This window comes from Gilvimarinus sp. DA14, assembly GCF_024204685.1.
Lineage (GTDB): Bacteria > Pseudomonadota > Gammaproteobacteria > Pseudomonadales > Cellvibrionaceae > Gilvimarinus.
In genome coordinates, this window is the sequence record NZ_CP100350.1 from 3002501 (window position 1) to 3060171 (window position 57671).

The following is a 57671-nucleotide window of genomic DNA, read 5'->3' on the forward strand; positions in this document are numbered from 1 at the left end:
GAAGGTGTGTTGAGAAGCATGCTGGAGGTATCAGAAGTGCGAATGCTGACATGAGTAACGATAAAGGGGGTGAAAAGCCCCCTCGCCGGAAGATCAAGGTTTCCTATTCAACGTTAATCGGAATAGGGTTAGTCGGCCCCTAAGGCGAGGCAGAAATGCGTAGTCGATGGGAAACGGGTTAACATTCCCGTACTTGTTATTACTGCGATGGAGGGACGGAGTAGGCTAGGCCAGCACGGCGTTGGTTGTCCGTGTTTAAGGTTGTAGGCTGAGAGCTTAGGTAAATCCGGGCTCTTAAGGCTGAGAACTGATGACGAGTCTCATATTTGAGACGAAGTGGTTGATGCCATGCTTCCAGGAAAAGCTTCTAAGCTTCAGGTAATAACGAACCGTACTGTAAACCGACACAGGTGATCAGGTAGAGAATACCAAGGCGCTTGAGAGAACTTGGGTGAAGGAACTAGGCAAAATGGTACCGTAACTTCGGGAGAAGGTACGCCGGCCTTGGTGATGGGACTTGCTCCCTAAGCTGAAGCCGGTCGAAGTGACCAGGTGGCTGCGACTGTTTATTAAAAACATAGTACTCTGCAAACACGTAAGTGGACGTATAGGGTATGACGCCTGCCCGGTGCCGGAAGGTTAATTGATGGGGTTAGCTTCGGCGAAGCTCTTGATCGAAGCCCCGGTAAACGGCGGCCGTAACTATAACGGTCCTAAGGTAGCGAAATTCCTTGTCGGGTAAGTTCCGACCTGCACGAATGGCGTAACGATGGCCACGCTGTCTCCACCCAAGACTCAGTGAAATTGAAATCGCTGTTAAGATGCAGTGTTCCCGCGGCTAGACGGAAAGACCCCGTGAACCTTTACTATAGCTTTGCACTGAACTCTGAACCTATTTGTGTAGGATAGGTGGGAGGCTTTGAAGCAGTGACGCTAGTCATTGTGGAGCCGACCTTGAAATACCACCCTGGTATGTTTGGGGTTCTAACGCAGGTCCATTATCTGGATCGCGGACAGTGTATGGTGGGTAGTTTGACTGGGGCGGTCTCCTCCCAAAGAGTAACGGAGGAGCACGAAGGTTGGCTAATCCTGGTCGGAAATCAGGAGGTTAGTGTAATGGCACAAGCCAGCTTGACTGCGAGTCTGACACGACGAGCAGGTACGAAAGTAGGTCATAGTGATCCGGTGGTTCTGTATGGAAGGGCCATCGCTCAACGGATAAAAGGTACTCCGGGGATAACAGGCTGATACCGCCCAAGAGTTCACATCGACGGCGGTGTTTGGCACCTCGATGTCGGCTCATCACATCCTGGGGCTGAAGCCGGTCCCAAGGGTATGGCTGTTCGCCATTTAAAGTGGTACGCGAGCTGGGTTTAGAACGTCGTGAGACAGTTCGGTCCCTATCTGCCGTGGGCGTTGGAAAGTTGAGAAGAGTTGCTCCTAGTACGAGAGGACCGGAGTGAACGAACCTCTGGTGTTCCGGTTGTTATGCCAATAGCATTGCCGGGTAGCTACGTTCGGACGGGATAACCGCTGAAAGCATCTAAGCGGGAAGCCTCCTTCAAGATTAGCTTTCCCTGACTCCTTGAGAGTCCTAAAGGGCCGTAGAAGACTACTACGTTGATAGGCTGGGTGTGGAAGCGTTGTGAGGCGTTGAGCTAACCAGTACTAATTGCCCGTGAGGCTTGACCATATAACAGAAACGACTGATTGATTGCATGATCAATCGACGGACTGAGCCGAAAGGCAGAGTGATACACAGTGTCCTTAAGCAAGACAACATACATCTTTGTTCATCGCCCTATTTGGTTGTGTGACTAGGCACGGCAAACGCCGATAAGACCGAAAACAAACCATACCTGTTTGCTTGACGATCATAGCGAGTTGGAACCACCTGATCCCATCCCGAACTCAGCAGTGAAACGACTCAGCGCCGATGGTAGTGTGGGGCTTCCCCATGTGAGAGTAGGTCATCGTCAAGCTTCTAATCTAAACGCCCTGTAGGTAGTCCTGCAGGGCGTTTTTCTTGTGGGTTACTATCCACGCTAGGTAGTGCTTGCCGATGACAAATAACCGCTCCTGCGTTATCTGCATACACTACATCCATGTAGATAACCTACGGTCATAGTGGTGAGCGCCGTTCACGGCGCTCACCCTGCGGGTAGCCTCCGGCTATCCCACTAATTTGCTTGGAGCAAATTAGCACAGCGAAGCTGCCCGAAGGGTGGGCCCCAGGGAGGGGATTCATGAATTGCTCCCGGCACATTGGTCAAGCTTCAAAATAAATAAGGCTCTTTTTGAAGAGGAGTTACTCTCTGTTATCCGTAAAGGATTCTGTTCCTTTTCAGTCCAAACCCCTTACATCTCTGTAAATAAGGAGCAGTATTGGGGGCCGAATACTCCTCGTTCGCCATCAACTAACGTAGATCAAAGTAAAAATTGCGAGTTATTGTCTTAATAGGGGCTGGCAAACCATACTCATCATCATCTTCGATGATGGCAAGCGTAGCTTGATCTATTATTTGGTTTAGTAATAGGCATCAATAGTCATTCGTTTTTGTGCAGATTAAGTTTTTAGGTGCTCACCTGCTTCGCGAAAGAAAAATATTTTGAATGAGCCTGCTAGCCTTAAACACAGAAATAAATTGAGGCGGGTAAATTATTTACGAAAGCCTAAGCCTTAGGGTTAGGTTGGGTACTGTGTATAAACGCTAATATTGTCGCTAAACTAAAATGGGTGACAGGGCTTGTACATTATGAAGAGGTTGTTCGCTTTCGATTAAATGTAATTGCTATCTAACAAAAAATGATTGTGATATTGCAGCCACATCAGAAGGAGAGAGATATGGCTACAGAGATCAAAGGACTTACTAAGATTGTTTTGTGGTTACTCTACCCAATAGGCATAGTTTCCATAAATAACAAAACCAGTTGGATCGATATGTAAGTATGGGCACAAGGGTAAACCCTGCCACATGAATAACGCCAACCCAGATGGCTATACCTACTTGAGGCCCCCATTTAAGGAGGCACGGGTAAAGCGCTACAGCAATGTGTAAATAACCAAAGCCGTGTAGCAGCCATTTGCGGTTGTCCGACAGCTTACTTTTTCTTCCGTGCAGCAATTGAAACGGTTTTTTAATGCTTGCCGCAAAGTAGGTTAAACCGATCAGAGACAAAATATAGGCGATGATTAACATGTCTCCTCCTTATGCTTGTTGCTCGCAAATGGCTTGAAGGTTGCCAGGCGGAAACCGCCGTTTTCATCTCTTAGCGCGAGATAGTAAAAAGCGGTGAACATACCGAAACCAAATAATAGCGCTATGCCATCAAAGCCCAGGCGAATCCAGTCGCCAATTTTGAATGCTTGTAGCAAGCTTACTGGTGAGGTGAATTGATCCAGTAGCGGAATCGTAATGTATAAAGCTGACGCCAGTGCCAAAAGCGCCGTCCAGCCTTTGCGGTGGCGAGAAAAAACCGCGTATAGCAAGCATATTCCCCAGGTAATAAAGAATACATTGATCTCCCAGTCACGGCGTTCGGCTATGCCCACTGGTAAAAGGCGGTTGGCCCAAAAGAGTGAGCCGGTTGCACATATTAATCCCGCAATACCGCCAACATTTAACGCACTCACCAGTTCAAAACCAAATTGTCCCAGTTGCTGGCGGGCACGTTTAATCACCCACAAAATTGCCCCCGAGGCCACCATGAATGTACCCAGAACGCCGCAGAAGAAAAATAACCAGCGCATAGTGGTATCGGCAAAGTGCGCCTCGTGCAATTGTCGTAGTGAGCTATAAGTGGCGGAGATAACATTATCCGCTTTTTCGGCAGCTTGGTGCTCTATGGGTTGGCCGTCGTAGTTAAAGCTCATACTGGCGTGCCCGTTTCGTCCCGCCGTTAAGGAGTCTTGCGTGCCGGATTCTACAGAGAAGCTAGCGTTGCTTTGGCGTGGATTATCAATCCGAATGTCGCTCACCTCTTGGCCCCACTGTTGCTGTGCGTGGGCAATCATGGCGTTGATATTGGGCTGCCAGTTATCCACTGTAGGGGGGACAACCTCTTTGACGGCGCGAGCGTTATCGCGCCCCCGATCAAAGCGACCGCGATTATCGTCTGTGTTTAAAAATAATAGGGTATTGGCAAATAAAATGAGTCCTGAAAAGGTAATCATAATATGAAAGGGGAGTGCCATAAGCCCTGTGACGACGTGAGCATCAATCCACGAAAGTAAATTTTTACCGGGGCGGTAGGTGAAAAAGTGAGCGAACAGTTTACGCCTAGTAAACAGACCCGTGATAATGCCGACAAACATCATCATGGTCGCTATGCCCACCAGCAAGCGCGCGGTACCGCGTGGAATGTGATAAAGCTCGAAATGAAATCGATAAAGAAATCCACCCCCGGCGGTCTCGCGATTATCGATGGGGTCGCCGCTGTCGGCGTTAATAATCTCGCGTGGCCCGCGGCGCCTTTGTCGCTCTTCGTTATAGTTTTCCCAGGATACCCCCGTTGTACGAGTGCGTGAATCTGGCAGGCTGATTTGCCAGCTTTTCGCGTTTGGTGCGTGTTCGGTTAAGTAATCTAGGGCAACTTGCAGAGATTCTTCCGAAGGCGCGGAAGCATGACTTTCCGGCTGCATCCAATGAGTAATTTCGACACGGAAGAACGCCAGGGTGCCGGCAAAGAAAATAGCGAAAAGAATCCAGATCAGTAGCAGGCTGCTCCAGGTGTGCAACCAGGTCATCGACTGTTGAAAGGCCTGTTTCATGCGCCTGCCTCCTGAACGAGAAGCAACCAAGGCGCCCAGAGTACGGCATTGCCCACCAGGGTAATGGCGATAATCCGGCGGTGATTACTACCGCAAAATAGCGCCATCAAAACCAGTAGATAAATAATAAAGAAAGACATGTTGACCAGTAATCGAGCCTCCTGGTCAGACACAGGTACCAGCCATTTAAGCCAGTGGCAGAGGGCGGCGGTGAATGTATAGCCGCCGACGATGACGGTAGCGATTCTCGCCACCTTCATTAGCGAACTTTGTGCGCTAAAAAAAGAATGAGTAATCATGGGTTTGGTTGCTTAGCTATTAAAAAGTAAGGTGCAGCTGTGGGCTACACGTTGTTAAAACGCCAGCAGAAATTATCTGGCGCCGTTTATCAAAGACTGCTTAAGGGGCTATCTGCGTAGCCTTTAATTTATGTGTTCACTTATTCGAGGCGTTGTAGCCGCCTGTCAATTTGTATCGCTTTACGCTTGATTGCGAACAATGCGTTCCAGCGTTTGAATGTTTTCAAAAACCTGTTGGCGGTTAGGCTCTTCCTTGTAAAGCTGGCGCAATAAATCCAGTGCGGCGGCATAGTCCTTACGGTCAATTTCGACTTGGGCTCGGCCCTGTAAGGCGCGTGCTTTAAACTCGGGCAAGGTTTCGGCGCGCAGGTAATACATCACCGCGCTCTGCTGGTTGTTTCTTAACTTTTGCACATTGGCCATGGTGATTAAGGCTTCGCCATTGCCCGGTGCCAGCTCGATAGCCGCAGCCAATTTGCTGCTGGCGGTTTTGAAATGTTTGCGGGCGATGGCCGCTTGCCCTTCCACCACCAAAAAGTCAGCTTGTTGGTCGCTGGATAATAACCCCTTAACGTCGTTGACTGCTTTTACCAAACGTTCAAGCGCGGACCATTCATCCCGCGAGGCCAACCAGCGGCCCATTTGCAGTACGGTGTCCATATCGCCGGCCTTGGCAAAGCGGCGAATATCCCCCGATAAAAGTTCTACGGCGCGGCGCGGATTGCCCAGCTCCATATGCAGCCTCGCCGCTAAAGCGATGTTTTCCACCCGATCCACCCCTAGGGCTAAGGCCGTTTCCATACTGCCTAAGGCTTTGGTTTTGTCACCGGCGTTCATGGCAATTTGCGCGCGCTGAACCCACAGCCGGCGACCCTTGGGTTTGTCGATTAGCATTTCGTCGACCAGGCTCGCCGCCTGGGTGAAATCGTTGCTGGCGGTGAGGGCGTAGAGTAAGCCTTGGTACCATTGACTGTTTTCCGGGTCGAGATACAGTGCTGTTTGATAACCGGCCACTGCCGAGTGAGGCTTATGCAGCTGTAAATTGACGTACGCCAGTTGGCCGTAGGTTTGGGCGTCGTTACCGCCCAGCTCAAGCGTTTGGCTCAGGTGTTGTTTGGCGTTTTTAAAGTCCTGCTGCATCAGGTAAATCATACCCAGCGCGCGGTGGGATACCGCAAGCCCGGGTTGCATTTCCAGCGCTTTATTAAGGGCGGCGGCCGCCTCGTCATAGCGCTTTAGGTTCAGTAGCACCTGGCCTTTAATTTCATAGAGCGCAGCACTGGCATCACTTGATGTGTTCTGTTCAATTTGCGTCAGCGCGCCCTGGTAATCACCTTTGGCCAGCAGCGGTTGGATCTCGCGAAAAAGTTTCCCCTCCTCGCTGGTTAAGCTGGCGTTGCCTGCTTGCTGATGGCTGCTTTTAAGTAAAAACGTCCACTCAGGGTCGTCCATTTCCAGGGTAATGTTTGCCGCGCTAAGGCTGTGGGCAAAACTTATGCTTGCCACAAGAGCCAGGGGGCGAATAAAACGGTGCAAAAGTGTCATTGGGTAATCGCCTTTATATTCGCAGTCGTTAAGAGTTAATTTCCAGCGGCCAGATAAAACGAGCCCGAACTTTCTTGCCATCTTTTTGCGGCGGGCTGAACTGGCTGCGGTCAACAAAGCGTTTAATTTCGCCCACCAATGAGGTGTGCGGGTTATCGATAATATCCAGCAGAGTGACCTTGCCGTTTTCATCGATCATGACTTCCAGCTTGAGCATAACCTTCTCAATGCCGCGGCTTTTAAGCTCGGGTGGAAATCGGATATTGATCGGTGTTAACAGCGAAGGCTGGCTGTCCAGATCGGCCAGGTTGTAGGCGTCCAGATCAATTTTGTAATCGGTCCACTGGGTGGCCTGTATTTGCACCTCGGGCATGTCCGGGTCGTCCACCTCAACGTCGACTTCCATATCGTTCATCACCACCGCGGGGCCGTCGCCCTCTACCTGAATACGGAAATCGGTTTTTTCCACCACCTGCTGCGTTTTTGGCGTGGGCGGTGGTGGCTCAGGTTGAATCACCTGAACTTCCAACATTTCCGGAGGCTCGGCGGACTCGCGGTTAAGCGCCTGAGAAAGCCACAAAAAGCCAACGGCTAACGCCAGAAGGCCAGCGCTTAATGCCGAGGCACTTAAGTGTTTTTTATCCATACCGCGACGCCTATTCCTTAAGTGCGGCGATGTTGACGCTGACGGCACCGGCAATTTTTGCCTCGTCGATGACTTCCATCAATAGCTCGGTGGGCACGGTGCGGTCGGCCTGAATAACCACCGGGCGGTCTTCGCCGAGTAGTAGTTGTTCGACCGTGCCGCGCACGCCCGCCACGCCAATGTTGGCGCTGTCGTACATCACCTCACCGTTTCCGGTAATGGCCAAAAGAATGGATTGTTGATCTTGCGATTGCGCAGAAATGGCCTGGGGCTTATCTACCTCTACCCCGGTTTCTTTGACAAAAACCGTCGAGACAATAAAAAAGATCAACAGAATAAACACCACGTCCAGCAGGGGCGACATATCAATGCCCTGAGGCTCCTGGCTTTCCAGGCGACGCTGCAAACGGCTGGTCATGTCAGTTACCTCGCGGTCGTGGTGGCGTAGCAGCTTTTGCCCTTGGCGTTTACAAACACCAGCAGCAGCCAGCCGGGGATTGCCAAAACCAATCCCAGTTGTGTGGTAAACAGCGCGTGGGCAATACCGTTGGTCACCATCTGGCTGTCAGCGCCGCCCAGCATCATGCCGGTAAAACTATCTTGCAGGCCGGTGATGGTGCCAAACAGGCCCATCAGCGGTAAGGCACCGACTTTTAGCGCAGTGATTTTGCGCTGATACTCGGGCGCATTGTGTTCGGCCATTTCCGGCGCCTCTAAAAGATGCAAATAGTCCATCCACAATTGGTGATAGATGTAGAGCGTCAGCAATAACATCAGCCAGCACACCCAGCTGTTGGTGATTTGCTCAATCATGCGGTTGCCTCTTGCGTGGTTTTGGCCGGTTGTGGCTCGGCATCTTCGCCGCTCAGTACCAGGGCAAAGCTTTCCAGGCCGTGGTAATAGCGTTTCGCCTTGCGTGATAAAACAGCGCCTAACACCAGCGCGGGAATGGCGACTACCAGGCCCAACTCGGTGGTCACCAGCGCCTGGGCGATACCGCCGGAAATGACTTCCGGATCGCTGGAGCCGAAAGTGGTCATCATGCGGAAGGTTTCGATCATTCCGCTTACCGTACCCAATAGCCCTAACAGAGGCGACACAGTGGCAGTAACGGTAATGATGGTAAGCCAGCGCTCCAGCACGGTTTTGTCGTCGTGCAGTTGGGCAAACAAGCGGTCGTCGCGCTCGCGCGGATTGTTGCTGTTGAGCGCAGTATCAAGCAGTGCTTTTTGCATGCTGCCTTTTTGCGCCTGAATGTTGGCGCGCTGTTGTTGCAGTTCGGATCGGGTGCGCGCTGGAATCAGTTTGGGCAGCTGCCACAATTGCCAGCCTTTAAACAGCGCGGTAGCGGTCGCGATTAACGCAAACAGTAAGATGGGTGCGGCCCACAATCCACCTTTGGCGATGTGCTCAATTAAGGTCTCGGAGGTTTGTTGCGCGTGCAAGGCGCGGCCTTGTGTCGGGTCGAAGGTAATCTCGCCCTGGGGGTTGGTGGTCAGGTTAACGATATTGTCGCTCTGTCTGCCAGACAGTTGTGCCAGGCTTTTAAGATGGCCATCGTTATCTGTTTCCGCCAAGCCCGCTTGTTCGGCATCCACATACCAGCTGGCTGGGCCAATGTGCAATGTGGGTAGCGGCGCGATGGTGCCATCGGCGCGCACAACCTTTTCTTCACGCCATTGTGGTGCCATGCGTTCGTGCAGTTGTTCGCTGAAGCGGTTGGTGGCGTTGATTTTTTCGCTAAGAGAGAGTTCAGCCAGTTGCTGGTTGCTGTAACCCTGTTGTTTCAAAAAACGGTTCAACAGGTTTTGTTGAAACCTCTGTTGCTCTTTCCAATCTTTCAGGCGCGATTCCAGTTGCCCCAGGCTTAGGGTTTTCTCGTCCATTTTGCGGCGCGCCACGGCGGTTTTATCCCGCAGGTTTAAAACCTCTTCTTCCAGGCTGCGTAACTTACCGGCAACATCGTTGCGCTCGCGCAGTACCTTCTGCTCGGTGCGCTCTAAATTATTTTGCGCGCGTTCAATTTTTTTAACCAGTGAGGTTTCCACATCTTGTGCGGCCGCGGGTGCGGTGTAAACCACGCAGAGAGCTAGCAGACTACTGAGAAGTGCAGCGGTTAATCTCATGGCTGTACCTCCTCGGTGCCAATAATAATGGGCAGCTGTACCAGTTGTGGCGGCTGGCGTTTTTCGAAGACATCAATCGCGCGATTAATCGCGTCGCCATCTATCTGGTCGCTAAACTGCCACTGCCAGGTGTGGTTCACAATACGACCGTAACCGGCGTAGTCACCCCCTCGGCTGGCAAACCAGGCGTAGCCGGCGCCAAGGTAAATTTGTTTCACCAGTACATCGTCTGTGCCTGTACTCATTACCGTTTCGTGGGTGGTAATGCGCTGGTTAAATTCGTCCAGGTCTGACAGCTTGGCCAGTGTGCCTTGCAGCAGCACGGAGGTTTCGGCTTGGTCGCCAACGGCTTGCTGCTCTTTTTCCCAATTGTCGCGCACCAATTCTGGCAGCATGGGGGAAAGACCATCGGTGGTGGCGGCCAGTTGCGCCAAGGCTTCGGTGAGTTTTTCTTGCTGTTGTTCCAGTTCGGCCTGCTCGGCCATTAATTCTGAACGACGTTCTTCTACGTCGTCCTGCCCGGCGCTGCTTTCTTGCAGCATTTGGGTCAGCTGTTCTTTTTCGGCTTGCAGCAGGGATAAACGCTGTTGCATGGCCGGCTTTTGGACTTTCCAGTCATTGATCAGCGCGTGATTTTGTTGCTCCACCTGTAACCACTTTTCGGTTAAGCGGTCGATCTGTGCTGGAGTGGCGGCGCTCAGGTGCTGGGCGCTGCATAACGTCAGGGCTGCAAACAAAAGGTTGCGCGGGACCGTAAACGAATGATGGGATGGGGCAATAAATCTAATCATGACAAAAACCATGTCATTAAGGGTCTATGGACTTGGCTCGGTTACTTAGCTAAATACCCGAGCCAAAATGAAAAAACAGCGACGCCCAAGGACGCCGCTGTAAAACGCTCCTAGTCGTTTAGAAGGTTTTGCTCAACGATACCAAGTAGCTGCGGCCCGGTTCGTTGTAGGTGTTGGCACCGGCGTTAGTCGAGGTACCTTCACGCTTCAGCTGGTCATTAACCAGGTTTTTCACCGACAGAATCACTTCAAAGCCGCCGCTAAAGGCGTAGTTGGTGCTGAAGTTAATAACGTTGTAGGCGTCGCGATCCATTTGGTTTTCAACCACGTCGCCACTTGCTTCGAGTTTGGGGCTGTCGGTTGGGCCGTAGTGTTGGCCGCTCAGCACCATGTCCCACTGGTCGGTTACAGACCACACCAGCATAGAGTTCAGGGTGTAGTCCGGAATAATGCTCAGCGGCTCACCGGTGCTGGTGTCTTTGGATTCCAGCATGACGGTGGCGTTTAAGGTAAAGGTCAGTGCCTGGGCAAATGGTACGCTTAAGTTACCTTCCAGCCCTTCAACAATTGCCTCGGGGGCGTTTTCCCAGCGGAATACCTGAGTGCCGTCGTAAACGCCGATGGGGTCGGTGCCCGAGGTGGTGATCTTGTTTTCGTAGTCGTTGTGGAAGTAAGTCAGACCGGTGGCAAAACCACTGTCGCCGGTGTAGTTGATACCGATCTCAGAGTTAATAGAGGTTTCTGCTTCCAGGTCCGGGTTACCCAAGATAGTACAGCCGCCGCCAAGGCTCGGATAAGCCAGTGGGCAACCATTACCGCGAGTACGGTAGGCATAGTTAGGGTTCAATTGATACAGGTTAGGCGTTTTAAACGCACGGCTCACACCTGCTTGCAGCGACAGGTTAGAGGTTGCTTGCCAAGAGGCGTTCACGCTGGGTGACCAGTTGGTGCCGGATTCGCTGTGTGAGTCAAAGCGCACGCCGGGGGTCAGCATAATGGTGTCGGTAAGAGCGATGTTGTCTTCGATGTAAACACCAAACAGATAGGCGTCGGTGGTGGACGGACGCAAGTCAGGGTCGACAATGGTGCCGGGAATATCGCCTTCTTCAACATTGCCCAAACCGTTTTGATTGTGGACATCGTCTTCCAGCTCTTCACTGCGGTACTCAGCACCGTAAGTGATGGTTTGGTTTAAACCGCCCAATTGCACGGGAGTATTCCACTCGGTTTTTGCGGTGATGTTTTGCAGTTCAGTAGTGACAAACTCTTCAGAGTTGATGGCGCCGTCGCCACCACCAGCAGCCCCTTCACCAAGGCGAGAGTTGTTGGTGTTTTCCCACTGAATGTAGCTAAAAGAGTCGCCAAAGCTGAAGTTGCCTCTGTGAGTCAGCGACAGAGTCTTGCGGCGCATAACATTGGTTTCTTCGCCGACCAGCAGGTTGGACATTTCGTGATCCACACCCTGGAAGGCATTATCACCAGCGTAAATATTGCCCTGACGGCTGTAGGCACCTTCCAGCTCCCAGGTTTGGGTTTCGCTTTGGTCAAAGCGCAGCATGGTCCGGAAATCCTGGTTCTCTACACCTTCGCGGCCGGCGGCAACACGTGAGCCCTCAACGGTTTCGTCACGGTTGATGTCCACATCGTCAGCGTCTTGTTTGTTGTAGCTAATATAAGTGCGCTGCGAGAAGCGCTCGGTCAACGGGCTGGCGGCAACGATGTTAGCGCGGTACTGATCGCCTTCCATACTGTCCTCAGACAGCTGAGTTTCGGCGGTGATGGTGGCCGTGGCTTCATCGGGTTTTTTAGTGATGATGTTAACCACACCACCGGCCGCGCCGGAGCCGTAACGGGCGGCGGCGGGGCCGCGAATAACTTCAATGCGCTCGATGGCTTCTGGTGGAACCCAGTTGCTGTCGCCGCGAGTGTTACGCTCGCCAGAGCGACCCATTTTTACCGAGTTGCGCGACAGCACAGGTTTGCCGTCGATCAAAATCAGAGTGTTTTCGGGGCCCATGCCGCGAATATCAATTTGGCGGTTGTTGCCGTACTGGCCCGAGCTGCTGTTGCCAGACAAGTTAACGCCGGGCATGGTGCGAACGATTTCGGCAATATCATTGGCGACCGGGCGGTGCTTCATATCCTCTTCGGTGACAATGGACACGCCCTGGGCTTGTTTTAGCTCTTCCGAGGCGGCCTGCACCACGGTGGTTTTCAGAACTTCAACATTTTCATCCTCTGATTGTGCCAGTGCCATGGTGGAGCACATCGGCAAAAGGGTGCCCAACAGGGCCGCTTTGCTGCTCAGCTTACTCATTAAGGTTCATCCTATAACTGGTCAATGGTGAAAAACGGCCTGACTCTTGATGGTCTTACGCGTAGTGAGTTGTTATTGCGCAGCTGGCCGAAATGACTTTGATAACAATTATCAATTAGCTTGGGGTGCGAATTGTAGGGCGGGCTTACTGCGGATGTAAACTATTATCATTTGAAGTTTACGTTTCTTTTAATTGGGGCAGGGGATCATTTCGAATCTTCACGGAGCCCGAAAGCTAACTGTGCCCGCTTACATCTTTAAATTTCTTTAAGTTAGCTTAAGGTTTAAGGGACATTATCTTGATATAGTTAACCCCTTGGTTTTTATTTGTGTGACCGTGTTTCATATGTAAAAATATTCAAGTCCGGTCATTGGCCGGGTTTCAGTCGATACTAATAAGCGAGATGCCCCATGAAGAGAACACTTATTGTCGCCGCAACTCTGGCTGCTACCGCCACTTTAGCCATGCCGTTATCCGCCGCAGAAAAAGAGCCCTGGCAGCAGGCGCAGGAAACCGAAGTGTGGGAGCCGGTACCCGCCAAGGTCAGCATCGACGACGACGGGGTGCCCTCGGACGCTTTAGTGCTGTTCGATGGCACTGACTTGTCTGCCTGGGAGTCCGCGAATGATGGCTCCGCTGCGCCGTGGAAAATAGAAGGCGATGTGATGGTGGCGGCCCCCAAATCGGGCGATATTCGCACTAAACAAGAGTTTTGCGACATACAACTGCACATTGAGTGGCAGCCGCCGGCCGAAAAAGACATGGAGGGCCCCGAGGGGCAGGGGCGCGGCAACAGCGGGGTGTTCTTTCAGGAGCGCTATGAAGTGCAAGTGCTCGACTCCTTTGGCGGTGAAACCTATCCCAATGGCCAGGCCGCGTCGGTGTACAAGCAGCATATCCCTCTGGTAAACGCCACCAAGCCACTGAATGAGTGGAATGTTTACGACATCATTTATAAGGCACCGCGCTTTAGCGATGCCGGTGAGCTGACCTCTCCGGCTTACATTACCGTGTTACACAATGGCGTGCTGGTGCAAAACCATGTTGAGGTGCAGGGCCCAACTGCCTGGATCGGTCATCCACCTTACGAGGCTCATGGGTGTGCGCCTTTGCGGCTGCAGGATCATGGCAACCCATCTAAGTTTCGCAATATCTGGATTCGCGAACTATAAGCACTGTTTGCCGAAGAATTTTATTTGAGAGCCCAATGATGAAATCTAATAAAAAACTGCTCGGCGCCCTGTTGGCACTGAGCGTAAGCCCCGCTTTTGCGGCGAGTAATGCAACCGCTGATTTTTTTTCGTACTTGCAAAATGCCGATGCCCTAGAGCGCTCCCGCATTGAATTCCACAACGGCAAGTTGTCCGATGCGGGCGAGGGCTCGCAGCTGCTGCTGGGCGCAGGGGAGGCGGTAGAGTCCAATGTTCATCTCGGCGACAGCGTGCTTACGCTGGAGTTTTTGGCCGCTGCTGAAACCAACGCCGGGGTGTATTTGCAGGGGCGTTACGAAGTGTCTCTGGCCGGTGGCGATGAGGTAAAAGCTGGCGGCATACGCGGCCGTGGCAGTGACATCAGCGCCACCGCGCCCTTGAAAGACGCGCTTACAGAGGCCGGTGAGTGGCAGACGCTGGAGGTTAAATTTCGCGCCCCGCGCTACGACGAGGCGTCTAACAAGGTGGCCAATGCCATGATTCTGGAGGCCCGCTTAAACGGCGAGCTGGTACAGAAAAATACTGTGCTGCCAGGGTTTAGCGCCGACCCTATCAAACCCTGGGAAACCACCAGTGGTCCGGCGCTGTTGCGGGTGCGCTCAGGGCAATTGGGCGTGCGCTCATTTAATGTTCACCCGGCGGATTTTGACAAGGTCAGCGTGCCCGATTCCAGCGGCGGCGATACCAATGAGGCTGAGCTGGTGGACTTTGTTGCCGTGGGCAAAAAAGCTTTTCAGGACTTGGGCTGTAAAGAGTGTCACGCAGTCTCGGCCAGTGATACCAGTATGAAAACTGGCCCCAATCTATTTGGCTTGTTTAAGCGCACCCCGCGCGATCGCGAAATTATCGAAACCGCCGAGAATCATCACTTTACCGTGAAGGCTGACTTCAGCTATTTGGAGCGTAGTGTGCGCAGCCCGGCAGCGGAGCTTGCGATTCACGAAGGTGGCGATAAAAAAGGTGAGGCGTATATGCCGATTATGCCTCCCTATATGAAGCAAACTCTGCCCGACAAGCAGCTGGATGCCATTGGTTACTACCTGCAAACTCTGAACACGCCCTGGGAGCAAGGCCCGGTGGTTAAGTTGGTTGAGTCATCCGGGCCGGAAAAATACGACCCGCTGCAGGACGATTTACAGTTTTTGGTGACCGATAGCGTTCGCCTGCAGCGCGGACCGATGGAAGGGCTGTCCGCGCGCAGTATTCACGTGGGCCAGCCCAATGCGGTGAACTACAGCTTTGACCCCCGAATTCTGGGAATCGCCAAAGTTTGGCAGGGCGGCTTTTTGGATATGACGGGTGAGCTCACCAATCGCGGTGGCGACGGTATTAAAACCGGTTTTGAAACCCGCGAAATTGATCTGGGCGCTGGCGGTGTTTTATTTGCGCCGTTGAACCAAAAAGGCCAGCTGATTGATTTCTCATTTAAAGAATCCGTCTTCCGGAATACGGAGGCGATCGAGCGGGCGCTATGGAGTGACAAAGATCAAGACGAACTGATCGCCGCGCAGGACGCCCAGTTTTTGGGTTACCAGCGGACCTCGCAAGACAAAACCGCGGCGCCCACATTCCGCTACCGGGTGGGGCAAAACACACTGGCGGTGACAACCGAAATTGCCGATTCGGGGCAGACGGTGATTTCGGTGGAGGGCGATCGTGCGCAGGAGCAGCGTTTTGCGGTCGGGGTTGACACCCTAACCAGCGCGACCGTGTCCGCTGGGAGTTTGGTCGATGGTGTCTGGACTCTGCCTAAAGGAACTTCTAAGGCGCAGCTAACTGCCAAGATCGCTTTGGCGGGTAACGCCTGGCAACCCAAGCCCACAGACTTCGATTATCGCAAACAGCCATTGAAAACCGTAGAGGCAGTAGCTGATTTGCCTGCAGGCTACAGCATTGAAAACTATCTGCCGCCGCAGGATAACTACGGCCGCGATCAGCTGTTCGAGGCCTTGGGCCTGGCGCTGGCTAAAGATGGCACCATTGTGGTGGCAACTCGCACCGCGGGCATCTGGCGGATTAAAGACGGCCAGTGGCAGCTGTTTGCTGAAGGCTTGTTCGACAGCCTCGGGGTTCAGATCGAAGATGATCACGGCCTGCAGGTTGTGGTGGGGCAAAAGGCCGAGCTGACCCGTATTACCGATACCGACGGCGACGGCTTAGGGGATAAATTCGATACCCTGTTTGATGCCCACGGCTATCACGGCAACTACCACACTTATATGCATGGTCCCGCTCGTGCGGATGACGGCGCCTACCATGTCAGCTTAAACCTCGCCCATGCCAATGAGGCTGTATATAAGGCCGACGGTGAGTATATGGGCTCGCAGGGCGGTTACAGTGGCTGGAATATTCGCGTGACCCCCGAGGGGGAGTACAGCTTGTACGCCAGTGGTCTGCGCAGCCCGGCGGGACTTGCTACTGGGCCAGATGGCAAGCTCTGGTACACCGAGAATCAGGGCGAGTTTGTCGGTACCTCTAAGCTGTTTGTGCTGGAGCAGGACAAGTTCTATGGCCACCCCAGTGGTTTGGTAGATTTGCCCGGCAAAAAACCGGATTCGCCGGATATTCAATGGGAGAAAGTGGCCGATACTCGCGAGCGCGCGGTACTGCTTTTCCCCCACAATATTGTCGCCAATGCCCCGGGCAACCCTGTGTGGGATACCACCGACGGCAAGTTTGGTCCCTTTGCCGGACAAATGCTGGTGGGCGATCAAACCCAGTCGAATCTGTTGCGAGTGGTAACGGAGAAGGTTGGCGGCCGCCTGCAAGGCGCGGTCATTCCATTTATGTCCGGGCTCGAGTCGGGCGTGATGCGCGGTGTATTTTTGCCCGACAACAGCTTGCTGGTGGGGCAGACCGGGCGCGGCTGGCAGGCCAAGGGTGGCCATGTAGCAGCGCTGCAGCGCATTACCTATGATGGTAAAACGGTTGCCCCGGCAATTAAGTCGGTAAGCGCTACAGCGGACGGTTTTAAGGTTGGTTTAACTCAGCCGGTACAAGACAAGGCCGTGGCCGCGTCTGTGCTGGTGCGCTCGTGGCTGTATCGCGATGCTCCGGATTACGGCTCGCCGGAAATGGACAGTCGAGACGAATCCGCCGAGGTGTCTGTGGCTGATGACGGTAAAACTCTGTCCATTAAGCTCGCCACTACCGAGCAGCCTAAGGTGCATCCGCAGCAGACGGCGAGGGTGTATCAAATTACGCTGGCAGAGGGACTGTTTGGCGAGCAGTCGCCACCGCTCAGTGCCTTTTACTCTCTATGGCTGTTTGCCGAGGAGTAAACAATCCAAAATGCCGGGGTTAGCCCGGCATTTTTTTAGCAAAATTTTGCATTGTGGTCGCCATAGCTATATCATATAGTCAATGTGACTAATTAGGCCGTACACCCCACAACAATAATCAAGCGAAGATAACACTATGAATGCACGCGTCGAAAAACTCTCGGTGGTCGAGAAGGTCGGATACAGCCTGGGCGATCTGGCGGCCAATCTGATTTTCCAAACCTTGGTTACCTTTATTGCCTTCTTTTATACCGATGTATACGGCTTGCCCCCGGCGCAGGCGTCTATGGTTACCGGTGTGTGCGGTATTCTCGGTGGGGTTATCTTCGCGCCGGTGGTGGGGGTGTTGGCCGATCGCACCAACACCCGCTGGGGTAAGTTTCGCCCCTGGGTGCTGTTTACCTCTATTCCCTTTGGTATTGGTGCGCTCTTATCGTTTACTACGCCGGATTTAGATCCGTCCGGCAAGCTGATTTACGCGTTTGTGACCTATCTGGCGCTGATGATGCTTTACTCCGCCAACAATCTGCCTTACTCGGCCCTGAGCGGGGTAATCACCGGCAATATGGGGGAGCGGGTTAGCCTGTCGTCCTACCGCTTTGTGGCGGTGATGGTGGCGCAGTTTATCATTCAGGTGTTGCTGTTGCCGTTGGTGCTGATTTTAGGCGACGGTGATAAGGCCGAAGGTTTTAAGCAGGTGATGACGATCTTCGCGTTTGTCGGCGCGGTCTTCTTTATTGTCACCTTCTTAACCACTAAAGAGCGTGTGGTGCCCAAGGTCGAGCAAAAGTCCAGCGTTAAAGACGACCTGGGCGATCTGTTTAAAAATCTGCCCTGGGTCATCATGCTGTTGGCGACCATCTCTGTGTTTATGATGTTGTCGCTGAAAGGTGGCTCGCTGATTTACTACTTTGAGAATTACCTGAGTGAAGTCCACTTGGCGCGTTTTTTGGAGGAGACTGGCTTTAACGGTTTTATTGCCGGATTGAACTCGGTGCTACAGGGCGCGGGCTTAACCAAGTTCCGCTGGCCTGAGGACGCCGCTACCTCGGCCTTTAGCTTGTTTAATGGCCTTGGCATTATTTTTATGATTATCGGTATTGGCTTTTCCAAGCCGTTAACCACCCGTTTTGGTAAGCGTGATGTGTTCGGTTGGGCGCTGGCCGTATCCATGCTGTTTGTGTTGGTGCTGTATTTCTTTAAGCCCGAGTCCATTGGCAGTGTGTTTATCGCGCAAATTCTGCATGGCTTTTCCTACGGTATTACTATTCCATTGTTGTGGGCCATGATTGCCGATGTGGCTGATTATTCTGAGTGGAAAAATCACCGCCGCGCTACCGGGATTATTTTCTCGGCAATGATTTTGGGGTTAAAGCTCGGCTTGACTCTGGGCGGGTCTCTGGTGGCGGCGCTTCTAGCCATTTATGGCTATGAGGCGGGCGCGCCGGTGCAATCCGCCGATACAGTGCAGGGCATTATCCTTGCGGTGAGTGTGTATTCCTCGCTGCCAGGATTTATCGCCGCGGCACTGCTGTTCTTTTATAAAATCGATAAGTCCGTGGAGCAGCAAATTGAAAGCGACCTCGCGCAGCGTCGCAATGAAACCACTGAAAGTGCAACTATCTAATTGAGAGCTGAACATGGCCGACGAACAATACGCGGATATCGACTACAACGAGCTGAATAAAAAAGCGCTGTCGCAACCGCTGGTAACACACATGTACACGGCTGATCCGTCAGCCCATGTATTTGATGGCAAGATCTATATTTATCCTTCGCACGATGTCGAAGGGGGCGTGGCCTTTAACGACAATGGCGATCACTTTTGCATGGAGGACTACCACGTTTTCTCTATGGAGTCGCCCGAGTCTGAAGTGGTCGATCACGGAGTCGCTCTGCATGTGGATGATGTGCCCTGGGCGGCGCGGCAAATGTGGGCGCCGGATGCGACGCGCAAAAATGGCAAGTACTATTTGTATTTTCCCGCCAAGCGCGCCGACGATATTTTTCAAATAGGGGTGGCTGTAGGCGACTCCCCAACCGGGCCTTTTACGCCCGAGCCCGAGCCCATTGAGGGTAGTTATTCCATTGATCCGGCGGTGTTCGCGGATGATGATGGTGATTACTACTTATACGTCGGCGGCATTTGGGGTGGGCAGCTGCAAAAATACCGCAATAATGAATACAGCGAGGCGAATGAAGAGCCTGCAGATCATGATCCTGCGTTGGGCCCCATTGTGGCAAAGTTAAGCGACGATATGAAAAGCTTCGCTGAGACGCCGCGCGAGATCAAAATTCTCGATGAGAACGGAGAGCCGCTAAAGGCTGGCGACCACGAGCGCCGTTACTTTGAAGGGCCCTGGGTCCACAAGTATCAAGGCAAATACTATTTGTCCTATTCCACTGGCAATACCCATTACTTGTGTTACGCCATTGGAGATAACCCCTACGGGCCTTTTACGTATCAGGGCAAAATTCTTAACCCGGTAGTGGGTTGGACTACGCACCACTCTATTTGTCAGTATCAGGACAGGTGGTTTTTGTTTTACCACGACTCGTCACTGTCGAAGGGTGTTACCCATTTGCGCAGCATGAAGATGGCTGAACTGAAGTATGACGAACACGGCCGGATTATTCCCTTGGAGCCTTACCCCGGCTAACATCATTCTATTGCCTTCAAAGTTCTGAAGGTATTCTCTTTTTCTGGGCCGTATTACTTCCCAGGCTGGATTTTGCGGCATAGTTTTGTAACTATGCCGCTTTTACTTTTCCCGCCGAGGCCTATGAACACATCAACAGGCGTGCTCACTGTAAATCTAGATGCGCTGCTGGCCAACTGGCAGATCCTGCGTGCGCGTGCACCGAATTCAATTGTCGCTGCGGTAGTTAAAGCCGATGCCTATGGCCTGGATGCGAGGCAAGTGGTGCGGGCGTTGTCTCGCCAGGGGTGCCGGGATTTCTTTTTTGCTACTGTCAGCGAAGCTTTAGAGGTTGCCGATGTTTTATCCCCTGGCTGCCGCCGCTATATTTTAGGCGGTTTTGCGGTGGGCGAAGAGCGCGACCTACTGGAGCATAAGTTAATACCAGTGTTGTCCTCGCAGGCCGAAGTGCGGCGCTGGCAACAACTGCTAGCGGTGACGGGTCGCAGGGCGGAATGTGCTCTTAAGTTCGATTCGGGTATGACCCGTATGGGGTTGGCGGTGGATGAATTGTTGGCTCTTGGTGGCGACGCATCGCTGTGCCAGCAGATGGGGCTGAGGCTCATAATGAGCCATCTGGCCTGCGCCGATGAGTCCAGTCATCCGCAAAATAGTGAGCAGTTGACTTGCTTTAATCGGGTATCCGATCAGCTGCGCCCGCATTTGCCCGATGTTGCCTTTAGTTTGGCTAATTCCAGTGGCATATTTTTAGGGCCAGATTACCAGGCCGACTTGGTGCGTCCGGGGGCGGCGCTCTACGGGGTGAACCCGGATATGTGTGGCGCCAACCCCATGCGGTCGGTAGTCCGTTTAAGCGTGCCCGTGCGCCAACTGCGTCAGTTGCAGCAGTCCTCGCGAATTGGCTATGGCGCCGAGGTGCAGCTGCCTGCGGGCAGGGTGCTTGCAGTGGCGGCAGGTGGCTATGCTGATGGTTTGCATCGTGTGCTGGGGAATGAAGGCGTCGGGCGGATGGCCGGCGTGGAGGTGCCCGTAGTGGGAAGAGTTTCTATGGACTCTACTATTTTTGATGTGACCTCAGTGCCCAATATTCAAGCCATGGTGCGTGGCGAGGTGGAGGTTCCCGATATACAAGTGCTGGATGAGCATTTGGATGTAAGCCGAGTGGCGGCGCGCAATCAATCGTTAGGTTACGAGGTGCTGACCAGCTTGCGTGCCGGCCGTTACCGCCGTGTGTATTGCGGTGGTGAGCAATGAGTGACGCGGTATTAATGCAGTTGCTGCAGGTGTTGGCGGACGGCCGCTACCACTCTGGAGAAGAGTTGGGCGAGCGTTTGTCTATGTCGCGCACAGCGGTCTGGAAACAGCTAAAGAAGCTGCCGGAGCTGGGCGTGCAGTTGCAGTCGGGACGCGGCCAGGGGTATTGCCTGCCTGGTGGTTTAGAGCTGTTTGAGCGCGCGCGAATTATCCAAGAGGCGGCGCCCTGGTGTGGCGATTTACTGTTGGAGTTGGTGGTGGATTCTACCAATGCCAGGCTTATGGCTCGCCCTTCTGCGCTGGGTTCGGGGGCGGTTTGTATTGCCGAGCAGCAGACTGCCGGAAGGGGGCGACGCGGTCGTACCTGGATTAGCCCTTTCGGGCAAAACCTTTATCTGTCGATGCTCTGGCAGTTTGAGGGTGGTGCCTCGGCGCTGGAAGGTTTGAGTTTGGCGGTGGGGGTCTGCGTTGCTGAGGTGTTAGAAAGCTTTGGCTTGGCAGATGTCCAGCTAAAGTGGCCCAATGATGTGCTCGCAAATGATCGCAAGCTGGCTGGGGTGTTGCTGGAGATGACAGGCGATCCCTCCGGTACTTGCCAGGTGGTAGTGGGGGTCGGTGTCAACTGGCGCATGCCCGAGGAGGCTGCGCAAAGCATCGATCAGCCCTGGGTGGATATTGCCCGCTTGGCAGAGGAGCAGGGTGCTCAGCCTGTGTCCCGCAACGCCCTGGCGGGGCGCTTGATTGCCTCGCTGTCATCTATGTTGGAGGATTTTGTTGCGGGCGGATTTTCCGGCTGGCGGCAGCGCTGGCTGCACCGGGCCGCTTTTATCGGTCAGTTGGTAGAGCTCAGTACCGCCAACCGCCGTTGTGCTGGAATGCTTTTGGGGGTGGATGATGCAGGGGCCTTGTTGCTGGATGTGGATGGTGAGCCACAACGGTTTTATGGCGGCGAGGTTTCTTTGAGGTCGGCCTCGTGAATCTGTTGATCGATATGGGAAACACCCGGCTTAAGTGGCAGTTGCGGCAGGGCGGTCGCATTCTGGAGACGGGGCTGCAAGAGTATGATTCCGACTCCACTTGGTTAATGGGGTTTGCTGCACCGCCTGAACGGGTGTGGGTGTCTTGTGTGGCGTCTGATCGGCGGCGCCAGTGGCTGGCGGAGGAATTGGCTGCCTGTGGCATGCCCCGGCCCGATTTTGCCGCAGTTAGGCCGAGCGCCCATGGGGTGGTGTGTGGTTATAAAGATTACCGTGCGCTGGGGGTAGATCGATGGCTGGCTTTGTTGGGCGCGCGGGCGCGCGGGCCGGGTGCTTGGGTGGTGGTCGACAGTGGCACCGCTTTGACGGTCGATTTACTTCGCGAAGATGGGGCGCATCTGGGGGGCTATATCGGCCCCGGCGTAGCCTTAATGCGTAAGTCGCTTGCTATGGAGTCACAGGTGCTGGCCACGGCCTTGGCCGCTCAGCCCTATGAACCTGCAGATTGCCCCGGTATTGATACGCGCAGCGCCATCGATAATGCTATTTTGCCTATGGGTAGAGGGCTGGTAGATCGAGCGCTGGGGCAGCTCGCGGGTGCGCGATTGCTATTAACCGGCGGGGATGCTGGTGTGTGGAAGCGGGTGTATCCGTCGGCGCAGCAGGTGGATGATGTGATTTTCGATGGCTTAGAGTGCTGCTTTAGAGGGTGATATGAGGCTGATATTTTTTGCATTACTGGGATTGAATGTGGCCGCGCTTGTCTTGCAGCTGACGGTTTGGCAGCCCGAGGCGCCGGCCGGCGCGGTGGCGTCCAGTCGCGCAGGTGGCAAGTCTTTGGTGTTGTTGTCCGAGAAGGGTGGTGGGATGAGCGAGCCTCAAGTGACTCCTCGGCAGGAGCAGTTCGTTCTTTCTGTCGATGGTCAGCAGCTTTGTGACTTGGTGGGGCCTTTTGCGCGGCTTTTGGATGCGGAGTATATGCAAGAGGCGCTCGCGTCTATGGAGGTTGCCGCCCAGGTGCGCGAGCTCGAGGTGCCCGAAGGTGTTGGCTACTGGGTGCATTTGCCGCCCGAGCCCAGTAAAAAAGAAGCGCTACAAAAACTGCGTGAAGTTCAAGCCAAGCAGATAGACAGCTATCTGATTCCTCGGGGGGAGCTCGCCAATGGTATCTCCTTTGGGATGTTTACTCGCCGAGAGCTGGCCGATGCCCGAGTAGAAGATATGAAGACCTTGGGGTACGAGGTTTCGGTGCGCGAGGTGGAGCGCACGCGCAAAGAGAATTGGGTCTTGTTGGCGCCGGGCGCAGCGGCCAAATTAGATGCCGCCGCCTGGGTGGAGTTGCTGGGGCGTGAAAATGGGGTAGAGAAACAACAAAAATACTGTTCAGGTGTTGCTTCCGGGTAAAAGTTTCACTAGAATCCCGCCTCCACGTTGAGACGTGGTCTAGAGAGTGCTGGCGTAGCTCAGTTGGTAGAGCAGCTGACTTGTAATCAGCCGGTCGGGGGTTCGACTCCTCTCGCCAGCTCCAATCTCTCTAAAAAGTTGTTGTAAGCAGGTGAATTTCTTAGAAAAACCGGTTGACAGCAGCTGGTCTGGGCCGGACAATACGCGGCTCAATTTGGCAGGGGTTCCCGAGTGGCCAAAGGGATCAGACTGTAAATCTGACGCGAAAGCTTCGGAGGTTCGAATCCTCCCCCCTGCACCATTTTATAGTCGCTTAGGCGGCGGCGGTGAAAAACGCCAACAGCTGGGAAGTGTCAGCAACGGTTGAGCTTCATGCAGCACCTGGTTTAGGTGGGCATATGTTTTAGCGGGCATAGTTCAATGGTAGAACCTCAGCCTTCCAAGCTGATGATGCGGGTTCGATTCCCGCTGCCCGCTCCAAATGCTGAAGATTTTAGGCTCTTGTAGCTCAGTTGGTAGAGCACACCCTTGGTAAGGGTGAGGTCGGCAGTTCAAATCTGCTCAAGAGCTCCATATCCCGGCTGCGAAAGACTGTCTTTCGCAGCTGTTTTTTATGTGTAAGTTAATGGCTTGTTTTTGACGGCTAGTTTGAGGAGGCGCTCGCAATGGCGAAGGAAAAGTTCGAACGTAATAAGCCCCACGTCAATGTGGGCACCATCGGTCACGTTGACCACGGTAAAACCACTCTGACAGCGGCCCTGACCCGTGTATGTGCGGAAGTATGGGGTGGTGCTGCAGTTGCTTTTGACGGTATTGATAACGCTCCGGAAGAGCGTGAGCGCGGTATTACCATCGCGACTTCTCACGTTGAGTACGACTCACCGAGCCGTCACTACGCGCACGTTGACTGCCCAGGGCACGCCGACTACGTGAAAAACATGATCACCGGTGCTGCTCAGATGGACGGTGCTATCCTGGTGTGTGGCGCGACCGACGGTCCAATGCCGCAAACCCGTGAGCACATCCTGCTGTCGCGTCAGGTTGGTGTACCTTTCATCGTAGTATTCCTGAACAAGGCTGACCTGCTGGCCGAAGATTGCGGCGGCGTAGGCACCGAAGAATACGAAGAGATGCTGGAGCTGGTTGAGATGGAGCTGCGTGAGCTGCTGTCTGACTACGACTTCCCAGGTGACGACACTCCGATCATTGCCGGTTCTGCCCTGATGGCCCTGAACGGCGAAGACGACAACGAGCTGGGTACCACCGCTGTTAAGAAGCTGGTTGAGACCCTGGACGAGTACATTCCTGAGCCAGAGCGTGCCATTGATCAGCCGTTCCTGATGCCAGTGGAAGACGTGTTCTCTATCTCTGGTCGCGGTACCGTAGTAACCGGTCGTGTAGAGCGCGGTATCATCACCGTTGGTGAAGAAATCGAAATCGTGGGCATCAAAGACACCACCAAGACCACTTGTACCGGTGTTGAAATGTTCCGCAAAATGCTGGACGAAGGCCGTGCGGGTGAGAACGTTGGTGTTCTGCTGCGTGGTACCAAGCGCGACGAAATCGAGCGTGGTCAAGTACTGGCCAAGCCTGGTTCGGTAACTCCGCACGCTAAGTTCGAAGCGGAAGTTTACGTACTGTCAAAAGACGAAGGTGGTCGCCACACTCCGTTCTTTAAAGGCTACCGTCCACAGTTCTACTTCCGTACCACTGACGTAACTGGCGCGTGTGAGTTGCCAGAAGGCGTAGAAATGGTAATGCCGGGCGATAACGTTAAGATGGACGTTACCCTGATTAACCCGGTAGCGATGGAAGAAGGTCTGCGCTTCGCAATTCGCGAAGGTGGCCGTACTGTTGGCGCCGGCGTGGTTGCCAAAATCAACGACTAATTAATAGTTGTTGAGAGTGGGGCAGCGCTGCTGCCCCTTTCGATTTTAGGCCAGTAGTTCAATTGGTAGAGCACCGGTCTCCAAAACCGGCTGTTGGGGGTTCGAGTCCCTCCTGGCCTGCCATTTTTTTGCTTGTGTAGGTTGTCTTATAAATGAGTACAAAAGCCGAGCCCAAAGAGTATCGTCTGGATGCCGTTAAATGGCTTCTGGTAGTGGCGGTTGTTGCTGTTGGAGTTGTGGGCAACTCTATGTACTCTGCTCAGCCTTTACTTTACCGGGTGCTGGCGCTGGTAGCGCTGGGTTTGGTGGGTTTGGCGATTGCTTCGCAAACCGCTAAAGGTAGTGCGCTGATTCAATTGTTGCGCGAGTCCATTGTTGAAGTGCGCAAAGTTGTTTGGCCAACCAAGCAAGAGACTAATCAGACCACTATGTTGGTGGTGGCCGTGGTTATTGTAATGGCATTGATTCTCTGGGGGCTTGACACGATTTTCGGTTTTGTCGCCTCCAAGATAATAGGATAAGCATTCATGGCGAAGCGTTGGTACGTGGTACACGCGTATTCTGGTTACGAAAAGAAAGTGGCCAGTTCCCTGCGCGAGCGAATTGAGCTGCACCAGATGGAAGATCAATTTGGTGAAGTGCTTGTTCCCACCGAAGAAGTGGTGGAAATGCGCGGCGGTCAAAAGCGTAAAAGTGAGCGTAAGTTCTTTCCTGGCTACGTGCTGGTGCAAATGGAGCTGAATGACGACACTTGGCACTTGGTAAAAGATACCCCTAGAGTAATGGGGTTTATCGGCGGCAAGGCGGATAAGCCTGCGCCTATTACCGATAAAGAAGCCGAAGCGATTTTGCAGCGTGTGGATGACTCCATTGAGAAGCCCAAGCCCAAAACAATGTTTGAGCCTGGCGAAATGGTGCGCGTTATTGATGGTCCCTTCAACGACTTTAACGGTGTTGTTGAAGAGGTTAACTACGAAAAGAATCGCCTGCGTGTAGCGGTGCTGATTTTCGGCCGCTCTACCCCGGTAGAGTTGGAATTTGGTCAGGTAGAAAAGACCTGATAGTCCCGACAAGGGGATGAATTTTTTGCCTTCCTTTGCCTTAGTGCAGAGGGAGGTTTTTGCGTCCTCGGGTGGTTACTAAAGCCCGAATTTAACAGGGGAGCCTGTGAAGACAAGTTTGACTTGTCGGAGGCGTTATTACCCATAACTGGAGTAGCGATATGGCTAAGAAAGTACAAGCCTACATCAAACTGCAAGTTGGTGCAGGCAAGGCAAATCCAAGTCCTCCGGTTGGTCCCGCGCTGGGTCAACACGGTGTGAACATCATGGAGTTCTGTAAAGCGTTTAACGCCCAGACTCAAAACCTGGAGCCAGGTGCTCCTGTGCCGGTTGTAATCAGTGTTTACAACGACCGTAGCTTCACTTTCACCATGAAGACGCCGCCGGCCTCTTACTTGTTGAAAAAAGCCGCTGGCATCAAGTCTGGTTCTAGTAACCCGAACACTAAGAAAGTGGGCAAGGTAACTCGTGCGCAGTTGGAAGAAATTGCCACCGCGAAAGAACCTGATCTGACCGCAGCTGATATGGATGCTGCCGTACGTACTATTGCCGGTTCAGCCCGTGCAATGGGTCTTGATGTGGAGGGCGTGTAAGAGATGGCTAAATTATCTAAGCGTCAGCGCGCTATCGCTGAAAAAGTAGATCGCGCCAAGCAGTACTCTGTAGAAGATGCGGTTGCTCTGTTGAAAGAGATCTCCAGCGTTAAGTTCGCTGAAACTGTTGATGTGTCAATCAACCTGGGTATCGATCCGCGTAAATCAGATCAGTCTGTGCGTGGTGCCACTACTCTGCCTAACGGTAATGGTAAAGATGTTCGCGTTGCTGTGTTTACACAGGGCGCTAACGCTGATGCCGCTAAAGAAGCCGGTGCCGACCTGATCGGTATGGACGATCTGGCCGCCGAAGTTAAAGCTGGCAAGATGGACTTCGACGTGGTTATCGCTTCGCCCGACGCCATGCGCGTTGTGGGTCAGCTGGGTCAGGTTCTGGGCCCCCGCGGTCTGATGCCAAACCCGAAAACTGGCACAGTTACCCCGGACGTAGCCACTGCGGTTAAAAATGCTAAAGCCGGTCAGGTGCGTTACCGCGCCGATAAAGGCGGCATTATTCACGGCGGTATTGGCAAGTTGTCATTTGACGCGAAAGCTATTCAAGAAAACCTGGAAGCTCTGCTGGCTGACCTGAAAAAGTCTAAGCCTGCAACTGCCAAGGGTGTTTACCTGAAGAAGATCGCTATCAGCACGACCATGGGTCCCGGTCTGGTAATCGATCAGTCTTCCCTGGCTGTATAAGCCAAAGAACTTTGGGGTCTGCGCCTGGCGCGGGCCGTCAAAGACCGTAGGCGATCTTAAGCCCCGCTGTAAGATCTTAATAAATCAGCCTACGCAGACGGTGACCCTCTTCGGCTTGGCCGAATGAATTCACCGAATCATTGCCGGATAGAACGTTTTGTCCGGTTGTTAGACAAACGACAGGCTGAGGTCTGTCAAACCCAGGAGAAATCCCGTGGCATTAGGACTTGAAGGTAAAAAAGCGATTGTCGCTGAAGTCCAGGAAGCTGCGAAGGGCGCTCTGTCTGCTGTGGTAGCCGATTCACGCGGCGTTACCGTAGACAAAATGACTGCCCTGCGTAAAGAAGCCAGAGAGAACGGCGTTTGGTTGAAAGTTGTTCGCAATACTCTGGCTCGTCGCGCTGTTCAAGGTACCGATTACGAATGCTTGGTTGAGAGCTTCGTCGGTCCTACCCTGATTGCCTTCTCTACCGACCACCCAGGTGCCGGTGCGCGTATTTTGAAAGAGTACGCCAAAGAGAATGAAAATCTGGAGCTGAAAGCCGCCGTCTTTGAAGGTGAAATTGTAGACGTTGCCATGCTGGCATCTCTGCCTACCTACGACGAAGCGCTGGCCAAGCTGATGAGCGTGATGAAAGAAGCAGCTGCTGGAAAACTGGTTCGCACTATTGCAGCCATTCGCGACAGCAAAGAACAGGAAGCTGCCTAATTTTAGGTCGGTTTTTCTTAACGTTTACCAGAGCATTTGCTCTGCACAGATGGGAATTTAGACATGTCTGTATCTAAAGAAGATATCATCGAAGCGATTGCTGAGATGTCAGTAAAAGATGTTGTAGAACTGGTTTCTGCAATGGAAGAAAAATTCGGCGTATCTGCAGCGGCTGCTGTTGTTGCTGGTGGTGCTGGTGGCGACGCTGGCGGTGCTGCTGAAGAGCAAACCGAATTTGACGTAATCATCACCAGCGCTGGTGACAAGAAAGTGAACGCGATTAAAGCTGTTCGCGAAATCACTGGTCTGGGCCTGAAAGAAGCTAAAGCGATCGTTGAAGAAGCACCTAAAGCTGTTAAAGAAGGTGTTTCTAAAGAAGACGCTGAAGCTGCTAAGGCTAAGCTGGAAGAAGCCGGCGCTTCTGCTGAGCTGAAGTAATCGCTTTTGCTCGCAAGTCTGACGATTCGTTAGACGCTGGGCTGGTGGGTTTTACCCGCCAGCCTTTTTCCGTTTTCGGTCGATTGATATGACCGGGCAGTTCGACTGCCAGACTGCGCGCTACCGCTCGCAGTAGGGAGAGTTTAGACAACGCCACTCGCGTTTGGGCGCAGCGCCCTATCCGTGAACAAGCTGGGGAATACAGATGGCTTACTCATACACTGAGAAAAAACGTATCCGCAAGGACTTTGGCAAATTGCCACACGTCATGGATGTGCCTTATCTATTGGCGATTCAGCTGGATTCTTACAGAAAATTTACCCAGGCCGATGCGTCTGGAGAAGAGCGTTTTGATGTTGGCCTGCATGCCGCCTTCCGCTCTGTATTCCCAATTGCCAGCTATTCTGGCAATGCAGCGCTTGAGTATGTCAGCTATGTGCTTGGCAAACCAGCGTTTGACGTGAACGAATGTATTCTGCGCGGGGTGACTTATTCAGCACCGCTGCGTGTAAAAGTTCGGCTGATTATCTACGATAAAGATTCAGCGAACAAAGCAATCAAAGATATTAAAGAACAAGAAGTCTACATGGGCGAAATTCCGCTCATGACCGACAATGGTACCTTCGTCATTAACGGTACCGAGCGTGTTATCGTGTCTCAGTTGCACCGCTCACCGGGTGTGTTCTTCGACCATGATAAAGGTAAGACGCACTCCTCCGGTAAGCTGCTCTACAGCGCTCGTATTATTCCTTACCGCGGCAGTTGGTTGGACTTTGAGTTCGATCCTAAAGACTTGGTTTACGTACGTATTGACCGCCGTCGTAAGTTGCCAGCATCTATCTTGTTGCGTGCGCTGGGCTTCAGCTCGCAAGAAATGCTGGAAATGTTCTTTGAAACCAGTACTTTCACCCTGGGTGATGACGGCCAGTTTACCTTTGAGGTTGTGCCGTCGCGTCTGCGTGGTGATGTTGCCACCTTTGATATCAAAGACAAGAAAGGCAAGGTTCTGGTCGAAGAGGGGCGTCGCATTACCGCTCGCCACATTCGTCAGCTGGAAAAAGCGGGTGTGGAAGAAATGGCCGTGCCCGCCGATTACCTGTTGGGTCGTGCGCTGGCAAAAGACGTGATCGACGAGAACACCGGTGAAGTACTGCTGGAGTGCAACAGCGAAATTACCGTTGACGCGCTGGAAATTCTGATGAAGGCCGGCGTGCAGACTGTCGAGACTCTGTACACCAATGAACTGGATTGCGGTCCGTTTATCTCCGATACCCTGCGTATCGATCCGACTCGCACCCAACTGGAAGCGCTGGTAGAAATTTACCGTATGATGCGTCCAGGCGAGCCGCCGACCAAAGAATCTGCCGAAGCACTGTTTAATAACCTGTTCTTCACCCAAGAGCGCTATGACCTTTCTGCGGTTGGCCGCATGAAGTTCAACCGTCGTCTGGGGCGTGAAGAAGAGTTCGGCGAAGGCACTCTGTCTAACGACGATATCGTCGACGTGTTGAAAACCCTGATCGATATTCGCAACGGTAAAGGCGTTGTGGATGACATCGACCACTTGGGTAACCGTCGTATCCGTTCTGTGGGTGAAATGGCCGAAAACCAATTCCGTGTTGGTTTGGTTCGCGTTGAGCGCGCTGTTAAAGAGCGTTTGTCTATGGCCGAAAGCGAAGGCCTGATGCCGCAGGATTTGATCAACGCCAAACCTGTCGCCGCTGCCATTAAAGAGTTCTTTGGCTCTTCGCAGTTGTCGCAGTTTATGGACCAGAACAACCCGCTGTCGGAAGTTACCCATAAGCGTCGTGTATCGGCCTTGGGCCCCGGCGGTTTGACCCGTGAGCGCGCTGGCTTTGAGGTGCGCGACGTACACCCGACGCACTACGGTCGTGTCTGCCCAATTGAGACCCCTGAAGGTCCGAACATTGGTCTGATTAACTCGCTGGCGACTTACTCGCGCACCAATAGCTACGGCTTTTTGGAAACCCCTTACCGTCGCGTTAAAGACGGACAGGTCACCGACGAGATTGAATTCCTGTCGGCCATTAACGAAGCCGAGTATGTAATCGCCCAGGCATCTGCCAAGCTGGACGATAGCGGCAAGCTGGTTGAAGACCTGGTGTCAGTACGTCACTACGGTGACTTCACCCTGAAAAGCCCGGCCGAAGTTCAGTTTATGGACGTATCGCCTCGCCAGGTGGTATCGGTAGCCGCATCCTTGATTCCGTTCCTGGAGCACGATGATGCTAACCGCGCCTTGATGGGTTCAAACATGCAGCGTCAGGCCGTGCCGACTCTGAAGGCCGAGAAGCCTTTGGTGGGTACTGGTATGGAGCGCAATGTAGCCTCCGACTCAGGTGTGTGTGTAGTGGCAAAACGTGGCGGTGTGATTGATCGCGTCGATGCTGGCCGCATTGTGGTTAAAGTTCGGGATGAAGAAGTTGAGTCGGGTGATGCAGGTGTAGATATCTACAACCTGATTAAGTACACCCGCTCTAACCAGAACACTTGTATTAACCAGCGCTCCATTGTGAACGTGGGCGATACCATTCAGCGCGGCGACATTCTTGCTGATGGCCCCTCGGTGGACATGGGCGAGCTGGCTCTGGGGCAAAACATGCGCATCGCGTTTATGCCTTGGAACGGTTACAACTTTGAGGACTCCATCCTGGTGTCCGAGCGTGTGGTGCAAGAAGATCGCTTTACCACCATTCACATTCAGGAGCTGACTTGTATCGCGCGCGATACCAAGCTTGGCAGTGAAGAGATCACTTCGGATATTCCGAACGTTGGTGAAAACGCTCTGAACAAACTGGACGAGTCCGGCATTGTTTATATCGGTGCCGAAGTCGGCGGTGGCGACATTCTGGTGGGTAAAGTCACGCCCAAAGGCGAGACCCAGCTGACTCCAGAAGAAAAACTGCTGCGCGCTATTTTCGGTGAGAAAGCGTCTGACGTTAAAGATACCTCTTTGCGCGTACCATCGAGCACCAAAGGTACGGTTATTGATGTGCAGGTGTTTACCCGTGACGGTCTGGAAAAAGATCAGCGCTCACAGGATATTGAAAAAGCTCAGTTGGACGAAGTTCGCAAAGACCTCAATGAAGAGTACCGCATTATGGAAGCGGCGACTCTAGAGCGTCTGCGCGCTGTCATCGGTGGCCAAAAAGTTGCTGCCGGTAAAGGCGTGAAAAAAGGCGAAGTTCTGACTGACGAAGTACTCGATGGTCTGGAAACCGAGCAGTGGTTCAAACTGCGCGTTGACAGCGATGAACTTAACGAGCAAATCGATCGCGCCGAAGAGCGTCTGGCCGAGTGTCGCAAGAACCTGGATGAGCGTTTTGAGGATAAGAAGCGCAAGCTGTCCACTGGCGATGATCTGGCGCCTGGTGTGCTGAAAATCGTTAAGGTTTACCTCGCGATCAAGCGTCGTATTCAGCCCGGTGACAAAATGGCCGGTCGTCACGGTAACAAAGGTGTTATCTCGGTGATTATGCCGATTGAAGATATGCCTTACGACGCCAAAGGTGAGCCCGTTGATATCGTGCTAAACCCTCTGGGTGTGCCCTCGCGGATGAACGTGGGTCAGATTCTGGAAACTCACTTGGGTATGGCGGCCAAGGGTCTCGGCGTGAAAATCGACGAGATGGTGCGTCAGCAGAAAGCCGTAAATGAAGTACGCGGCTTTTTGGAAGAGATTTACAACGAAACCGGCGATGTCTATGCCAAAGAAGATTTGGCTAACTTCTCTGACGAAGAGGTGATGGACCTTGCCAACAACTTGCGCGGCGGTGTGCCTATGGCCACTCCGGTATTTGATGGTGCTAAAGAGCACGAAATCAAAGCCTTGCTGCGTCTCGCTGATCTGCCCGATTCCGGTCAGATGCAGTTGTACGACGGCCGTACCGGCGATTCATTCCAGCGTCCGGTAACCGTCGGCTATATGTACATGCTGAAACTGAACCACTTGGTGGACGACAAGATGCACGCCCGTTCTACCGGTTCCTACAGCCTGGTTACCCAGCAGCCGCTGGGTGGTAAGGCGCAGTTCGGTGGTCAGCGCTTTGGTGAGATGGAGGTATGGGCACTGGAAGCATATGGTGCTGCTTACACCTTGCAGGAAATGTTGACCGTGAAGTCGGACGACGTAACCGGCCGAACCAAAATGTACAAAAACATTGTCGATGGCGATCACCGTATGGAGCCGGGTATGCCCGAATCCTTTAACGTACTGGTTAAAGAGATCCGAGCCCTCGGTATCAATATGGAGCTGGAAGAGGACGAGTAATCGTCCGTCCATTACTAAATCGGTTAGGGCGGAGCATTAGCTCCGCCTCGTGTGCAAACTGCACTACTGGAGCCCACTGGAGGAAGCGCCTTGAAAGACTTACTTAATCTGCTCAAGTCCCAGGGACAAACTGAAGAATTTGACGCGATTCGCATCGGCCTGGCATCGCCGGAAATGATTCGCTCTTGGTCGTTTGGTGAAGTTAAAAAGCCCGAGACCATTAACTACCGTACCTTCAAGCCAGAGCGCGAAGGCTTGTTCTGTGCCAAAATTTTTGGTCCGGTAAAAGACTACGAATGCTTGTGCGGTAAGTACAAGCGCATGAAGCATCGCGGCATTATCTGTGAAAAATGCGGCGTTGAAGTGACCTTGGCGAAGGTGCGTCGTGAGCGCATGGGGCATATTGAATTGGCCTCGCCGGTTGCGCATATCTGGTTTTTGAAATCACTGCCAAGCCGTATTGGCTTGCTGCTGGATATGACCCTGCGTGATATTGAGCGCGTGCTGTATTTCGAGTCTTATGTAGTGACCGATCCGGGTATGACTACCCTGGAGCGCGGCCAGCTGCTGACCGATGAGCAGTACTTTGAATCGATGGAAGAGTTCGGCGATGAGTTTGAAGCGCTGATGGGCGCCGAGGCGATTAAAGCGCTGATGTCGGATATCAACCTCGAAGAAGAAATTCAGTACCTGCGCGAAGAAATTCCGAATACCAATTCGGAAACCAAAATTAAAAAGTTCTCCAAGCGCTTAAAGCTGCTGGAGGCTTTCTACTACTCGGGCAACAACCCAGAGTGGATGGTGATGGAAGTGCTGCCGGTATTGCCACCGGATTTGCGTCCGCTGGTACCGCTGGACGGTGGCCGCTTTGCGACCTCTGATCTGAACGACTTGTATCGCCGCGTTATCAACCGTAATAACCGCTTGAAGCGCCTTTTGGATCTGAACGCTCCTGACATCATCGTGCGCAACGAAAAGCGTATGCTGCAGGAGTCTGTAGATGCGCTGTTGGATAACGGTCGTCGCGGTCGTGCGATTACCGGGTCCAACAAGCGTCCGCTGAAATCTTTGGCCGACATGATCAAAGGTAAGCAAGGTCGTTTCCGTCAGAACCTGTTGGGTAAGCGTGTGGACTACTCCGGCCGTTCGGTAATTGTGGTTGGTCCCACCCTGCGCCTGCATCAGTGTGGTCTGCCCAAGAAAATGGCATTGGAGCTGTTCAAGCCATTTATTTTCAGCAAGCTGGAACTGCGCGGCCTGGCCACTACCATTAAAGCGGCCAAGAAAATGGTCGAGCGCGAAGAAGCCGTGGTATGGGATATTCTCGATGAAGTGATTCGCGAACACCCTGTATTGCTGAACCGCGCCCCGACTTTGCACCGTTTGGGTATTCAGGCGTTTGAGCCGGTACTGATTGAAGGTAAGGCTATCCAGCTGCACCCGTTGGTGTGTGCGGCCTATAACGCTGACTTCGACGGTGACCAGATGGCCGTTCACGTTCCGCTGACGCTTGAAGCTCAGCTGGAAGCGCGTGCGCTGATGATGTCCACCAACAACATTCTGTCGCCTGCCTCTGGTGAGCCGATTATTGTGCCCTCGCAAGACGTGGTACTGGGCTTGTACTGGATGACCCGTGAGCGTATTAACGCCAAGGGTGAAGGCATGGTGTTCGCCGATGTGGCGGAAGTATCCCGTGCTTACTACGGCCATCAGGTTGATCTGCAAGCGCGCGTTAAAGTGCGTATCGATGAAACCATCATCGGCAGTGAAGGTGAAAAGCAGGCCACTAAGCGTCTGGTAGAAACCACTGTAGGTCGTGTACTGCTGTGGGAGATCGTTCCCGAGGGTATTCCCTTCGAGATGATCGACCGCGCCATGGTGAAAAAGGCAATCTCTGCGGTTATTAACCACTGCTACCGCGCCGTGGGCCTCAAGGCGACCGTTATTTTTGCTGACCGTTTGATGTACATGGGTTACGACTTCTCCACCAAGTCGGGCTCGTCCATCGGTGTAAACGACTTTGCGATTCCCGATGAAAAGTACGAAATTGTCGCCCGCGCCGAAGAAGAAGTGAAAGAAATTGAAAGCCAGTTTGCTTCAGGTTTGGTAACCGCTGGTGAGAAATACAACAAAGTCATCGACATCTGGTCGCGCGCTAATGACTTGGTGGCCAAGTCGATGATGGACGGTATCAGTTTTGAGTCTGTGATTAACCGCGACGGCGAAGAGGAGCAGCAAACCTCCTTCAACTCGGTTTACATGTACGCCGACTCAGGTGCTCGTGGTAGCCCGGCGCAGATTCGTCAGCTGGCGGGTATGCGCGGTCTGATGGCCAAGCCAGATGGCTCTATTATTGAAGCGCCTATTACCGCGAACTTCCGTGAAGGTCTGAACGTTGGTCAGTACTTTATTTCGACTCACGGTGCGCGTAAAGGTCTGGCCGATACCGCACTGAAGACCGCAAACTCCGGTTACCTGACTCGTCGTCTGGTGGACGTGGCGCAGGATCTGGTTGTTACCATGGCTGACTGTGGTACCGACGAAGGTCTGGAAATGGCGCCGGTGATTGAAGGCGGCGACGTGATCGAATCCTTGGGTGACCGTATTCTGGGTCGCGTAGTGGCTCGCGATGTCGTGCGTCCTAACTCTGACGAAATCCTGGTGCCCGCCGGTACCATGATTGACGAAGCTTGGGTGGAGCGTATTGAAGGCATGGGGATTGACGAAGTGCTGGTGCGCTCGCCAATTACCTGTGATGCCCGTACCGGCATCTGCTCAATGTGCTACGGCCGTGACCTGGCACGTGGTCATCGCGCTAACAAAGGTGAAGCCGTGGGTGTTATCGCCGCGCAGTCGATCGGTGAGCCCGGTACCCAGCTGACCATGCGTACCTTCCACATTGGTGGTGCGGCTTCGCGTGCTTCTGCGGCAGACAATGTTCAGGTTAAGCAGGAAGGTACTATCCGCCTGATTAACATCAAAGTCGTGACCAACAAAGACGGCAACCTGGTGGCGGTATCTCGCTCCGGTGAGCTGGCGGTGGCCGATGCCCAGGGCAGTGAGCGTGAGCGCTATAAGATTCCTTACGGTGCCGTGATCTCTGTTAAAGATGGCGAGCAGGTCGATGGTGGCCAGATTGTTGCCAAGTGGGATCCGCATACTCACCCAATCGTCACCGAGGTGGCGGGTAAGGTGAACTTCTCGGGTATGGAAGATAACCTGTCGGTACGTCGTCAAACTGACGAGCTAACCGGTCTGTCGTCTATCGAGGTAATGGATCCATCCGAGCGTCCGTCAGCTGGTAAGGATATGCGTCCTGCCATCACCTTGACCGACGAAGCGGGTAACGAGCTGTGCTTGCCCAATACCACCATGCCCGCGCATTATTTGCTGCCGGCTCATGCGATTTTGAGCATTGCAGATAACGACACCATTGAGGTGGGTGATGTACTTGCCCGTATTCCTCAAGAGGGTTCGAAAACTCGCGATATTACCGGTGGTCTGCCCCGCGTGGCCGACTTGTTTGAAGCGCGTAAGCCGAAAGAGCCGTCTATCTTGGCGGAAATCTCAGGTACCGTGAGCTTTGGTAAAGAAACCAAAGGCAAGCGTCGTTTGGTGATTACTCCGAACGATGGCCAGCCGCTGGAAGATGGCTCTACCCACTACGAAGTGCTGATTCCTAAGCACCGTCAGCTGACTGTGTTTGAAGGTGAGCAAGTAGTGAAAGGTGAAGTGGTATCGGATGGTCCATCTAACCCGCATGACATCTTGCGCCTGAAAGGTGTTGAGGCTCTGGCGAGCTACATCACCAACGAAATTCAGGATGTATACCGTCTGCAGGGTGTGAAGATTAACGATAAGCACATCGAAACCATCGTTCGTCAGATGCTGCGCAAAGTCGAAATTACCGGAATGGGTGATTCCAGCTTTGTGAAAGGTGAGCAGGTTGAGTACACCAACGTGCTGGCTGAAAACGAGCGTCTGCGCGCTGAAGACAAACAGCCCGCCAAGTTCGAGCGTTTGCTGCTGGGTATTACCAAGGCCTCGCTGGCGACCGAGTCGTTTATCTCAGCGGCCTCGTTCCAGGAAACCACCCGCGTTCTGACCGAAGCGGCGGTTACCGGCAAGAAAGATTCACTGCGCGGCTTGAAAGAGAACGTGGTAGTGGGTCGTTTGATTCCTGCCGGTACTGGTTTGGCTTATCACACCGAGCGCAAGCGCAAGCGTGAAGAAGCTCTGGAATACGCCGATACTGGTGTGAGCGCTGAGGATGTTGAAGCGGCACTGACCGAGGCGTTGAAATCCAGCGGCGAGTAAGATTGGCCCGTTAGGGACATAGAGACATGCCCCCGGTGGTGACACCGGGGTGGGCAATTATTGCTCAATTTTGTCTTGACGGAAGTGGGGGGTGTCATTACAATGCGCCACCCACTTTTTACTAAGTGGGGGATGGCTGTCGCCATCTTCTTTAAATTGGCCTCAAAATGAGGCTTTTATATATCTGTGGAGTTTATTTTCATGGCAACGATCAACCAGTTGGTTCGTAAGCCGAGAAAACGTAAGGTTCAAAAGAGCGACGTACCTGCTCTGCAAGCCAACCCGCAAAAGCGTGGTGTTTGCACCCGCGTTTACACTACCACGCCGAAGAAGCCGAACTCAGCACTGCGTAAAGTGTGCCGTGTTCGTCTGACCAACGGCTTTGAGGTTACCTCATACATCGGTGGTGAAGGGCACAACTTGCAAGAGCACAGCGTAGTACTGATCCGTGGCGGTCGTGTAAAAGACTTGCCTGGTGTGCGCTACCACACTGTTCGCGGTTCACTAGACACCTCCGGTGTTAACGACCGTAAACAGGGCCGCTCTAAGTACGGTACCAAGCGTCCTAAGTAAGCAATCGCGACTTAAGACATACGTTTTCGGGTAGAACCGAGTAAGGCCAGGTGGCTTAGCTGTCCTGGACAATCCCTGAAGAGAGGCTATTAAAATGCCAAGAAGAAGAGTTGTCGCGAAACGCGAGATCTTGCCGGATCCTAAATACGGCAATGTGACTCTGGCAAAGTTCATGAACCATGTAATGGTGAGTGGTAAGAAAGCCGTAGCAGAACGCATTGTTTACGGCGCGCTGGATATTGTGAATGACAAGCTCAATCGTGATCCTATTGAGGTTTTCGATGAGGCTTTGGAAAACATCGCCCCGCTGGTAGAGGTTAAGTCTCGCCGCGTTGGTGGTGCGACCTACCAGGTCCCGGTGGAAGTGCGTCCTGCACGTCGCACCGCGCTGGCTATGCGTTGGTTGGTAGATTACTCCCGCGGTCGCGGTGAGAAGTCTATGCCTGCCCGCCTGGCTGGTGAGTTGATCGATGCTTCGCAGAACAAAGGTTCTGCTGTGAAGAAGCGTGAAGACGTACACCGTATGGCCGAGGCCAACAAGGCGTTCTCTCACTTCCGCTTCTAAGCTTGTAAGCATTGAGAAACAAAAGGCAGCTATTATGGCTGCCTTTTACCATTCTAAGAAATTGGTATTTGGAGACTTCAGCTGTGGCACGTAAGACGCCAATCGCTCGCTACCGCAACATTGGTATTTGCGCGCACGTAGACGCGGGCAAAACCACCACCACAGAGCGTGTACTGTTCTACACGGGCCTCTCCCACAAAATAGGTGAAGTACATGACGGCGCCGCTACCACCGATTGGATGGAGCAGGAGCAAGAGCGCGGCATTACCATCACCTCAGCAGCTGTTACCACTTTCTGGTCTGGCATGCGCCAGCAGTTTGATGAGCACCGCATCAATATTATCGATACCCCTGGACACGTTGACTTTACCATTGAGGTAGAGCGTTCACTGCGTGTACTTGACGGTGCAATCGTGGTGCTGTGTGGCTCCTCCGGCGTGCAGCCGCAGACCGAAACCGTATGGCGTCAGGCCAACAAATATGAAGTGCCGCGGATGGTGTTCGTCAACAAGATGGACCGCACCGGGGCAAACTATCTGCGAGTGGTTGAGCAATTGCGTGAGCGCCTGGGTGCGAACGCCGTTCCCCTGCAGATGACCATTGGCTCTGAAGACGAATTCAAGGGCGTGGTCGATCTAATTAAAATGCAAGCGATTATTTGGAATGAAGATGATCGCGGCATGACCTTCGAATATCAGGATATTCCCGCCGAGTTGCAGGACACCTGCGATGAGATGCGCGAGTATCTGGTCGAAGCGGCCGCCGAGGCCGATGACGACTTGATGAATAAGTATCTCGAAGGTGAAGAGCTGGGCGAAGAAGAAATTAAAGCGGCTATTCGCAAACGCACCTTGGCCAACGAAATCATTCCTGTGCTGGGCGGCTCCGCCTTTAAGAACAAAGGCGTACAAGCTGTACTGGATGCGGTTATTGAATACCTGCCAGCGCCCACCGAAGTAAAAGCCATTGATGGTGTGTTGGAAGATGGCGAGACTCACGATACCCGTGCAGCCGACGATAGCGCGCCCTTTGCTGCGCTTGCCTTTAAAATTGCCACCGACCCGTTTGTCGGTACGCTGACTTTCTTCCGCGTTTACTCGGGAACCTTGGCAACCGGCGATACCGTATTCAACCCGGTAAAAGGTAAAAAAGAGCGCATCGGCCGAATGGTGCAAATGCACGCTAACGATCGCCAGGAAATTAAAGAAGTACTGGCTGGCGATATCGCCGCGGGTATTGGTTTTAAAGACGTTACCACCGGCGATACACTGTGTAACCCCAACAGCGTTATCACCCTGGAGCGCATGGAGTTCCCAGAGCCCGTGATTCACGTGGCAGTGGAGCCCAGAAGTAAAGCGGACCAGGAAAAAATGGGTGTCGCTCTGGGCAAACTCGCCCAGGAAGATCCCTCTTTCCGGGTTCGTACCGATGAAGAAACCGGCCAAACCATCATCGGTGGTATGGGCGAGCTTCACCTGGATATTATCGTCGATCGTATGCGTCGTGAGTTCAGTGTCGAGGCGAATATTGGTAAGCCGCAGGTGGCCTACCGTGAGCGTATTCAAAATACCTGTGAAATTGAAGGTAAGTTTGTCCGTCAGTCCGGCGGGCGTGGTCAGTATGGCCACGTTTGGGTGCGTTTCGAGCCCGGCGAAGACGAGGGCGCCGAGGGGCTGGAGTTCGTCAACGAAATCGTCGGCGGCACGGTACCGAAAGAATACATTCCCGCCGTTGCTAAAGGCATCGAAGAGCAGATGAAAAACGGTGTTTTGGCGGGCTACCCGTTGCTGGGTTTAAAGGCTACTTTATACGATGGCTCGTTCCACGATGTGGACTCCAACGAAATGGCCTTTAAAATAGCCGCATCCATGGCCACCAAAAAGTTGGCCCAGGAGGGCGGTGCGGTATTGCTGGAGCCGATCATGAAAGTTGAGGTGGTCACTCCGGAAGAGAATATGGGTGATGTAGTTGGCGACCTTAACCGTCGTCGCGGCGTTATCCAGGGCATGGACGAAAGCATCAGCGGTAAAATTGTCAATGCCGAAGTGCCCTTGGCGGAGATGTTTGGTTACGCAACTGATTTGCGCTCAGCGACTCAGGGCCGCGCAACCTACAGCATGGAGTTTAAAGGCTATGCTGAGGCACCCAAAAACGTCACCGATGAAATTATGGCAAAAAACAATATCATTAGTGATTAATTGATTCTGATTTTTCAATTAGAGGAAACGTAAAGTGGCAAAAGAAAAGTTCGAACGGAACAAGCCCCACGTAAACGTGGGCACCATCGGTCACGTTGACCACGGTAAAACCACTCTGACAGCGGCCCTGACCCGTGTATGTGCGGAAGTATGGGGTGGTGCTGCAGTTGCTTTTGACGGTATTGATAACGCTCCGGAAGAGCGTGAGCGCGGTATTACCATCGCGACTTCTCACGTTGAGTACGACTCACCGAGCCGTCACTACGCGCACGTTGACTGCCCAGGGCACGCCGACTACGTGAAAAACATGATCACCGGTGCTGCTCAGATGGACGGTGCTATCCTGGTGTGTGGCGCGACCGACGGTCCAATGCCGCAAACCCGTGAGCACATCCTGCTGTCGCGTCAGGTTGGTGTACCTTTCATCGTAGTATTCCTGAACAAGGCTGACCTGCTGGCCGAAGATTGCGGCGGCGTAGGCACCGAAGAATACGAAGAGATGCTGGAGCTGGTTGAGATGGAGCTGCGTGAGCTGCTGTCTGACTACGACTTCCCAGGTGACGACACTCCGATCATTGCCGGTTCTGCCCTGATGGCCCTGAACGGCGAAGACGACAACGAGCTGGGTACCACCGCCGTTAAGAAGCTGGTTGAAACCCTGGATGAGTACATTCCTGAGCCAGAGCGTGCCATTGATCAGCCGTTCCTGATGCCTGTAGAAGACGTGTTCTCTATCTCTGGTCGCGGTACCGTAGTAACCGGTCGTGTAGAGCGCGGTATCATCACCGTCGGTGAAGAAATCGAAATCGTGGGCATCAAAGACACCACCAAGACCACTTGTACCGGTGTTGAAATGTTCCGCAAGATGCTGGACGAAGGCCGTGCGGGTGAGAACGTTGGTGTTCTGCTGCGTGGTACCAAGCGCGACGAAATCGAGCGTGGTCAAGTACTGGCCAAGCCTGGTTCGGTAACTCCGCACGCTAAGTTCGAAGCGGAAGTTTACGTACTGTCAAAAGACGAAGGTGGTCGCCACACTCCGTTCTTTAAAGGCTACCGTCCACAGTTCTACTTCCGTACCACTGACGTAACTGGCGCGTGTGAGCTGCCAGAAGGCGTAGAAATGGTAATGCCGGGCGATAACGTTAAGATGGACGTTACCCTGATTAACCCGGTAGCGATGGAAGAAGGTCTGCGCTTCGCAATTCGCGAAGGTGGCCGTACTGTTGGCGCCGGTGTGGTTGCCAAAATCAACGACTAATTTATCTTAGTCGCTGACAAGAAAAAGGCCGCTTTCGAGCGGCCTTTTTTGTGCCCGCTTGTTGCGGTGCGGCCCGCTTCATAGTTATTTGCTGGCATTTGTGTTATCAATGTGATCAGAGCTTTGATGGAATATTTTCACAGCAATAAGCCATTGGTTGGCAAAATAATAAGGTAAAAAAATGAGCAGCAGAGATAGATCTGGTAGAGCCAGAAAAGTCACCATGAAAGACGTTGCCAGTATGGCGGGCGTCTCTATCATGACAGTGTCGCGAGTGCTCAATAACGACAAGGTGTCGGAGCAAACCCACGAGCGCGTAATGGAAGCGGTAAAAGCGTTGAACTACCGGCTCAATGTCTCCGCTCGCAGTTTGTCGGGCTCACAGTCTTATCTAGTGGGCTTTTTCTACGATAACTCTATTGGCAGTTATATCAGTCAGTACCTGATTGGCGTGTTGCAGCGGTGCAATGAGCTGGGCTATCACCTGGTGTTGGAGTCCTGCAGCTTTGGGGCGCCCAATGTCGAGGATATTGTCAGTGATCTGAGCAGCCGCTATATGCTGGATGGCGTTATCGTGCCGCCGCCGCTGTGTGAATACTTACCTTTGCTGGATGCCTTGGAAAAGGAAGACATTCGCTATGTGAGGGTCGGCCCCGGGTTTGAAATGGATCGCGCTGCCTATGTATCCATTGATGATTATCAGGCTACCTACGAAATGACTGAGCACCTGATTCACGATGGTCACGAACACATAGGTTTTATCAAGGGTGATCGCAATCAGGGGGTGGCGGCGAATCGTTTTCGCGGCTTTTGCGATGCGCTTGCGGCCCACTGTATTCCTCAGGAAAAGGCCGTGGTTGCCCAGGGGGATTTTAACTTTGACGGCGGTATGATTGCCGCCGATGAGATTCTCAATTCGGGCAAGCCGGTAACGGCTATTTTTGCCAGTAACGATGATATGGCCAGTGCCGTAATTGCTGCGGTTCACAAGCGCGGTTTGCGGGTGCCGGAAGACATTGCCGTGGCCGGTTTTGACGACACCACTATTGCCCGCAGTATTTGGCCGCCGTTAACCACGGTGAAGCAGCCCATTGATCAAATGTCGGCAGACTCGGTAGATTTACTGGTAGAGGCGATCCGAGCCGACAGTATTTTGGGGATAAAGCTTAACAAGAGAGTGGTTCTGCCTCATTCAATTGTGGTGCGCGGCTCTACCAGTGCGAGTAATGCTTAGCGCTACTGTCTAAGCTGGCCTTAAATCTTTCACTTTTTAGTGTTGAATGCACCTACTGGGTCAGCGTAGGTGCAGCGCCGTGCCGACTGGAGTAAGCTTGTGCTTTGGTAGTGTCTGACGACAGGCAATTATGCGCGCGCTGTTAAATAAAACATTCTCCCCCACGGTGTTGGCCATACTGGCGCTTACAGCGCTTATTCTCTATACCCTGTGGCAGCAGTATTCCGTAGTCCTGCCCGAAGCGCCCGAAGTGGTCGATGGCCGCGTGGATGTGCCCGCTGATCACCAGGGGCCGTTGGTGCTAAAAGGCTATTGGCGTCTGTACTGGCATCAGTTGCTCACTCCCGAGCAATTACACAATAATTACCGCGAAACCTGGGTGCCGGCGCGCTGGTCTGACCCGGCCTCTGGTGTGAATACGCCACCGGGTGAGGGTTATGCCACTTATGCGGTGGACATCTACTTTGCTCAGCCACCGCATAACCTTGGTTTTAAACTGCCACATCTTTATCGTGCCGCCAAGGTCTGGGCCAATGGTGAATTGCTGGTGTCTACCGGAGAGCCCGCGACCAGCGCCAGCGCAGAGACATCGCGCGATGGTATTCGTATTGCGCCCTTACCCGCGGGTATCGGAACGCACCTGCAGCTGGTGATTCAGGTCTCCAGTTTTCATCATGTGGATGGCGGTCTGTATCGCTCGCCAATTATCGATAGTTGGCCTGCACTGCAGCAGGCCGAAAAGTGGCGGGTGTTTCGCGGCTTATTTCTCTTTTCGTCTACTTTGACTCTGGCTATTTATTTGCTGGTGTTATGGAACAACGCCTCCGCAGGTAAAGAATACCTGTATTTGGGGTTAGGGCTGTTGTGGTACAGCGTACGTATCTTTGGTACCGAAAAGCTCATTTACTATTTATTTCCGGATTTTTCCGCACTCTGGCTAATGCGCGCCGAGTATTACGGAATGTTCTTGTGTGTGCCGGCCTATATCCTGTTCATTCAGGCGCTTTATCCCAAAGATATCAATTACACTCTGGTGCGCACCTATTGGTATGTGGGCGTCGCCGCATCGATTGTCACTTCCTTTGTCGATTCCGGTTGGTTCTCGCGCCTGCGCGACCCTTTCGAGGCTTTGAGTGTCGCCTACATTGTTTACTTTATTGCCTGCTTAATCGTGATTGTGTGGCGCCGCCGGGCGTGGAGTGGCCTGGTCAGCTTCTTAGGTGGCGTTATCGTATTGCTGTTTGTCAACGAGGTTCTCTACTACCGCGAAGTGGTAAAAGTTCACCTCACGCCCTGGGTATATGTGTTTGTGGCGCTCACCAGTCTGGTGTTTTTGGGGCAGCGAATTAACTCGCTGCTGGCCAATGAGGCGCAGCAAAAAGCGCTGCTGCAGCAGGCCGTAGCCGACCGCACTAGAGAACTGCAGCAGCGCTTGGAAGAGTTAGATGAGGCGCGCTGCCACGCGTTAAATCTGGCGCAAAAGCGCAGCGAATTTATGGCCGTGCTGAGCCACGAAATTCGCACTCCACTTGCCGGTATGCTGGGGGCGCTGCGTCTGTTGGGACGCAGTAAAAAACCTGATAGGGAGCTGCTTGGTTACGCCATGGAGGCGGGTACCTCACTGCTGTCGGTAGTGAATGAATCTCTGGATGCGAGCCGCGGCGCCGTCAGTCGCAAAACCGACGGCGATCCGGTCAATCTTGGCCATCTACTCAGCTCGGTGGCGCAGCTGGCGAAAACCACGGCTGCAGAAAAGAACGTAGGTTTGGATCTGGATATACAAGGGCTGGGGTCGCAACCGCGTATGGCGCTGTGTAATTCTCAGGCGTTGCGCCAAATTGTGACGAACCTGCTGCACAATTCGGTTAAGTTTACCGATGCGGGTAAGGTGACTTTAACGGCGAGCATTAACGAGTCGTCAGATGCTGCTTCGAGCTCTTCAACGCAGCAGCCAGCAACTTTGTGCATTGCGGTAAGCGATACCGGGCGAGGTATAAGTCCTGCCGATTTGGATATTATTTTCGAAGAATATGTGCAGGTAGGCGATGACCTGTCTGTGCCGGACTCAGCCGGGCGGGGCAAGGGGCTTGGGCTGGCCATTACCAAGCGGTTGGTAGACGAGTTAAACGGCACCATTTATGCCGAGTCCACCTTGGGGCAGGGCTCATGTTTTCGAGTCGAGCTGCCCGTTACTCTTACTCTGGCAGCTGATGTTACTGATGCCCCTGGCGAACAGCACGAGGTGATTCGCGAAGAGCCTGTGGCCGTTCCTGCGATGAGAGTGTTGGTGGTTGAGGACGACACCGTCAATAAAGCAATTGTGGTGGAATTGCTGGAGGCGGATAAGCACTATGTATCGGCCACCGAGCTGCCCAGCAAAGCTTTGCAATTACTGCAGGGCACCCCTTACCAACTGTGTCTGTTTGATATTCGCTTACCGGAAATGAGTGGTATTGCACTGCTGGCTCGTGCCCGCACCATGGTGGCCGGAACTGGCCCGTTGTTTGTAGCACTGACGGCCAATACCAGCGAAAGCGATATTGCCCATTACCGTGCGGCGGGTTTCGACTATGTCATCGAAAAACCAGTGGATAAAGTGCATTTACGCTACGTTCTTGCACGCGCTCGCTTGGGCAAAACCCAGGCGGATGCATTTTTCCTCCACAATGATATGCGGCCCCAGACGGAGCAGCAGCTTTTGGTAGACAGGCGTCAGTGGCAGAATATTGTTGATGACCTGGGGCAGGCCAGCGCCGGTAAACTGTTGGATGATGCCTATCACTCACTGCGTGAATCTTTAGCGCAGCTGGAACAGGCACTGGAAAAAGGCCGTTTGCGTGATATCTCGCATTTTGCCCATAAAATGAAAAGTGCATCGCGGTCGGTAGGCATGCTCAGCGTGGCGACCATCGCCCATCATCTGGAGTCGGACCCCAGCCGCGCGCTCAATGCACTGGGCAACCTGGGTAATTTGATAGAATTGTCGTATCAACAGTTGCAGTCATAATGAACAATAAAATGGATAAATCGATACCCAGAGTGCTGGTGGTGGAAGATGAACTGACCGCCCGGCATTTACTGGTTAATTATCTTGAGGGGCAAGGCTGGCAGGTCGACACCCTGACCGATGGCCGCGAAGTGGTACAGCGCGTGTTAAAGGCCGATTATGACTTAGTGTTTCTGGATATACGTTTGCCCGGGGGCGACGGCCTGAGCATTTGCCGCGAAATCAGTAGTCAGCACCCCGCCGGTATTATTTTTACCACCTCTCTCGACGATTCTGTTGAGCGTATCGTTGGCCTTGAGGCAGGCGCCGATGCCTATTATTCCAAGCCGCTGCCAATGCGCGAGATGATCGCAGGCGCAAAAGCCCTATTGCGCCGGGTGCAGATGATCAAACAGTTTAAAAACGCGGCTGGTCAGCAAAACACCTGCTGTTATCAATACGATGGCTGGCAGGTGGATGCCGCTCGTCAGCGGGTGGTTGGAGACGGTGAAGTATCGCTGAGCCACAACGAAGCGGCGGTGCTCTTGGCTCTGTGTGAGGCCGATGGTCAGCCGGTGCGCCGGGATACTCTGATGCGGGCTCTGGGCAAATCTGATTGGCTGCCCTTTGACCGTACCCTGGACGTCTTGATCGGTCGCTTACGCACCAAACTCAAGCAAGTCGTGCCTGATGCCGGCGCGTTAATCAGCGCTCAATACGGCAAGGGCTATATGCTCACCGCTCCCTTATTGGGTAAGTCAGACCGCCCCGCCTAGCAGCCAGAGAATGTAACAATTTATTACATTCGTTGCATTTTAGTGCCAATTTTTGCGAATTCTGTCACATAAATCCTGTTATTCTTTACAAATGTTCGCATTCGATGGGGGCGCGGACGTGAGGGTGTTCTAACTGGAGAAAAATTATGAAAATTCAACAAAAAATGAAGCAGCTTGGCCAGGGTATGACCGAGTACATTATTATCGTTGCCCTGATCGCGATTGCTGCGATTACTGTTTATAACTTGTTCGGTGATACCGTGCGCAGCCAGGTAGGTGATATGGCTGCCGAACTTGGCGGTGGCACTGCAACCAACCAGGCGGCTACTGACGGTACAGATGCTCAGACTGAAGCTGCAGTAGAGCATCAGTTGGGTACCTTCCAAGCAAACGAAGATTAATCGCAAACTGGCTGCTTAGCAGCCAGTTTCATTTCTGATGCGTCGGTTTAGCTCCGAAAAAGGGCAGGCCTTTATCTTTGGCCTGCTCTTTCTTGCTGTCGTGGTTATGGCTCTGCTTATCCTGTACAACCAGGGGCAGTTAGTCACTAATCGCGTTCAGCTGGAAAATGCGGCGGATGCCACGGTCTATTCCCAGGCCAAGCTGGCGGCCCGTAACCAGAATTTTATCGCCTACACCAACCGCTCCATGGTGGCTAACGAAGTCTCCATCGGGCAAATGGTGTCACTTTTGTCGTGGGCGAAGCACTATAAGCAAATCAGTGCATTTACCTCTTACCCACTGTATCGCATTCCTGTTGCACCGCCATCGCCTACTACTTTTACCGATGTGCTCAGCGTGGTTACCTTGCCTTACAAGTTAATGGGCGAGGCGGTTTCCGTACCTGCGAATACATTGGTTCAGTTTTGGCCCACCGTTGTTTCTATATTTAACGGTACGGTAGGCGTATTCCAGAAAATGTTTGCTCTGGCTACCTTGGCAGGCCAAGTAGAGATGAGTATGGGGGTGGTGGAAGATCACGAAGACGATCCCAATGACCCTGAAATGTATATACCCGTGGTGGGCTGGTATTTCTTTACGCAGAACGCGCTGCTCACCTACTTTGGCGAGAATTTTAGCCCCACCAACTTAGCGGACTTGGTGGGGGATGCCACCGCCGAAAAAGATTGGTCCGCCGATGCTACCGAATTAACCGAGAGTTTCCTTGGTGATCAGGTTGGCGAACTGGAAAACATGATCAACGACAATAGCGCAGGATTGTCGAAGAAAAAGTCAAAAAATGTCAGCGGTGGCGCCAACTCTAATCTGAATGCGGGCGAAGAGTCCGAAGCAAACGCGATTGAAGCCTATCAGCGTTACATGGCGATAGTGAATCGAAATCGCGCCAGCTTTACCGAAGACAGGCATTGGGATGTCTGGGAGACAACCGGAGATTTGATCCCGGAAATTGAGCTGTCTCTTGGCATTATTACCCTCACGATCGATCTGGATTTCTCTATCGGCGGCGGCATTAAAAACGACGGCGGCACCGTCTATGAGGCTAACAGTCCGTTAGAGTCCGATTCTGACCTGGCGGGCTTAGGTTGGTCTGCCATTGATGTGCTGTCGTTCGGGCTGGAGTTTGACGTCGGGCTGTTTGTGGAAATTGAGCTGTGCCTGCCTATTGTCGGCTGTGATTCGTGGACATTGTTAGACTTTGGCTTTGTGCTGCCCATCGGTTTTCCGCTCGCCGGGGCAACCCATCAAGTCTACAGCAGTAACAGTAAAGCGAAGAAAATTCTTACCGATTGGGGGTTGCCGTTTAACAACGACACCGGCAGATTCGGCGGCGACCCAGATGACCCGGATAACAATGGTGCGTTTGATGGTTTTCACCTGCAGGCCTTGGCCTGGGGGCAGGCCTCTCCAGCTCTGTTGCCCGGCATGTACGGTTTGCGCACCTCGCAGGATGTGACCGATTCCTACGTTGGCCCGCCCTCATTCTTTAGTCTAGGCGGTAGTTTTCAAGAGTCTGGAAAAAGCTATGAATTCACATCGGCCGTGGCTAAAAGCCTGGACGATATCGAAACCTCTGATCATGACAGCCTGAGAGTGGACAGCGATGATGGAGACTGGGACAACGACGAAATCCAGTACACAAATTTCGATGTAAAAACCCGCTCGCGCGCCGAAGGCGATGACTTTGCGGCCGATTATCAGCAGTTTATCTGGAACGATGACCGCCCCATGATGACCGTCAGCTCGGCGGAAACCTATTTTGACAACCCGATGCAAACCCTGACTGATGGCAGCGCCGAACCCGCCAGCCTGTTCAGCCCCTTTTGGGACGCGCGTTTGCGCGAGCCGAGTGCCATTGCCATTTTGATTGCGACCGGCGAGTTAGACTTCACCGAAATCTTTGAAGGTCTGGGGGATTCTGCCATCGATATGGTCGACTGGCTGCTAAATGCCATCGGTGATCGGATGGTCGATACCGCCGTTGATTATATGGTGGAACAGCTCGATTCTCCTTGGGATGCGTTGGCGGAAGACCCGATGCGTGACGGTGCGAGTTATGTCAAAGACATCGCAGTCGATGCCGTAGTGGATGAGCTTGAGGAATTTATGCCATGAATGGGATAAAACCTTTGCCGATCAACAAAAGCACGCATAATCAATACGGCCAGGCTATGACAGAGTTTGTGGTCAGTGTTGGTTTTATCTTTTTGGTGCTTTTTATCGTCGTGCCAACCTTCGGCAAGATTCTTGATATTAAGTTTACCAACCAGCAAGCCGCGCGCTATGTCGCCTGGGAACGCACCGTTTGGCTGCAGGATATGAACGCCTGGGGCGGGAACGCAAATACCGGTGATTTTGATATCAGCTCTAACGAGTTTGAGAGTGTGGCTATACGCAGCAATTCAGCGCTTAGTAATTCGGTAAGCAATCGGTTTTTTAACGGCCAGGGGCAAGCCGTGATTAAACCTATTAGCTCCAGTGATGCCGACGGTGCCAGTGGTGATGTGAGTAGTCTTTGGACTTACACCCAATCTAAACAAAGTATGTTCCAGAGCGTAGAAGTAATGGATACCGAAGAGCAAGATACCCCTGCAATTTCTTATGACGTACTCAGAGTGCTAGAGACCGGTTTGAAAACTATTACTGGACCAATAAATACCTTGCTTGGAGCTGTTGGTGCAGATAACGACGATCTAATGATGTTGGATTATAACTTTCAAGGTTATTACAGTCCGACAGTTCGTACTTCGCTGAATACGGGTAATGCCAAAGGCGGCGGTAATGGCAAGTGGGATCGCAACGATGGCGATTGGGGCGGCGGTATCGAAGACGCTATTTTTCAGAATTGGGACGGACGATTTACGGCAAATTCGGCCATTTTAGCCGACGGCTGGAACGCACAGAGTGTGGGCTACTATCAGGACCGGGCAGATAACTTTGTGCCCAGCACTGTTTTCGATAATGACCTGTTTGATGTGGTGAAAACAGCGGCCAGCCTGCTGGAAGGCGGTCCAGATAATAGTGCAATTTATAAGTTGGACTTTGGTGAAATGGGCGTTGAACCCATGCCCGGGGAAGACGGGGCACCTTTAGATGTCACATGCGATGATGGGCACTGTTACTACGATGAATAAAAAGATTTTATGTTTAGGTGCATTGTGTTCATCGCTGCTTAGTGAGGTGGCGTTTGCCGATTGCGATTTTTCTGATTTTCCCACCATGGCGGAAATGAAAGTAAGCGCGCTGATGGACAATGCGCAATACAACAATCGACCTTTGGGGGTGCGCTCGTTCAGCGCCAGTGTTTCGGCTGACTCTGTGTTGGGGTTTTATCAAAGACGTTGGCGCGACCGTTCAGTGCAAAGCACTTTTGGCCCATGGCAACAAATAGGCACCATGGAAGACGAGTGTTTTTTTACTGTGCAATACGGTGGCGCCGGTGAAAACAGTTTTGGTCGGCTCTTGATAAGTAGGGTGCCCGAGGCGGATATCGAAAGCGCTCTGGGTGAAGGAGTCGTAAAGCCTGCGGACGCTCTGGTGGTGTCGGATATGTTAACCGACGATGGCCCGAAAAAAGGGCGCGTAACCATTATCACCAGCGAGCAATCGGTGTCTGAATTGGTCAGTTTTTATCGCACAGAAATGGCAATGGATAACTGGTCGCTCGAGCAAAATTTCAGCCAGCAGGGCGGCACGGTTTTAGTGTTTCGAAAAGGTATAGATGAAAATAATATTGTCATTATGCCGGCGGGAGATGCCAGCCAAATTTTGATTAATGAGGTTGAAATTAACTGACATGGCTCGTTTTCGTAGCAATCGTTGGCGTCAGCTGGGTCAGTCAATGGCCGAATATACCGTGGTGATGGCGGCACTGGTTGGCGGTCTGCTGGTGGCCAATCGCGGCGCCTGCCCCGATGAGTACGAAGACTGTATCGAGTACTTATTGACGGTTATGCACGATAACTACGATGGTTATTCGTCTTCAATTTCGGCTGTGCATGAGTACGCGACTGACTATGAGGTGTCCGAAAGCACCGGCGGTTGGGAAAATGGTGACGGCGGCGATGGCAGCGATGACGGTAGCTCGGGCGGGGGCAGCAACCCAGAACCCGAAATGCCTATCAGCCAGACAACCATGATCACTGCCTACGGCGGCATGAGTAATCTAGGGGAGTACGATCCCTCCACGGGCCTTGTGACCCAGAACGGCGAAATTGTCGGCAGCTACGATCCCAATACACAGGTGTTTGAATCGGTCGATGGCGAAACCATTGGCAATGCCCAGGCTACCGATGTGGTAGCCGATGCAGACGGCAATGTTTTACAGCGTGAGGCAGTCACCAACTGCGCGGAACCTGCGGGCGTGATTGGCTTTGGTTATCGCAGTCAGGCAGATGGCAACTTTTACGATTCTCTGCAATTTAATGAAATGGATGTCGATGGCGAGGGCTATTGTACCGAGGCTTCTTATCAGGTTTGGGACAATCAGGGTAACGAAGACGGCGGCCGTATTGTCGATGGCTATTACTATGCCGTATCAACCACTCCGGCCGAATACTTAGATACCGGCGTAAAAGAGCCCGATGGCGAGGTGGTGTTTTTCGATTTGGGAGGTGGAAGCTATCAGTGCGCGGTAATGGCCTACGGCTGGGATAGTGGCATTGATACCGAAGATCTGTCAGACGAAGAAATTTATGCAGAGCAACTTAAACTGTTGCTGGAGCCCAACGAAGAAGAGACTACCAAAATCGGCACTATGGACAGTGAGCATTATTATACGCAGGTCTATGCCTATGGAGAAACTCCGTCGCCCAATGACTGTGTATCGAGTCGTGTCATAACAGCACCATAAAAACTATTGAAAGCGGGGTGTGTCCCGCCTGTAAAACTTGGGGAAAGCAATGAAGCAAATGTCTGGCTCGCGCCTGTTTATGATCGCCGTCGTGTGCGGTGTGATAGCGGCATTTTTAACCATTTACTATTTAAAGTCTGTCGAGGAGCGTTATCGCCGCGCCAATCAGCCGCAAAAAGTGGAAACCGTGGCTGTGGTGGTACCGAAAAAAGACATGGTTAAGGGCGATACCATTACCATCGATGCAATCGGCAAGCTGGACGTGCCGCGCAAATTCTTACCCTCAAACTTTATTCCCGCCTCCGAGTATCAAAAAATACTGAACCGTAATATCGCATCGCCTTTGCAGGCAGGCCGAGTGATTACGGTTGAAGCGATAACCGGAACCAAGGCGGAAACCTTCTCCGAGACGGTCGAGCTGGGCCGCCGTGCCTACAGTGTAAAAGTTAATAACGTCGATTCCTTTGATGGCTTACTGCGCCCCGGCGACGTGATTGATCTGATGGGCGAATTTGATCTAGAGGATTTGGGCATAAGCGGCGGCGCGCAAGAGGTAAATGAAGTCGTAATGCCAGTTCTCGAAGAGGTAACCGTGCTCTCGGCTGGGCGAGAAGATCATACCGGCCGTCGTTACGAGCGCTCGCGCCAACAGAATTCTGTGGACGGCTTTAACATGGAATTCACCATTGTCACCTTGAGCTTAACGCCTCGTCAGGTTGCGAGAGTGCAATTGGCCGAGGCCACAGGTGAAATGTTTGCGATTTTGCGCCACCCCAAAGACACCAGTATGGCCGAGTACGATTTTATCCGCGCCGATGTACTGCTGACGCCCGAGCCCGAGCCATTAGTCGATGTGGTGCTGGATGAGAATGGCAACCCCATTGGCAGAGTCGTGGGCGATAACGTGGTGGACGCGAATGGCAACATCATTGGCAAGGTGGTCGATGGTAAGGCTGTGGCCTTTGACGGCACAACCCTTGGCACTATTGTGGAGAACGTCAGTGAAGACGACCCCATGCTGCGTGTGCGCGAGCGCGCCGATGTTGTGCGTGATGCCAGTGGCAAAGTGATTGGCAAAGTAGAAGAAGTAGTGCGCGATGCAAATGGCAATGTGATTGGCCGGGTTGTTAACGGCCAGGTCGTCGATGACAGTGGCAATGTGATTGGGCGTGTTAATGCCGATGGTAGTGTGACCGACAGCAGCGGTCGGGTGATTGGCCAGACAGAGAAGGTGGTGGTTGATAAGTCCGGAAAGATCATTGGCAAAGTTAATAAAGATGGTACTGCCGTGTCCAACACCGGTGAGGTGTTAGGCAAAGTGCAAAAGAATGTCGCGCTGGATTCCAGTGGCAACGTGGTGGACTTGCGCGAATCAACTGTGCCTCAAGGCCGTCCCAAAGTGGCGCAGGTAGTGCGCGATAAAGACGGTAATGTGATTGGTCGGGTGGTTGACGGCAAAGTGGTCGACGCCAACGGTAAAGTTATCGGCCGTGTGGATGAGAGCGGTAAAGCGGTTGGTTTGAGCGGCGAAACCCTGGGCGTGGTGGAAGAAGCCGTGATCGATCGTGACGGTAAAGTTGTCGGTCAAGTTAAAGAAGTTGTGCGGGACTCCAGCGGCCGGGTAGTCGGCGAGGTGCAAGAAGTCTTGCGCGATGCCGACGGCAATGTGATTGGTCGCGTAGTTAACGGCCAGGTAGTCGACAAAGACGGCAAGGTCATTGGCAAAGTCAATAAAGACGGCAGTGTCACCAGCAACGAAGGACGCGTACTGGGTAAAGTGGAAAAGGTTGTCGTAGATGATTCTGGCCAAGTGGTCGGCACCGTGGATAAATCCGGCAAGGCCGTAGGGCTTAACGGCGAAACTCTGGGCAGCGCGGAAAAAGTCATGGTGGGCAGTGACGGCAAAGTGCTCGGCAGCGTTGAAGAGGTAGTACGCGACGCCAGCGGCAATGTGATTGGCAAGGTTGAAGAAGTCGTGCGTGACGCCGATGGCAATGTTATTGGGCGTGTAGTCAATGGCCAGGTAATTGATGCCGACGGCAATGTGGTGGGCACGGTGAATGATGATGGTTCTGTGACCGGCACTGACGGCCAAATACTGGGACGCGTAGAGAAAGCGGTGGTGGACAGTCAGGGTAATGTGATTGGTCGGGTTAACGCCGATGGCACCGCCGTGGCCGAGGACGGCCGTGTGCTGGGTACGGTTGAGCAAACGGTTTTGGGCGCCGATGGTCAGGAGCTGGATGAAATGACCGAGGTGGTTCGCGACGCCGACGGCAATGTCATTGGACGCTTGGTGGACGGCAAGGTCGTCGATGCCAAAGGCAATGTCATTGGCGAGCTCAAAGACGGCAAGGTTGTCGACAGTAGCGGCAAAATTATTGCCAATAATGTAAGCGTTAGTACCGAAAGCCGAGGCGATGTTGCGGCGCAGTTACGTCAGAATGAAGCGGCAAAAATCACTCGCGAAGTTGATTACGTGGAATTTATTCCCGGCGGTGGCGGTGACGAAGGCATTGTGCCGGTGAAACGGGTGCGCTTGCAGTGAGTACAAATACAACAAAGACAACCATGGATAAAATGGCTATGAATGTGCGAATGTTTTTGGGGGTGATCGCGGCGCTGTTGTTTACCGCTAGCGTAGAAGCCAGAGTCCTGCCTGAAGTTCTCGAACTGTACGAGGGTGAGTCTCGGGTTATCGAGGTGCCGAATGTCACGCGAATTTCCGTGGGCAAAACAGGCTTGGTAGGTTACACCTTGCTCAAGAATGGTGAGGTGGTTCTTTCGGCAACCGCTGAGGGGGAAACCAATATGCAGGTTTGGTTTGCCGACGGTTCCCGCGAAGAAGTTGATATATCGGTTATTCAAGTATTTAGCAGCGCTCGGGAAATGGCAGAGATCCGCCGTTTAATTGGCGATATACCCGGCGTCGAGATCAAGTCTGCTGGGCGCCATGTGGTGGTGGACGGCATACTAGAAGAGCGCGACATGCAAAAAGTAGATGTCATCGCGGGCTTATACGAGGACTTAATTATTCTTGCCCGTACTACCGATGAATTTGAACAAAAGATGATTTACTTCGATGTGCAAATTGCCGAATTTGATCGCAGTAAGACTGAAGAGCTGGGTATTAACTGGCAGAAAAGTTTTACCGGCCCTTCGCTGCGCTATGGCAAAACCTGGCAGGCGGCTGGCGCTGCGGTGAATATGTGGTCTGAGGAGGACTTGGAAGATGGTTATGTCTATCAAACGGGCGCACGGGGCGTACTGTTTGGTATCGCCTCCGAAATTACATCGATGATCGATTTGCTGGAGCAGACGGGTTCGGCCATTGTTTTATCCTCGCCAAGGCTCAGTGCTCGCAGTGGTGGTGAGGCGGCGTTAACCGTTGGTGGTGAGGTGCCGGTTATTACCAGCTCACTGAGCGGCTCGAGTGTTGAGTACAAAGATTACGGTGTTATTTTAAATATCCTGCCCAAGCTGGACTTATATGGCAATATCGCGGCGCGAGTGGACGTCTCCATCAGCCAGCTGGATTTGGCGCAGGCCGTGGACGGCCAACCTGCCTTTAAAAAGCGTGCCACCTCTAACGATATTAAACTCAAGCCCGGGGATACATTGGTGCTGTCGGGATTAATTACCCGCGAAGAGCAGGCCACAGTAAGCAAAGTAAAATGGCTGGCCGATATTCCTATTTTAGGTGAATTGTTTAAATCCAAAAGTTTTTCCGGCGGCGAAACCGAAATGGTGATTTTCCTCACGCCCCATGTGCTTACCGATTTGAAGTCTGGCCCCAATCAGGACGTATTGGATCGTGTGGACGATTACGTCAAAGAGCATGAAAAATATATGAAAACTGGTTTGGTGGATTAAGGGTGCCTTTGTGTTTGAGATAAAAGTCAGTAGCAAAGACGGCAAATGGCAAGATTCGGTGCGCTGCGGCGCCGATAGCTGCGAGCTGGGTCGTTCACGAGATGTAATTATGCGAGTGCGCGGCTGGAAAGTCGCGCCTAAGCATTTGCGTTTTGAAAAAGAGCTGGCCGGGGTTTTTGTTGTCGATATTAGCCGGGGCTCGGGCGTAACCGTTAATGGTCAAACCATTGAGCGCCACGGCCCACTTGCCGAGAATGACGAAATCGCTTTTGGTGGTTTTATTGCTCGGGTGCTAGACCACAGTCCAGACAAGGCTGCTGAAAGTAAGCTCGAAGAGCTGAGCCTGGAGGAGGTCGATGACGCCGATCAAGGTGAAGCCAATCAAGAGAAGGTAGATCTGCAGGAGCAGTTGCGCAACGACTACATGACTTGGGCGAAGTACGTCCATAAAGAGTTGGTGCGGCAAATGGATTTAAAACGTATGCAGCTGGATACGCTCAGCCATGAGGAAATGCGCGATCAGCTGGGTGAGCTGATAAACGGCGTGCTGCAAACCATTGCGCATCGTTTACCGGCAGCCATGGATCGCGAAAGACTGAAGAAAATCGTCCTGGATGAAACTGTGGGACTGGGCGCGCTTGAGCAGCTATTGGATGATCCGTCCATTACTGAGGTGATGGTAAACGCCTATAACGATATTTATATCGAGCGCGATGGCCGTTTGCTGCGCTCTCCCGTTGCTTTTACCAGTGACGAAGCGGTGATGGCGACCATTGAGCGGATTGTTTCGCCGCTGGGTCGCCGGATCGACGAAAGCTCGCCCATGGTGGATGCCCGCTTGCGCGATGGCTCGCGGGTGAATGCCATCATTCCGCCGCTGGCACTGCGCGGCCCCTGTATCACCATTCGTAAGTTTTCCGACCAAAAGCTGACAGACCGGGACTTGATTCGATTTGGCTCGACCAACGAAGCCATGGTCACCTTTATGAAAACCTGCGTCGAAGAGCGCTGTAACGTGGTGGTCTCAGGTGGTACCGGCTCGGGTAAAACGACGCTCCTGAATATTCTCTCTAACTTTATTCCCATGCAGGAGCGCGTGATCACTGTAGAGGATGCTGCCGAGCTGCGTTTGGTTCAGCCCCATGTGGTATCGCTGGAAGCGCGCCCCGCCAACATGGAAGGCAAAGGCCAGGTGACCATTCGCGAACTGGTAAAAAACTGTTTGCGGATGCGCCCCGACCGCATTGTGGTGGGCGAGTGTCGTGGCGGCGAAGCCTTGGATATGCTGCAGGCCATGAACACCGGTCACGATGGTTCTTTGACTACTGCTCACGCAAACTCGCCGCGCGATATGTTGCGCCGCTTAGAGGTAATGGTGTTGATGGCGGGCATGGACCTGCCTGTATCGGCGATTCGTGAGCAGGTAGCCTCGGCGGTACACATTGTGATTCAGCAAACCCGTTTTGGCGATGGTTCACGTCGCATAAGCTGTATTTCTGAAATTACCGGTATTGAGAGCAACACGATTCAGTTGACGGATATCTTCCGTTTTCAGCAAACAGGTTTTGATGAGAACGGTCGTGTGCAAGGGCAGTTTGTCGCTACTGGAATGGTGCC

The 57671-nt window shown here is 52.9% G+C and carries 42 protein-coding genes, 5 tRNA genes and 2 rRNA genes (2 of these 49 running past the window's edge); 39 read left to right on the forward strand and 10 right to left on the reverse strand.

Going from position 1 to position 57671, the window contains the following annotated elements; translation table 11 throughout:
* Positions 1–1693: ribosomal RNA gene (locus NHM04_RS13095) — 23S ribosomal RNA — on the forward strand; it begins 1193 nt to the left of the window's first position.
* Positions 1694–1866: 173 nt separating this feature from the next.
* Positions 1867–1982, forward strand: a 5S ribosomal RNA gene (rrf, locus tag NHM04_RS13100).
* A gap of 888 nt (positions 1983–2870) precedes the next feature.
* Here rrf and NHM04_RS13105 read toward each other — a convergent pair.
* The 10 genes from NHM04_RS13105 to NHM04_RS13150 form a co-directional block, all read right to left on the reverse strand.
* The gene (locus NHM04_RS13105) at positions 2871–3200 is read right to left on the reverse strand and encodes a DUF3325 domain-containing protein (RefSeq protein ID WP_254264230.1); all 330 of its coding nucleotides are present in this window, start codon (positions 3198–3200) and stop codon (positions 2871–2873) included.
* Positions 3194–4771, reverse strand: coding sequence for a PepSY domain-containing protein (locus NHM04_RS13110; RefSeq protein WP_254264231.1), 1578 nt, complete (start codon positions 4769–4771; stop codon positions 3194–3196). Before NHM04_RS13110 ends, NHM04_RS13105 begins: the two co-directional genes overlap by 7 nt.
* Positions 4768–5070, reverse strand: coding sequence for a hypothetical protein (locus NHM04_RS13115; RefSeq protein ID WP_254264232.1), 303 nt, complete (start codon positions 5068–5070; stop codon positions 4768–4770). The genes NHM04_RS13110 and NHM04_RS13115 overlap by 4 nt, the downstream gene beginning before the upstream one ends.
* A gap of 180 nt (positions 5071–5250) precedes the next feature.
* Positions 5251–6615, reverse strand: a complete 1365-nt coding sequence (locus NHM04_RS13120) for a lipopolysaccharide assembly protein LapB (protein ID WP_254264233.1) — start codon at positions 6613–6615, stop codon at positions 5251–5253.
* 28 nt (positions 6616–6643) lie between these two features.
* Positions 6644–7261: an energy transducer TonB gene (locus tag NHM04_RS13125; protein WP_254264234.1), complete on the reverse strand. Its 618-nt coding sequence runs from the start codon at positions 7259–7261 to the stop codon at positions 6644–6646.
* Between the two features lie 10 nt (positions 7262–7271).
* Entirely contained in the window at positions 7272–7679 is a 408-nt protein-coding gene (locus tag NHM04_RS13130; RefSeq protein WP_253969179.1) for a biopolymer transporter ExbD, read from the reverse strand.
* A 5-nt stretch (positions 7680–7684) separates the two neighbouring features.
* Complete coding sequence (locus NHM04_RS13135; RefSeq protein WP_254264235.1) at positions 7685–8074, reverse strand: MotA/TolQ/ExbB proton channel family protein; 390 nt, start codon at positions 8072–8074, stop codon at positions 7685–7687.
* A complete protein-coding gene (locus NHM04_RS13140; protein ID WP_254264236.1) occupies positions 8071–9387 on the reverse strand; it encodes a MotA/TolQ/ExbB proton channel family protein in 1317 nt (438 codons plus the stop codon). Before NHM04_RS13140 ends, NHM04_RS13135 begins: the two co-directional genes overlap by 4 nt.
* Entirely contained in the window at positions 9384–10178 is a 795-nt protein-coding gene (locus tag NHM04_RS13145; RefSeq protein ID WP_254264237.1) for a DUF3450 family protein, read from the reverse strand. The genes NHM04_RS13140 and NHM04_RS13145 overlap by 4 nt, the downstream gene beginning before the upstream one ends.
* A gap of 118 nt (positions 10179–10296) precedes the next feature.
* Positions 10297–12495 (reverse strand): FepA family TonB-dependent siderophore receptor, encoded by a 2199-nt coding sequence (locus tag NHM04_RS13150; RefSeq protein ID WP_254264238.1) that lies wholly within the window; start codon positions 12493–12495, stop codon positions 10297–10299.
* Positions 12496–12906: 411 nt separating this feature from the next.
* Between NHM04_RS13150 and NHM04_RS13155 the strand changes: the two genes are divergently transcribed.
* The 37 genes from NHM04_RS13155 to NHM04_RS13335 all read left to right on the forward strand — a co-directional run.
* Positions 12907–13668, forward strand: a complete 762-nt coding sequence (locus NHM04_RS13155) for a DUF1080 domain-containing protein (RefSeq protein ID WP_254264239.1) — start codon at positions 12907–12909, stop codon at positions 13666–13668.
* Between the two features lie 35 nt (positions 13669–13703).
* Entirely contained in the window at positions 13704–16988 is a 3285-nt protein-coding gene (locus tag NHM04_RS13160) for a family 16 glycoside hydrolase (protein WP_254264240.1), read from the forward strand.
* Between the two features lie 136 nt (positions 16989–17124).
* Positions 17125–18615 (forward strand): MFS transporter, encoded by a 1491-nt coding sequence (locus NHM04_RS13165; RefSeq protein WP_254264241.1) that lies wholly within the window; start codon positions 17125–17127, stop codon positions 18613–18615.
* A gap of 13 nt (positions 18616–18628) precedes the next feature.
* Complete coding sequence (locus tag NHM04_RS13170; protein ID WP_254264242.1) at positions 18629–19648, forward strand: glycoside hydrolase family 43 protein; 1020 nt, start codon at positions 18629–18631, stop codon at positions 19646–19648.
* A gap of 123 nt (positions 19649–19771) precedes the next feature.
* Positions 19772–20902: an alanine racemase gene (gene alr / locus NHM04_RS13175; protein ID WP_254264243.1), complete on the forward strand. Its 1131-nt coding sequence runs from the start codon at positions 19772–19774 to the stop codon at positions 20900–20902.
* A complete protein-coding gene (gene birA / locus NHM04_RS13180; RefSeq protein WP_254264244.1) occupies positions 20899–21879 on the forward strand; it encodes a bifunctional biotin--[acetyl-CoA-carboxylase] ligase/biotin operon repressor BirA in 981 nt (326 codons plus the stop codon). The genes alr and birA overlap by 4 nt, the downstream gene beginning before the upstream one ends.
* Positions 21876–22592, forward strand: a complete 717-nt coding sequence (locus tag NHM04_RS13185) for a type III pantothenate kinase (RefSeq protein WP_254264245.1) — start codon at positions 21876–21878, stop codon at positions 22590–22592. The genes birA and NHM04_RS13185 overlap by 4 nt, the downstream gene beginning before the upstream one ends.
* Before the next feature lies 1 nt (position 22593).
* Positions 22594–23283 (forward strand): SPOR domain-containing protein, encoded by a 690-nt coding sequence (locus NHM04_RS13190; RefSeq protein ID WP_254264246.1) that lies wholly within the window; start codon positions 22594–22596, stop codon positions 23281–23283.
* A 48-nt stretch (positions 23284–23331) separates the two neighbouring features.
* A tRNA-Thr gene (locus NHM04_RS13195) sits at positions 23332–23407 on the forward strand.
* Positions 23408–23500: 93 nt separating this feature from the next.
* Positions 23501–23584 (forward strand) — tRNA-Tyr (locus tag NHM04_RS13200).
* Between the two features lie 105 nt (positions 23585–23689).
* Positions 23690–23763: transfer RNA gene (locus NHM04_RS13205), tRNA-Gly, on the forward strand.
* Positions 23764–23780: 17 nt separating this feature from the next.
* Positions 23781–23856, forward strand: a tRNA-Thr gene (locus NHM04_RS13210).
* A gap of 92 nt (positions 23857–23948) precedes the next feature.
* The gene (tuf, locus tag NHM04_RS13215) at positions 23949–25172 is read left to right on the forward strand and encodes an elongation factor Tu (protein WP_254264247.1); all 1224 of its coding nucleotides are present in this window, start codon (positions 23949–23951) and stop codon (positions 25170–25172) included.
* A gap of 47 nt (positions 25173–25219) precedes the next feature.
* Positions 25220–25295 (forward strand) — tRNA-Trp (locus tag NHM04_RS13220).
* Between the two features lie 29 nt (positions 25296–25324).
* Positions 25325–25693, forward strand: coding sequence for a preprotein translocase subunit SecE (secE, locus tag NHM04_RS13225; protein WP_254264248.1), 369 nt, complete (start codon positions 25325–25327; stop codon positions 25691–25693).
* A 6-nt stretch (positions 25694–25699) separates the two neighbouring features.
* Positions 25700–26233, forward strand: a complete 534-nt coding sequence (gene nusG, locus NHM04_RS13230; RefSeq protein WP_254264249.1) for a transcription termination/antitermination protein NusG — start codon at positions 25700–25702, stop codon at positions 26231–26233.
* 161 nt (positions 26234–26394) lie between these two features.
* Entirely contained in the window at positions 26395–26826 is a 432-nt protein-coding gene (gene rplK / locus NHM04_RS13235) for a 50S ribosomal protein L11 (protein ID WP_254264250.1), read from the forward strand.
* 3 nt (positions 26827–26829) lie between these two features.
* The gene (gene rplA / locus NHM04_RS13240) at positions 26830–27525 is read left to right on the forward strand and encodes a 50S ribosomal protein L1 (protein ID WP_020211077.1); all 696 of its coding nucleotides are present in this window, start codon (positions 26830–26832) and stop codon (positions 27523–27525) included.
* 214 nt (positions 27526–27739) lie between these two features.
* Positions 27740–28234: a 50S ribosomal protein L10 gene (rplJ, locus tag NHM04_RS13245; protein ID WP_020211076.1), complete on the forward strand. Its 495-nt coding sequence runs from the start codon at positions 27740–27742 to the stop codon at positions 28232–28234.
* 63 nt (positions 28235–28297) lie between these two features.
* Positions 28298–28672 (forward strand): 50S ribosomal protein L7/L12, encoded by a 375-nt coding sequence (gene rplL, locus NHM04_RS13250; protein ID WP_020211075.1) that lies wholly within the window; start codon positions 28298–28300, stop codon positions 28670–28672.
* Between the two features lie 205 nt (positions 28673–28877).
* The gene (gene rpoB / locus NHM04_RS13255; RefSeq protein WP_254264251.1) at positions 28878–32963 is read left to right on the forward strand and encodes a DNA-directed RNA polymerase subunit beta; all 4086 of its coding nucleotides are present in this window, start codon (positions 28878–28880) and stop codon (positions 32961–32963) included.
* A 90-nt stretch (positions 32964–33053) separates the two neighbouring features.
* Positions 33054–37280: a DNA-directed RNA polymerase subunit beta' gene (gene rpoC, locus NHM04_RS13260; RefSeq protein WP_254264252.1), complete on the forward strand. Its 4227-nt coding sequence runs from the start codon at positions 33054–33056 to the stop codon at positions 37278–37280.
* Positions 37281–37481: 201 nt separating this feature from the next.
* The gene (gene rpsL / locus NHM04_RS13265) at positions 37482–37853 is read left to right on the forward strand and encodes a 30S ribosomal protein S12 (protein ID WP_020211072.1); all 372 of its coding nucleotides are present in this window, start codon (positions 37482–37484) and stop codon (positions 37851–37853) included.
* Between the two features lie 94 nt (positions 37854–37947).
* Positions 37948–38418 carry a 30S ribosomal protein S7 gene (rpsG, locus tag NHM04_RS13270; RefSeq protein ID WP_254264253.1) on the forward strand — a complete coding sequence of 157 codons (471 nt, stop codon included), beginning with the start codon at positions 37948–37950 and terminating at the stop codon, positions 38416–38418.
* An 83-nt stretch (positions 38419–38501) separates the two neighbouring features.
* On the forward strand, positions 38502–40616 hold the full coding sequence (gene fusA, locus NHM04_RS13275) for an elongation factor G (RefSeq protein WP_254264254.1): 2115 nt from the start codon (positions 38502–38504) through the stop codon (positions 40614–40616).
* Positions 40617–40650: 34 nt separating this feature from the next.
* Positions 40651–41874 (forward strand): elongation factor Tu, encoded by a 1224-nt coding sequence (tuf, locus tag NHM04_RS13280; protein WP_254264247.1) that lies wholly within the window; start codon positions 40651–40653, stop codon positions 41872–41874.
* Positions 41875–42055: 181 nt separating this feature from the next.
* Positions 42056–43108, forward strand: coding sequence for a LacI family DNA-binding transcriptional regulator (locus NHM04_RS13285; RefSeq protein ID WP_254264255.1), 1053 nt, complete (start codon positions 42056–42058; stop codon positions 43106–43108).
* Positions 43109–43238: 130 nt separating this feature from the next.
* Positions 43239–46115, forward strand: a complete 2877-nt coding sequence (locus NHM04_RS13290; RefSeq protein ID WP_254264256.1) for an ATP-binding protein — start codon at positions 43239–43241, stop codon at positions 46113–46115.
* Positions 46115–46870 (forward strand): response regulator transcription factor, encoded by a 756-nt coding sequence (locus NHM04_RS13295; protein ID WP_254264257.1) that lies wholly within the window; start codon positions 46115–46117, stop codon positions 46868–46870. The genes NHM04_RS13290 and NHM04_RS13295 overlap by 1 nt, the downstream gene beginning before the upstream one ends.
* 146 nt (positions 46871–47016) lie before the next feature.
* A complete protein-coding gene (locus NHM04_RS13300; RefSeq protein WP_254264258.1) occupies positions 47017–47271 on the forward strand; it encodes a pilus assembly protein in 255 nt (84 codons plus the stop codon).
* A 37-nt stretch (positions 47272–47308) separates the two neighbouring features.
* The gene (locus tag NHM04_RS13305) at positions 47309–49444 is read left to right on the forward strand and encodes a pilus assembly protein TadG-related protein (protein ID WP_256526617.1); all 2136 of its coding nucleotides are present in this window, start codon (positions 47309–47311) and stop codon (positions 49442–49444) included.
* Positions 49441–50463, forward strand: a complete 1023-nt coding sequence (locus NHM04_RS13310; protein ID WP_254264260.1) for a hypothetical protein — start codon at positions 49441–49443, stop codon at positions 50461–50463. The genes NHM04_RS13305 and NHM04_RS13310 overlap by 4 nt, the downstream gene beginning before the upstream one ends.
* Entirely contained in the window at positions 50456–51124 is a 669-nt protein-coding gene (locus NHM04_RS13315) for a hypothetical protein (protein ID WP_254264261.1), read from the forward strand. Before NHM04_RS13310 ends, NHM04_RS13315 begins: the two co-directional genes overlap by 8 nt.
* A gap of 1 nt (position 51125) precedes the next feature.
* Positions 51126–52181 carry a hypothetical protein gene (locus tag NHM04_RS13320; protein ID WP_254264262.1) on the forward strand — a complete coding sequence of 352 codons (1056 nt, stop codon included), beginning with the start codon at positions 51126–51128 and terminating at the stop codon, positions 52179–52181.
* A 49-nt stretch (positions 52182–52230) separates the two neighbouring features.
* Positions 52231–54729, forward strand: a complete 2499-nt coding sequence (cpaB, locus tag NHM04_RS13325; protein WP_254264263.1) for a Flp pilus assembly protein CpaB — start codon at positions 52231–52233, stop codon at positions 54727–54729.
* A gap of 23 nt (positions 54730–54752) precedes the next feature.
* Positions 54753–56054: a type II and III secretion system protein family protein gene (locus NHM04_RS13330; protein WP_254264264.1), complete on the forward strand. Its 1302-nt coding sequence runs from the start codon at positions 54753–54755 to the stop codon at positions 56052–56054.
* 10 nt (positions 56055–56064) lie between these two features.
* A protein-coding gene (locus tag NHM04_RS13335) for an ATPase, T2SS/T4P/T4SS family (RefSeq protein WP_254264265.1) crosses the window boundary here: on the forward strand, positions 56065–57671 show its 5' portion. The gene runs 64 nt beyond the window's last position; only the first 1607 of its 1671 coding nucleotides appear in the window; the start codon lies at positions 56065–56067; the stop codon falls past the right edge of the window.

What these genes read in the sequence shown, in the direction of transcription:
- NHM04_RS13105 (WP_254264230.1), bottom strand. Translation starts at nt 3,200, where the DNA reads ATGTTAATCATCGCCTATATTTTGTCTCTGATCGGTTTAACCTACTTT.
- NHM04_RS13110 (WP_254264231.1), bottom strand. Translation starts at nt 4,771, where the DNA reads ATGAAACAGGCCTTTCAACAGTCGATGACCTGGTTGCACACCTGGAGC.
- NHM04_RS13115 (WP_254264232.1), bottom strand. Translation starts at nt 5,070, where the DNA reads ATGATTACTCATTCTTTTTTTAGCGCACAAAGTTCGCTAATGAAGGTG.
- NHM04_RS13120 (WP_254264233.1), bottom strand. Translation starts at nt 6,615, where the DNA reads ATGACACTTTTGCACCGTTTTATTCGCCCCCTGGCTCTTGTGGCAAGC.
- NHM04_RS13125 (WP_254264234.1), bottom strand. Translation starts at nt 7,261, where the DNA reads ATGGATAAAAAACACTTAAGTGCCTCGGCATTAAGCGCTGGCCTTCTG.
- NHM04_RS13130 (WP_253969179.1), bottom strand. Translation starts at nt 7,679, where the DNA reads ATGACCAGCCGTTTGCAGCGTCGCCTGGAAAGCCAGGAGCCTCAGGGC.
- NHM04_RS13135 (WP_254264235.1), bottom strand. Translation starts at nt 8,074, where the DNA reads ATGATTGAGCAAATCACCAACAGCTGGGTGTGCTGGCTGATGTTATTG.
- NHM04_RS13140 (WP_254264236.1), bottom strand. Translation starts at nt 9,387, where the DNA reads ATGAGATTAACCGCTGCACTTCTCAGTAGTCTGCTAGCTCTCTGCGTG.
- NHM04_RS13145 (WP_254264237.1), bottom strand. Translation starts at nt 10,178, where the DNA reads ATGATTAGATTTATTGCCCCATCCCATCATTCGTTTACGGTCCCGCGC.
- NHM04_RS13150 (WP_254264238.1), bottom strand. Translation starts at nt 12,495, where the DNA reads ATGAGTAAGCTGAGCAGCAAAGCGGCCCTGTTGGGCACCCTTTTGCCG.
- NHM04_RS13155 (WP_254264239.1), top strand. Translation starts at nt 12,907, where the DNA reads ATGAAGAGAACACTTATTGTCGCCGCAACTCTGGCTGCTACCGCCACT.
- NHM04_RS13160 (WP_254264240.1), top strand. Translation starts at nt 13,704, where the DNA reads ATGATGAAATCTAATAAAAAACTGCTCGGCGCCCTGTTGGCACTGAGC.
- NHM04_RS13165 (WP_254264241.1), top strand. Translation starts at nt 17,125, where the DNA reads ATGAATGCACGCGTCGAAAAACTCTCGGTGGTCGAGAAGGTCGGATAC.
- NHM04_RS13170 (WP_254264242.1), top strand. Translation starts at nt 18,629, where the DNA reads ATGGCCGACGAACAATACGCGGATATCGACTACAACGAGCTGAATAAA.
- alr (WP_254264243.1), top strand. Translation starts at nt 19,772, where the DNA reads ATGAACACATCAACAGGCGTGCTCACTGTAAATCTAGATGCGCTGCTG.
- birA (WP_254264244.1), top strand. Translation starts at nt 20,899, where the DNA reads ATGAGTGACGCGGTATTAATGCAGTTGCTGCAGGTGTTGGCGGACGGC.
- NHM04_RS13190 (WP_254264246.1), top strand. Translation starts at nt 22,594, where the DNA reads ATGAGGCTGATATTTTTTGCATTACTGGGATTGAATGTGGCCGCGCTT.
- tuf (WP_254264247.1), top strand. Translation starts at nt 23,949, where the DNA reads ATGGCGAAGGAAAAGTTCGAACGTAATAAGCCCCACGTCAATGTGGGC.
- secE (WP_254264248.1), top strand. Translation starts at nt 25,325, where the DNA reads ATGAGTACAAAAGCCGAGCCCAAAGAGTATCGTCTGGATGCCGTTAAA.
- nusG (WP_254264249.1), top strand. Translation starts at nt 25,700, where the DNA reads ATGGCGAAGCGTTGGTACGTGGTACACGCGTATTCTGGTTACGAAAAG.
- rplK (WP_254264250.1), top strand. Translation starts at nt 26,395, where the DNA reads ATGGCTAAGAAAGTACAAGCCTACATCAAACTGCAAGTTGGTGCAGGC.
- rplA (WP_020211077.1), top strand. Translation starts at nt 26,830, where the DNA reads ATGGCTAAATTATCTAAGCGTCAGCGCGCTATCGCTGAAAAAGTAGAT.
- rplL (WP_020211075.1), top strand. Translation starts at nt 28,298, where the DNA reads ATGTCTGTATCTAAAGAAGATATCATCGAAGCGATTGCTGAGATGTCA.
- rpoB (WP_254264251.1), top strand. Translation starts at nt 28,878, where the DNA reads ATGGCTTACTCATACACTGAGAAAAAACGTATCCGCAAGGACTTTGGC.
- rpsL (WP_020211072.1), top strand. Translation starts at nt 37,482, where the DNA reads ATGGCAACGATCAACCAGTTGGTTCGTAAGCCGAGAAAACGTAAGGTT.
- rpsG (WP_254264253.1), top strand. Translation starts at nt 37,948, where the DNA reads ATGCCAAGAAGAAGAGTTGTCGCGAAACGCGAGATCTTGCCGGATCCT.
- NHM04_RS13285 (WP_254264255.1), top strand. Translation starts at nt 42,056, where the DNA reads ATGAGCAGCAGAGATAGATCTGGTAGAGCCAGAAAAGTCACCATGAAA.
- NHM04_RS13290 (WP_254264256.1), top strand. Translation starts at nt 43,239, where the DNA reads ATGCGCGCGCTGTTAAATAAAACATTCTCCCCCACGGTGTTGGCCATA.
- NHM04_RS13295 (WP_254264257.1), top strand. Translation starts at nt 46,115, where the DNA reads ATGAACAATAAAATGGATAAATCGATACCCAGAGTGCTGGTGGTGGAA.
- NHM04_RS13300 (WP_254264258.1), top strand. Translation starts at nt 47,017, where the DNA reads ATGAAAATTCAACAAAAAATGAAGCAGCTTGGCCAGGGTATGACCGAG.
- NHM04_RS13305 (WP_256526617.1), top strand. Translation starts at nt 47,309, where the DNA reads ATGCGTCGGTTTAGCTCCGAAAAAGGGCAGGCCTTTATCTTTGGCCTG.
- NHM04_RS13310 (WP_254264260.1), top strand. Translation starts at nt 49,441, where the DNA reads ATGAATGGGATAAAACCTTTGCCGATCAACAAAAGCACGCATAATCAA.
- NHM04_RS13315 (WP_254264261.1), top strand. Translation starts at nt 50,456, where the DNA reads ATGAATAAAAAGATTTTATGTTTAGGTGCATTGTGTTCATCGCTGCTT.
- NHM04_RS13320 (WP_254264262.1), top strand. Translation starts at nt 51,126, where the DNA reads ATGGCTCGTTTTCGTAGCAATCGTTGGCGTCAGCTGGGTCAGTCAATG.
- cpaB (WP_254264263.1), top strand. Translation starts at nt 52,231, where the DNA reads ATGAAGCAAATGTCTGGCTCGCGCCTGTTTATGATCGCCGTCGTGTGC.
- NHM04_RS13330 (WP_254264264.1), top strand. Translation starts at nt 54,753, where the DNA reads ATGGATAAAATGGCTATGAATGTGCGAATGTTTTTGGGGGTGATCGCG.